Source organism: Shewanella sp. MF05960 (assembly GCF_050849305.1).
Lineage (GTDB): Bacteria > Pseudomonadota > Gammaproteobacteria > Enterobacterales > Shewanellaceae > Shewanella.
Genome location: NZ_JBOZPS010000011.1, coordinates 1 through 57,671, shown reverse-complemented (window position 1 = coordinate 57,671; position 57,671 = coordinate 1). Strand labels below are relative to the sequence as shown.

At 42.4% G+C, this 57,671-nt stretch carries 51 protein-coding genes (1 of these 51 running past the window's edge); 18 read left to right on the top strand and 33 right to left on the bottom strand.

Annotation, left to right across the window (positions count from 1 at the left end):
- From hutH to hutC, 3 genes are all read right to left on the bottom strand, one after another.
- Window positions 1–821: the 5' portion of a histidine ammonia-lyase gene (gene hutH / locus ACROAE_RS12635; protein WP_432402249.1), read on the bottom strand. Its footprint begins 718 nt before the window's first position; only the first 821 of its 1,539 coding nucleotides appear in the window; the start codon lies at window positions 819–821; the stop codon falls past the left edge of the window.
- Between the two features lie 3 nt (window positions 822–824).
- A complete protein-coding gene (hutU, locus tag ACROAE_RS12630) occupies window positions 825–2,495 on the bottom strand; it encodes a urocanate hydratase (RefSeq protein WP_432402247.1) in 1,671 nt (556 codons plus the stop codon).
- A gap of 121 nt (window positions 2,496–2,616) precedes the next feature.
- Window positions 2,617–3,321: a histidine utilization repressor gene (hutC, locus tag ACROAE_RS12625; RefSeq protein ID WP_432402245.1), complete on the bottom strand. Its 705-nt coding sequence runs from the start codon at window positions 3,319–3,321 to the stop codon at window positions 2,617–2,619.
- A gap of 134 nt (window positions 3,322–3,455) precedes the next feature.
- Here hutC and hutI point away from each other — a divergent pair, with 134 nt between their 5' ends.
- From hutI to ACROAE_RS12610, 3 genes are all read left to right on the top strand, one after another.
- Entirely contained in the window at window positions 3,456–4,688 is a 1,233-nt protein-coding gene (hutI, locus tag ACROAE_RS12620) for an imidazolonepropionase (protein ID WP_432402243.1), read from the top strand.
- Between the two features lie 206 nt (window positions 4,689–4,894).
- Window positions 4,895–5,671, top strand: coding sequence for a haloacid dehalogenase type II (locus ACROAE_RS12615; RefSeq protein WP_432402241.1), 777 nt, complete (start codon window positions 4,895–4,897; stop codon window positions 5,669–5,671).
- A 119-nt stretch (window positions 5,672–5,790) separates the two neighbouring features.
- Window positions 5,791–7,455, top strand: a complete 1,665-nt coding sequence (locus ACROAE_RS12610; protein ID WP_432402239.1) for an amidohydrolase — start codon at window positions 5,791–5,793, stop codon at window positions 7,453–7,455.
- Window positions 7,456–7,990: 535 nt separating this feature from the next.
- Here ACROAE_RS12610 and ACROAE_RS12605 read toward each other — a convergent pair.
- Window positions 7,991–8,230 carry a YdcH family protein gene (locus ACROAE_RS12605; protein ID WP_432402237.1) on the bottom strand — a complete coding sequence of 80 codons (240 nt, stop codon included), beginning with the start codon at window positions 8,228–8,230 and terminating at the stop codon, window positions 7,991–7,993.
- Between the two features lie 415 nt (window positions 8,231–8,645).
- On the opposite strand from ACROAE_RS12605, the gene ACROAE_RS12600 reads away from it, so the two are divergent.
- Complete coding sequence (locus ACROAE_RS12600; RefSeq protein WP_432402235.1) at window positions 8,646–10,514, top strand: DUF885 domain-containing protein; 1,869 nt, start codon at window positions 8,646–8,648, stop codon at window positions 10,512–10,514.
- 75 nt (window positions 10,515–10,589) lie between these two features.
- Here the strand turns inward: ACROAE_RS12600 and ACROAE_RS12595 are convergent, their stop codons facing one another.
- Entirely contained in the window at window positions 10,590–11,810 is a 1,221-nt protein-coding gene (locus tag ACROAE_RS12595; RefSeq protein WP_432402233.1) for an alpha/beta hydrolase-fold protein, read from the bottom strand.
- Between the two features lie 202 nt (window positions 11,811–12,012).
- Here ACROAE_RS12595 and mtnC point away from each other — a divergent pair, with 202 nt between their 5' ends.
- On the top strand, window positions 12,013–12,693 hold the full coding sequence (gene mtnC, locus ACROAE_RS12590; protein ID WP_432402231.1) for an acireductone synthase: 681 nt from the start codon (window positions 12,013–12,015) through the stop codon (window positions 12,691–12,693).
- 122 nt (window positions 12,694–12,815) lie between these two features.
- Here mtnC and ACROAE_RS12585 read toward each other — a convergent pair whose 3' ends face one another.
- The gene (locus ACROAE_RS12585) at window positions 12,816–13,850 is read right to left on the bottom strand and encodes a hypothetical protein (protein WP_432402229.1); all 1,035 of its coding nucleotides are present in this window, start codon (window positions 13,848–13,850) and stop codon (window positions 12,816–12,818) included.
- Between the two features lie 119 nt (window positions 13,851–13,969).
- Between ACROAE_RS12585 and ACROAE_RS12580 the strand changes: the two genes are divergently transcribed.
- A complete protein-coding gene (locus ACROAE_RS12580; RefSeq protein WP_432402227.1) occupies window positions 13,970–14,392 on the top strand; it encodes an acyl-CoA thioesterase in 423 nt (140 codons plus the stop codon).
- 46 nt (window positions 14,393–14,438) lie between these two features.
- Window positions 14,439–14,696: a GNAT family N-acetyltransferase gene (locus ACROAE_RS12575; RefSeq protein ID WP_432402225.1), complete on the top strand. Its 258-nt coding sequence runs from the start codon at window positions 14,439–14,441 to the stop codon at window positions 14,694–14,696.
- Here the strand turns inward: ACROAE_RS12575 and ACROAE_RS12570 are convergent, their stop codons facing one another.
- From ACROAE_RS12570 to ACROAE_RS12540, 7 genes are all read right to left on the bottom strand, one after another.
- On the bottom strand, window positions 14,697–15,089 hold the full coding sequence (locus ACROAE_RS12570) for an acyl-CoA thioesterase (protein WP_432402411.1): 393 nt from the start codon (window positions 15,087–15,089) through the stop codon (window positions 14,697–14,699). It abuts the gene before it with no gap.
- A gap of 303 nt (window positions 15,090–15,392) precedes the next feature.
- A complete protein-coding gene (locus ACROAE_RS12565) occupies window positions 15,393–15,908 on the bottom strand; it encodes a hypothetical protein (protein WP_432402223.1) in 516 nt (171 codons plus the stop codon).
- Window positions 15,909–16,178: 270 nt separating this feature from the next.
- Window positions 16,179–16,658, bottom strand: a complete 480-nt coding sequence (locus tag ACROAE_RS12560) for a hypothetical protein (RefSeq protein WP_432402221.1) — start codon at window positions 16,656–16,658, stop codon at window positions 16,179–16,181.
- A 239-nt stretch (window positions 16,659–16,897) separates the two neighbouring features.
- Complete coding sequence (locus ACROAE_RS12555) at window positions 16,898–18,691, bottom strand: AMP-dependent synthetase/ligase (protein WP_432402219.1); 1,794 nt, start codon at window positions 18,689–18,691, stop codon at window positions 16,898–16,900.
- A 140-nt stretch (window positions 18,692–18,831) separates the two neighbouring features.
- Entirely contained in the window at window positions 18,832–20,124 is a 1,293-nt protein-coding gene (locus ACROAE_RS12550) for an ABC transporter permease (protein ID WP_432402217.1), read from the bottom strand.
- On the bottom strand, window positions 20,121–20,990 hold the full coding sequence (locus ACROAE_RS12545; protein WP_432402214.1) for an ABC transporter ATP-binding protein: 870 nt from the start codon (window positions 20,988–20,990) through the stop codon (window positions 20,121–20,123). Before ACROAE_RS12545 ends, ACROAE_RS12550 begins: the two co-directional genes overlap by 4 nt.
- 36 nt (window positions 20,991–21,026) lie before the next feature.
- A complete protein-coding gene (locus tag ACROAE_RS12540; protein WP_432402212.1) occupies window positions 21,027–21,404 on the bottom strand; it encodes a GntR family transcriptional regulator in 378 nt (125 codons plus the stop codon).
- Between the two features lie 94 nt (window positions 21,405–21,498).
- Here ACROAE_RS12540 and ACROAE_RS12535 point away from each other — a divergent pair, with 94 nt between their 5' ends.
- The 4 genes from ACROAE_RS12535 (at window position 21,499) to ACROAE_RS12520 (ending at window position 25,382) form a co-directional block, all read left to right on the top strand.
- Complete coding sequence (locus ACROAE_RS12535) at window positions 21,499–23,166, top strand: alpha/beta hydrolase (RefSeq protein ID WP_432402210.1); 1,668 nt, start codon at window positions 21,499–21,501, stop codon at window positions 23,164–23,166.
- 2 nt (window positions 23,167–23,168) lie between these two features.
- Window positions 23,169–23,903, top strand: a complete 735-nt coding sequence (locus tag ACROAE_RS12530; protein WP_432402208.1) for an ABC transporter ATP-binding protein — start codon at window positions 23,169–23,171, stop codon at window positions 23,901–23,903.
- Window positions 23,903–25,036: an ABC transporter permease gene (locus ACROAE_RS12525; RefSeq protein WP_432402206.1), complete on the top strand. Its 1,134-nt coding sequence runs from the start codon at window positions 23,903–23,905 to the stop codon at window positions 25,034–25,036. Before ACROAE_RS12530 ends, ACROAE_RS12525 begins: the two co-directional genes overlap by 1 nt.
- Window positions 25,037–25,157: 121 nt before the next feature.
- On the top strand, window positions 25,158–25,382 hold the full coding sequence (locus ACROAE_RS12520) for a hypothetical protein (protein ID WP_432402204.1): 225 nt from the start codon (window positions 25,158–25,160) through the stop codon (window positions 25,380–25,382).
- Window positions 25,383–25,483: 101 nt separating this feature from the next.
- On the opposite strand, the gene ACROAE_RS12515 is transcribed toward ACROAE_RS12520, so the two are convergent.
- Together ACROAE_RS12515 and mog are read right to left on the bottom strand one after the other, a co-directional pair.
- Window positions 25,484–25,699 (bottom strand): hypothetical protein, encoded by a 216-nt coding sequence (locus tag ACROAE_RS12515; protein ID WP_432402202.1) that lies wholly within the window; start codon window positions 25,697–25,699, stop codon window positions 25,484–25,486.
- A 371-nt stretch (window positions 25,700–26,070) separates the two neighbouring features.
- Window positions 26,071–26,604 (bottom strand): molybdopterin adenylyltransferase, encoded by a 534-nt coding sequence (gene mog / locus ACROAE_RS12510; protein WP_432402200.1) that lies wholly within the window; start codon window positions 26,602–26,604, stop codon window positions 26,071–26,073.
- Between the two features lie 121 nt (window positions 26,605–26,725).
- On the opposite strand from mog, the gene ACROAE_RS12505 reads away from it, so the two are divergent.
- Complete coding sequence (locus ACROAE_RS12505; protein WP_432402198.1) at window positions 26,726–27,301, top strand: type II secretion system protein; 576 nt, start codon at window positions 26,726–26,728, stop codon at window positions 27,299–27,301.
- Between the two features lie 155 nt (window positions 27,302–27,456).
- Here ACROAE_RS12505 and ACROAE_RS12500 read toward each other — a convergent pair whose 3' ends face one another.
- Complete coding sequence (locus ACROAE_RS12500; RefSeq protein WP_432402196.1) at window positions 27,457–28,077, bottom strand: TetR/AcrR family transcriptional regulator; 621 nt, start codon at window positions 28,075–28,077, stop codon at window positions 27,457–27,459.
- A gap of 400 nt (window positions 28,078–28,477) precedes the next feature.
- Between ACROAE_RS12500 and ACROAE_RS12495 the strand changes: the two genes are divergently transcribed.
- Together ACROAE_RS12495 and ACROAE_RS12490 are read left to right on the top strand one after the other, a co-directional pair.
- Window positions 28,478–29,713, top strand: a complete 1,236-nt coding sequence (locus ACROAE_RS12495; protein ID WP_432402194.1) for an efflux RND transporter periplasmic adaptor subunit — start codon at window positions 28,478–28,480, stop codon at window positions 29,711–29,713.
- An 11-nt stretch (window positions 29,714–29,724) separates the two neighbouring features.
- Window positions 29,725–32,862, top strand: a complete 3,138-nt coding sequence (locus ACROAE_RS12490) for an efflux RND transporter permease subunit (RefSeq protein ID WP_432402192.1) — start codon at window positions 29,725–29,727, stop codon at window positions 32,860–32,862.
- Window positions 32,863–32,963: 101 nt separating this feature from the next.
- On the opposite strand, the gene ACROAE_RS12485 is transcribed toward ACROAE_RS12490, so the two are convergent.
- The 4 genes from ACROAE_RS12485 to ACROAE_RS12470 form a co-directional block, all read right to left on the bottom strand.
- Window positions 32,964–33,518, bottom strand: coding sequence for an NlpC/P60 family protein (locus tag ACROAE_RS12485; RefSeq protein ID WP_432402190.1), 555 nt, complete (start codon window positions 33,516–33,518; stop codon window positions 32,964–32,966).
- A gap of 98 nt (window positions 33,519–33,616) precedes the next feature.
- A complete protein-coding gene (locus tag ACROAE_RS12480; RefSeq protein WP_432402188.1) occupies window positions 33,617–34,201 on the bottom strand; it encodes a TetR/AcrR family transcriptional regulator in 585 nt (194 codons plus the stop codon).
- Window positions 34,202–34,770: 569 nt separating this feature from the next.
- Complete coding sequence (locus ACROAE_RS12475) at window positions 34,771–35,331, bottom strand: BON domain-containing protein (protein WP_432402186.1); 561 nt, start codon at window positions 35,329–35,331, stop codon at window positions 34,771–34,773.
- 173 nt (window positions 35,332–35,504) lie between these two features.
- The gene (locus ACROAE_RS12470) at window positions 35,505–35,999 is read right to left on the bottom strand and encodes a hypothetical protein (protein WP_432402184.1); all 495 of its coding nucleotides are present in this window, start codon (window positions 35,997–35,999) and stop codon (window positions 35,505–35,507) included.
- Between the two features lie 260 nt (window positions 36,000–36,259).
- Here ACROAE_RS12470 and ACROAE_RS12465 point away from each other — a divergent pair, with 260 nt between their 5' ends.
- Both ACROAE_RS12465 and ACROAE_RS12460 read left to right on the top strand, forming a co-directional pair.
- Window positions 36,260–37,621, top strand: coding sequence for a sigma-54 interaction domain-containing protein (locus ACROAE_RS12465; RefSeq protein WP_432402182.1), 1,362 nt, complete (start codon window positions 36,260–36,262; stop codon window positions 37,619–37,621).
- A gap of 1,263 nt (window positions 37,622–38,884) precedes the next feature.
- The gene (locus ACROAE_RS12460; protein ID WP_432402180.1) at window positions 38,885–39,244 is read left to right on the top strand and encodes a hypothetical protein; all 360 of its coding nucleotides are present in this window, start codon (window positions 38,885–38,887) and stop codon (window positions 39,242–39,244) included.
- A gap of 682 nt (window positions 39,245–39,926) precedes the next feature.
- Here ACROAE_RS12460 and ACROAE_RS12455 read toward each other — a convergent pair.
- The 10 genes from ACROAE_RS12455 to ACROAE_RS12410 all read right to left on the bottom strand — a co-directional run bounded on the left by ACROAE_RS12455 (window position 39,927) and on the right by ACROAE_RS12410 (window position 50,342).
- Window positions 39,927–41,570, bottom strand: coding sequence for a diacylglycerol kinase family protein (locus ACROAE_RS12455; RefSeq protein WP_432402178.1), 1,644 nt, complete (start codon window positions 41,568–41,570; stop codon window positions 39,927–39,929).
- 69 nt (window positions 41,571–41,639) lie between these two features.
- Entirely contained in the window at window positions 41,640–41,834 is a 195-nt protein-coding gene (locus ACROAE_RS12450) for a hypothetical protein (RefSeq protein ID WP_188958052.1), read from the bottom strand.
- 155 nt (window positions 41,835–41,989) lie between these two features.
- Complete coding sequence (locus ACROAE_RS12445) at window positions 41,990–42,163, bottom strand: DUF1328 domain-containing protein (protein WP_188958050.1); 174 nt, start codon at window positions 42,161–42,163, stop codon at window positions 41,990–41,992.
- A 376-nt stretch (window positions 42,164–42,539) separates the two neighbouring features.
- Window positions 42,540–43,751 (bottom strand): organoarsenical effux MFS transporter ArsJ, encoded by a 1,212-nt coding sequence (gene arsJ, locus ACROAE_RS12440; protein ID WP_432402176.1) that lies wholly within the window; start codon window positions 43,749–43,751, stop codon window positions 42,540–42,542.
- Between the two features lie 6 nt (window positions 43,752–43,757).
- The gene (locus tag ACROAE_RS12435) at window positions 43,758–44,768 is read right to left on the bottom strand and encodes an ArsJ-associated glyceraldehyde-3-phosphate dehydrogenase (RefSeq protein WP_432402174.1); all 1,011 of its coding nucleotides are present in this window, start codon (window positions 44,766–44,768) and stop codon (window positions 43,758–43,760) included.
- Window positions 44,769–44,839: 71 nt separating this feature from the next.
- Window positions 44,840–45,661: a metalloregulator ArsR/SmtB family transcription factor gene (locus ACROAE_RS12430; RefSeq protein WP_432402172.1), complete on the bottom strand. Its 822-nt coding sequence runs from the start codon at window positions 45,659–45,661 to the stop codon at window positions 44,840–44,842.
- A gap of 121 nt (window positions 45,662–45,782) precedes the next feature.
- Window positions 45,783–47,378, bottom strand: a complete 1,596-nt coding sequence (locus ACROAE_RS12425; protein WP_432402170.1) for a nicotinate phosphoribosyltransferase — start codon at window positions 47,376–47,378, stop codon at window positions 45,783–45,785.
- Between the two features lie 10 nt (window positions 47,379–47,388).
- Window positions 47,389–48,243 (bottom strand): ribose-phosphate diphosphokinase, encoded by an 855-nt coding sequence (gene prs / locus ACROAE_RS12420; protein ID WP_432402169.1) that lies wholly within the window; start codon window positions 48,241–48,243, stop codon window positions 47,389–47,391.
- Window positions 48,244–48,393: 150 nt separating this feature from the next.
- On the bottom strand, window positions 48,394–49,320 hold the full coding sequence (locus tag ACROAE_RS12415) for a hypothetical protein (RefSeq protein WP_432402167.1): 927 nt from the start codon (window positions 49,318–49,320) through the stop codon (window positions 48,394–48,396).
- Entirely contained in the window at window positions 49,317–50,342 is a 1,026-nt protein-coding gene (locus tag ACROAE_RS12410) for an SPFH domain-containing protein (protein WP_432402165.1), read from the bottom strand. The genes ACROAE_RS12415 and ACROAE_RS12410 overlap by 4 nt, the downstream gene beginning before the upstream one ends.
- A gap of 141 nt (window positions 50,343–50,483) precedes the next feature.
- Here ACROAE_RS12410 and ACROAE_RS12405 point away from each other — a divergent pair, with 141 nt between their 5' ends.
- Both ACROAE_RS12405 and ACROAE_RS12400 read left to right on the top strand, forming a co-directional pair.
- A complete protein-coding gene (locus ACROAE_RS12405; RefSeq protein WP_432402163.1) occupies window positions 50,484–51,182 on the top strand; it encodes an NUDIX hydrolase in 699 nt (232 codons plus the stop codon).
- A gap of 483 nt (window positions 51,183–51,665) precedes the next feature.
- Window positions 51,666–53,477, top strand: a complete 1,812-nt coding sequence (locus tag ACROAE_RS12400; RefSeq protein WP_432402161.1) for a hypothetical protein — start codon at window positions 51,666–51,668, stop codon at window positions 53,475–53,477.
- Window positions 53,478–54,026: 549 nt separating this feature from the next.
- Here the strand turns inward: ACROAE_RS12400 and ACROAE_RS12395 are convergent.
- From ACROAE_RS12395 to ACROAE_RS12385, 3 genes are all read right to left on the bottom strand, one after another.
- Complete coding sequence (locus tag ACROAE_RS12395; protein ID WP_432402159.1) at window positions 54,027–56,228, bottom strand: two-component system response regulator; 2,202 nt, start codon at window positions 56,226–56,228, stop codon at window positions 54,027–54,029.
- A gap of 141 nt (window positions 56,229–56,369) precedes the next feature.
- Window positions 56,370–56,906 carry a YfiR family protein gene (locus ACROAE_RS12390; RefSeq protein WP_432402157.1) on the bottom strand — a complete coding sequence of 179 codons (537 nt, stop codon included), beginning with the start codon at window positions 56,904–56,906 and terminating at the stop codon, window positions 56,370–56,372.
- A 10-nt stretch (window positions 56,907–56,916) separates the two neighbouring features.
- On the bottom strand, window positions 56,917–57,549 hold the full coding sequence (locus ACROAE_RS12385; RefSeq protein WP_432402155.1) for a TonB-dependent receptor domain-containing protein: 633 nt from the start codon (window positions 57,547–57,549) through the stop codon (window positions 56,917–56,919).
- Between the last annotated feature and the right edge of the window lie 122 nt (window positions 57,550–57,671).

Here is a 57,671-nt window from a genome sequence, read left to right as displayed (position 1 = left end):
GTGTGGCTTTGGCTGATCTCTGACTCGCTTGTTAATAAATGACGAAATATCGCCGCCGAATCAATTTGACCTTTTTGACCACGCGCCGCATGAATACGTGCATCAAATGGACTTCGACTGCCCATTGCCGCTTCAACACTCATGGCACCAATCACTGAACTAGCAGCAAACAAATCTTCAGCATTAAATAAGCCTTCAAGCGCTAATGCGGTCGATGCTTGCGTGCCATTTAATAATGCCAAGCCTTCTTTAGCGGCCAGCTCAATCGGTGCTAATCCGGCAATCTCTAGTCCTTCGCTTGCCGATATAATCTGTCCCTGGTAGCTCATCTCGCCTTCGCCTAATAATGGCAAACACATATGTGCTAATGGTGCTAAGTCGCCAGACGCACCTACAGAGCCTTTTTCGGGTACGCACGGATACACACCGGCGTTAACCAACTGCATTAAAAATTCAATCACCTCTAATCGAATACCTGAAAAGCCACGACTTAATGAGTTTATTTTTAACACCATCATTAAACGCACCGTGGCATCTTGCATATATTGTCCAATACCTGCGGCATGAGACAACACGATTGAGCGCTGTAATAGCTGTAAATCTTGCGGCGCTATTTTGGTGTTGGCTAATAAACCAAACCCGGTGTTTATACCATAAACCGTGCGACCTTCACGTAGCACTTGCTGAACAATTTCAGCACTTTGATTAATGTCTTTAATCGCATCTTTGGCAAGCGTTAGCTTAACGCTATTACGGCTAATCGCACGGACTTGTGCCAGTGTTAAGGTACCTGGGATCAGTTCAATTGAGTAAGTCGACATGGGTTACGCTCCTAACATTGGCAGGTCTAAGCCTTGCTCTTTAGCACATTTTTTTGCAAGGTCGTAACCCGCATCGGCATGACGCATTACACCAGTTGCAGGGTCATTCCATAATACGCGCCCTAACCTCACCGCGGCCTCGTCGCTACCATCGGCCACAATCACCACACCAGAATGCTGACTAAAACCCATGCCTACGCCTCCACCATGATGCAACGACACCCAGGTGGCGCCACTGGCGGTATTTAATAACGCATTCATTAATGGCCAATCTGACACCGCATCTGAGCCATCAAGCATGGCTTCAGTTTCGCGATTGGGGCTGGCAACTGAGCCTGAATCTAAATGGTCTCGACCAATGACTACTGGGGCCGACAACTCGCCACTTTTAACCATCTCATTAAACGCTAACGCTAAACGAGCACGGTCTTTTAAACCGACCCAACAAATACGCGCAGGTAAACCTTGAAACGCAATACGCTCACGCGCCATATCGAGCCAATGATGTAAGTGGGGATTATCAGGAATTAACTCTTTAACCTTGGCGTCGGTTTTGTAGATATCCTCAGGATCGCCAGACAGCGCAACCCAACGAAATGGTCCAATACCTTCACAAAATAGAGGTCGAACATACGCAGGCACAAATCCAGGGAAATCAAAGGCATTTGTTACACCTTCATCAAATGCCATTTGACGAATATTATTGCCATAATCGGTCGTTGCTGCACCTGCGGCTTGCAATGCCAACATGGCTCTCACTTGCACCGCCATCGACTGTTTAGCGGCTTTAACCACAGCGGCTTCGTCAGTTTTACGCATTTTCGCTGCGTATTCTAAGCTCCAACCTTGCGGTAAATAGCCGTTTAATGGGTCGTGCGCGGACGTTTGGTCGGTCACCACATCAGGGGTAATACCGCGGGTCACTAACTCAGTAAACACATCAGCAGCATTGGCTAATAAACCGACTGAAACAGGCTTGCCGTTTTGGTTTGCTTCGTAAATCATCGCTAAGGCTTGGTCTAATGACGTGGCTTTTTTGTCGACGTAACCCGTGCGCATGCGAAAATCGATACGGGTTTCATCCACTTCGCAGGTGAGTACCGAGTAACCCGCCATAGTACCGGCCAGTGGTTGTGCGCCGCCCATGCCGCCTAAGCCACCAGTTAAAATCCACTTACCTGCTGACGAGCCATTAAAGTGCTGCTTTGCCATGGCAACAAAGGTTTCGTAAGTACCTTGCACAATGCCTTGCGAACCAATGTAAATCCACGAACCAGCGGTCATTTGGCCGTACATCGCCAGGCCTTTTTTATCGAGCTCATTAAAGTGCTCCCAGTTAGCCCAATGTGGCACTAAGTTTGAGTTAGCAATAATCACTCTTGGCGCATTCGCATGTGTAGTAAACACCCCAACAGGTTTACCCGACTGCACCAATAAAGTTTCATCGTCTTCAAGGCGCTGCAATACTTCAATAATTTTGTCGTAACTTTGCCAGTCACGTGCGGCGCGTCCAATACCGCCGTATACCACTAAATCTTCTGGGCGTTCAGCAACATCGGGGTGAAGGTTGTTCATTAACATCCGCATTGCCGCTTCAGTTAGCCAACTTTTACACTGTAATTGAGTACCGTGTGGCGCAATAATGCGACGGCTTGGGTCATGTCGTTTGTCCATATTATCCTCTTCAACCGATTAATTCGGTTTGGTTTTTTATTGGTCTTGTTGTAATAAATTTTAGGTTTTAGGTATTAATCTTATGGCTGCTAACTGGGTACGATAAATTCATTGATTGGCATCATTTGTTTACCAACGCAGAGGTTAATTTAAACTTACTACCGGGATGTACTAGCCGCGCAAAACTCACCACTCCTTGGCGCGACCAGGTGCGGCGTAAAATTTGTAAACAAGGTTCAGTCGCAGTTATCGCTAATTGCTGCTGTAATCGTTCATCGGCCATGATGGCTTCAACGGTATGGCGCGCTTCAGTTAACGGCGCTACGGCAGAGAGATATTCGTGGGGCGTCTGCAACGTAAAGTCTTGTGCTAAATAATTGGGAACCAACGCAGGATTAACAAATCGCTCTTCCACTTGCAGGGGCAAACCTTGCTCGCAATGCACCAAAACCGAATAAAACACCGGACTGCCAACCTCAAGCCCTAACGCATTTGCGACAACGGTTGTGGCAGATATTTGTGTTAACTCAAGCGGTGTAACGCTATAACCATGGCCACGGTCTTTAATTTCGTCGGCAATATTACGAATGGCCAACAGTGACGATTGTGATTTTAACCCCGCAACAAAAGTCCCCACGCCTTGAGTACGCTCTAACACGCCCGAGTCCACCAGCTCTGTTAACGCCCGCCTTGCGGTCATGCGACTACACGCAAACAAGTCCGTTAATTGGTTTTCAGACGGCACGCGTTCGTTTTCTTGCCATTCGCCTGTTTCAATACGGCTCAAAATAAATTGTTTAATTTGGGCAAATTTTGCTTGGGCCATATCAGGGTTTCCACGCTCATTAAAATAGGATGATTGTTTATTACTGCATCAACTCTACCTTGTATATACAAGTTAAAACAAGTATTGTTTAGCGAATAATTATTTACCGCGATTTTGTCTTTCTAGGGGTTATCATGGTGTGGGATCAAGTCTGGATAGATGTCAACGTAGCAACGATGGACCCGAGCGTTCATGGTGCTTACGGGACGATACCTCAAGCTGCGATTGCCGTAAAAGACGGTAAAATAGCCTGGGTCGGCCCACGCAGTGAACTGCCCGAATTTGATGTTTTGGCAACGCCGGTTTACAGAGGTAAAGGGGGTTGGATAACCCCAGGACTTATCGACGCGCACACTCACTTGGTGTTTGCTGGCAATCGCGCCAACGAGTTTGAACAACGGCTCCAAGGCGCCAGTTATCAAGATATTGCCCGCGCAGGTGGCGGTATTATTTCAACGGTTAATGCCTGTCGCGATGCCGACGAAGCAGAGTTATTTGAATTAGGCCGCCAACGCTTAAATGCCCTCGCCAGAGAAGGTGTTACCACCGTTGAGATTAAATCGGGTTACGGCTTAAATACCGCAACCGAACTCAAACTATTGCGGGTCGCTCGTGAGCTTGGCGAGCATCATCATATCGATGTTAGCACCACATTTTTAGGCGCCCATGCCATTCCGCCAGAATACCAGAACGATGTAGACGGTTATGTCGACCTTGTGATTAATGACATGCTACCCGCGGTTATTGCAGAAGGTTTAGCAGATGCTGTTGATGTATTTTGCGAAAATATCGCCTTTAATCTTGAGCAAACCGAGCGAGTATTAAGTGCGGCTAAACAAGCCGGGTTGCAGATAAAACTACACGCTGAGCAGTTATCTAATATGGGTGGTAGCGCCTTAGCCGCAAGCTTGGGTGCTAAGTCGGTTGATCATATTGAGTATTTAGACGAGGCGGGAGTTAAAGCGATAAGCGAAAGTGGTACCTGCGCGACCTTATTACCCGGGGCTTTTTACTTTTTACGCGAAACTCAATTACCGCCCATCGATTTACTGCGTCAATACAAGGTACCGATGGTGGTTGCCAGCGACTTTAACCCCGGTTCATCACCGATTTGTTCAACCTTATTAATGCTTAACATGGCTTGTACCTTATTTAGGTTAACCCCAGAAGAAGCCTTACAAGGTGTGACCTTTAATGCCGCCAAGGCATTGGGGCTCGAGCATCGCGTTGGCAGTATTACTGTGGGCAAACAGGCCGATTTTTGCTTATGGGATATCAGCACTCCAGCACAACTGGCGTATGCCTATGGGGTTAACCCTTGTCAAAACGTGGTCAAAAATGGCCAGGTGGTTGCCCTGCCTCGCTAAGCTATATATCCGGCGTTGGTATGCTATGACTGCCGCCGGTTTTTAGCGAATTTAAAGTTAATTTCAAACGCACGATTGCTATTTCATTCAACAGCCAATATCAATTAAAGGGTGATTTTAAGCTCTATTTCATTTAGGCTAGGCATATTATGAACGAACGCTCAAGATCGTTCACCCTTAACCTAACCCATATTGACAGAGGTATTATGAAAATCCGCACACTACTATCACTTGCTAGTGCATTTTTGTTGCTTAACAGCAGCAACGCTTTTGCTAATGACTCAACAGAATCCGCAGCACAACTCACCAAGCCAAAAGTGATTATTTTTGATGTGAATGAAACCCTGTTAGATCTAGAAAATATGCGTAAATCAGTCGGTACTGCGCTAAATGGTCGTGACGATTTATTGCCATTATGGTTCTCAACCATGTTGCATCACTCTTTAGTGGTTTCAGCGACTGGCGAGTATCAATCGTTTGGTAATATTGGAGTGGCATCACTCGAAATGGTGGCCGAAATTAACGGTATTGCCATCACTCACGAACAAGCTAAAACCGCTATTGTTACGCCATTACGCTCTTTACCAGCGCATCCAGATGTTGCAGAGGGTTTAGCGGCATTAAAAGCTCAAGGTTATAAGCTAGTCACCTTAACGAATTCATCATTAGAAGGCGTTCAATTACAGCTTAAAAATGCAAACTTAAGCCAATATTTTGATGCCAACTTAAGCATCGAGTCTGTCGGGGTATTTAAGCCGCATTTAAGCACTTACCAATGGGCCATTAAAGATTTAGGCGTTAACGCTAACGAAGCCCTAATGGTTGCAGCCCACGGTTGGGATATTGCTGGTGCCGATAAGGCAGGCCTACAAACTGCATTTATTCGTCGTCCTGGTAAAGTGTTGTTCCCACTAGCGGCACAACCTGACTACAACGTGCTAGATGTGAATGATTTGGCTAAAACGTTAGCTAAATTTAAATAAGCATCAGCACCACAATCGCCTAACCCTGTTAGGCGATTTTTCAATTGTTTTAGCCCTTGCCATTAACGATTAATTAACATTTAATAAGTGTTGAATTATGAATTGCATAAAGGGATAAAATGATGAAAAAAGGGTATTTAGCACTGTCGGTAGCATTGTGCCTGACCGGTTTAAGCGCCAACACCGTTGCGCAAACCACATTAGTACATGATGTTAATGGCTACACCTTAGTTAACGGTAAATTACACACCTTTAATGCGATTCAGTTCACCGACGATAAAGTCGACCAACTCTTCACCAAAGACCAGACTTTACCCTCTTCAACCGATATCATCACCATTGATGGTAAAGGTAAAACCTTACTGCCAGGATTAATCGACGCCCACGGTCATGTGCTCAGTTACGGCTTAAGCTTATTAACCGCTGATTTAACCAACACCAGTAGCGAACAAGACGCCGTAACACGCGCCCAAGCATTCATTAAGAAAAACCCCACAGATAATTGGTTAATGGGCCGCGGATGGAACCAGGAGTTATGGGACAGCAAACAATTCCCAACCAAAGACACATTAGATAAAGCCTTTACAGCTAATCCAGTATCTTTTGGCCGTGTTGATGGCCATGCTATTTGGGTTAATAGCAAAGCGTTAGCTCTGGCCGGAATTTCCGCCACGACTGTTGCGCCAGAAGGCGGCGAAATAGTTAAAGACGAGCAAGGTAACCCTACCGGTGTGCTTATCGATAATGCGATGAACTTAGTCTTTAACATCATTCCAGACCTTAATCAGCAGCAATTACAATCAACCTTAACCCTAGCAATGGACAGTTTAGCCTCATACGGACTCACGAGCGTACATGATGCCGGCATCAGCATCGATAATATCAAAGCATATCAACATTTGGCGGCTAACAATGCCATGAGCGTACGAGTCAATGGCATGCTGTCGGTTGAAGATCCAAGGTTTGATAACATCTTAAAACAAGGCCACATCACCACTGCCGACGACATGTTTAAAGTCGACAGTGTAAAAATATCTGCCGACGGCGCCTTAGGTAGCCGCGGCGCTGCGTTAATTAAAGAATATTCAGATCAACCCGGTCACAAAGGGCTAATGCTGTATTCAGACGATCAATTAGGCAAACTCATTTTACAGGCAATGAAAGCCGGATTTCAGGTCAACACCCATGCCATTGGCGACAACGCCAATCAAGTGGTGCTCAATAAATATCAAACCGCCATTGCAGCAACTGACTCCAAAGCATTACGCCACCGTGTTGAACATGCACAAATACTCGACCTTGCCGACGTGCCCCGCTTTGCTCAGCTTGGCGTTATCGCGTCAGTGCAAGCAACCCACGCCACCAGCGACAAGAACATGGCTGAAAATCGTTTAGGCAAAGCCCGCCTTGCCGGTGCGTATGCATGGCGTAAATTGTTAAACGCTAATGCGGTCATCGCTAATGGTTCAGACTTTCCGATTGAATCGCCAAACCCATTTTTTGGTCTACACGCTTCTGTCACCCGCCAAGATCATCTCAACAAACCTTTAGATGGTTGGTTAGCGGGTGAGAAATTGTCGCGTATTGAAGCGTTTAAAAGCTTCACCATCGACGCAGCCTATGCCGGCCACCAAGAGCAGTTATTAGGTACGCTAGAATCCGGCAAGAAAGCAGACTTTATTCTGGTTGAGGACGATTACTTTGCTATCAACCCGCAACAAATATGGCAAAACAAAGTCATCGCCACCTGGGTAAACGGCCGTCAGGTGTTTGTGAAAGAGTAAATGATATAAAGCATGAATTAATTGTGTATTAGATCGAGTTTGAATTAGCTTGAATTAGCTTGAAAACCTTAGAGCCAAGAATGTATCACTGAATACTCATGTCACAGGTTTATCATGGCATTCACTCTCCGACACGCACCAGTACATCCCTGTTGCTCAGCCACTTGCCTGATGTGAAGGAATTCACATCAGACTTCTATCTGAGCGTTAGCATTTTCACTCTTTATGACAAGATGGATTGAAGCTGGCTACAAGCGCAGTCAAAAAGCTGGATTTAACCACGTAGCGAAATTATCGCCTCTATTATTTAAATTAAATGGGATAATTTTGATGTGGCGGCTGGGCCAGTTCTTTTATAAAAAAGAAAGAGGGAGCAGCCGTTGGTTTCCTCTTGGTCTGGTGTGGGCGAAGCGCCACGACGTTAGTGGCCGCAGGGCATGAGTACAACACAACAAAAACTAACACCGGGATCCCGGCTTAAAAACACTGCCGGGAAGACGAAAAATACTATCGACACCTCGCTGCCGAAAAACCTCTACGTTTTAGTAAACTGAAGATAAAGCTTATCTTTAAGCACAGATCGCTCGTGTTTAGCTTGATGCATAAACTCATCACTCGTTGGGGAATTTCTCAACTCTAATTTGCGGATTTCAGTGTCTAAATCATGATATCGACGAGCATTGGCAGCAAACTCACTGTCACCATCAATTAACGTTAAAATGGTCACTGTGTACTCAGGAAAATCGACTAATAACGCATGGCTTTCACCTAACATATCTCGCTCCTTTATATTTAACCGTATTAATAAGCAGTTCTAAGGATTTGTAGCAATATTGCGCACTAAATAAGGCGCTAATAAGGGGATTAAATAACAGTATTAAACAGTCCTAAGGTTAGACTATATTTCTGTACTCGGTAAAATCGTGATCTAACGCTAAAAACTGCTACCATAACCAAAATCGAACACGATACATCACCAAGCTTACACCTCTGGTGAAAAAAACCTAGTCAGTAACAGTCGTCAATAACCGTAAAAACCATCGACATTCAATACCCTTATTGACTAGCAAAACCGACTAATTCACTTACATAAGTAGTTGGCATAAGTCGTTAGCACAAGTAACGAGAAGTATAACGAGAAGTCATTGGCTATGTAGCCTAATTCGCCAACCAGCCCGGCAGAGTAACCCATGAATAAAATAATAAACGCCCTAGTAATCGCCCTACTTGTCAGCGGATGTACTGATTCAGCAACCCCAACCGACAGCACAACAGGTGAAGCGAGCCAAACTAGCGCCGCGACAAGCCAAAGCCTTAAGCAACAAATGGCCTCAATAACTAAAGATTTCTTTGTCATGCGCCCGGAAATTGCCACTTATTATGGTGTCAGTGATGCCAGCATCAATGCCACAATCATGTCAAAACTCACAGACTACAGTCCATCAGGTGAAACCCATCGGCGTAATGGCTTAAAAGCGATGCTCAAGCAACTTGAAGCCATTGACGTTAAAACGTTAACCGAATCAGAAAAAGTCAGCTTAGCGGCCATTGAGTCTGAAATTAAAGGCGCATTATTACCCGCTAAAGTAGTTAATTATGGCACGGTCTTGGGCGAATATGGCGTGTGGTTTTTACCTTATGCTGTGAATCATTTATCAGGCTTACAGATTGAGTTTCCAGGTTACATGGAAGACAAATTTGCCGTCACTAATACCGCCGAAGCTGAGGCTTATTTAACTCGCTTAAGCATGTACCCTGCGGCGATGGGCACCTTAATCGACAAATTAAACCATGATGTAGAAGTGGGTGTTATCCCGCCAGACTTTGTGATTAATAACACTTTGAGCGGCTTAAAATCTCAAATAAGTGGCCCGGCAAATACTCACCCTTTAGTCACCAGCTTTTACGCTAAACTCAATACGGCTAACGTGGTTAATCGTGACGTTTTGGTTAAATCAGCCGCTGAATTAGTCGATACCAAATACTACGCAGCAACCCGCCAATTAATTGCTGCACTAGAAGCTGTGCAGCCCAAGGCTCGCCATAATGCAGGTATTGGCCACCTACCCCAAGGTGCAAAGCTGTACAAAGCAATGATCCAGCATTTAGGTAACTCAAACAGAACCGCTGAGGATATTCATCAGCTTGGGTTAACAGAGGTTGCACGTATCACCGCAGAAATGGACGGATTACTGAAAAAAGTCGGCTATGTTAACGGCACTGTGGGTGAGCGCATGCAAATATTGCTAAATGATCCCAAATACCTTTACCCCAATACACCTGAAGGCAAGCAACAGCTGATGGCCGATATTGATGCTGATTTAGCACTTATTGACGCTAAGTTACCGCAATGGTTTGGTCGTTTACCCAATCAAGACGTAGCGATTGAAGCGGTACCAGACAGCCGCGCGGCATCAACTAGTGGCGCATTTTACGATGCACCATCACAAGATGGCAACCGTAAAGGTACGTTTTGGATAAGCTTATATGACACGGCTTCATTGCCATCATATTCATTGCAAACCCTGACTTATCACGAAACCAATCCTGGGCATCATTTGCAAACCATTATTGGCTTATCTGATGAACTGCCATTACTCAGTACCGTGTTTTACTCTAACGCTGCGGGCGAAGGTTGGGCCTTGTATGCTGAACGTTTAGCTGCCGAGATGGGCATTTATGCCGATGACCCAATTGACGATATTGGGCGCCTACAATCTGAGCTGCATCGCGCAGTGCGTTTAGTCGTAGATACTGGCATGCATGCAAAAGACTGGAGCCGCGAACAAGCCATTGACTATGCCATTGCCACCGAAGGAATTCATCAATCAGAAGCCACAGCCGAAATTGAACGTTACACCGTATGGCCAGGGCAAGCGCTAGGTTACAAACTCGGTGAATTGAAAATTATAGAGTTACGTGAAAAAGCCAAACAAACCTTAGGTGATAAGTTCGACATTAAAGTGTTTCACGACCGTTTATTAGAAAACGGCGCATTGCCGCTGGATTTAATGGAACAAAAAATTAACCAGTGGCTGGCCCACGAAACCACAAAATAGGTTGATTAACGGGCCATGATAACGTGTGTCACAGGACAGCTCGGCCCTGTGACACTTTACATTGACTGGTGTGAATTATTGTTGAGGCTGTTGAAACTTAGCTAATTGCTGAGTGTATTTGTTCAGATAAAACGGATGTTCAGTATTTGCTAAGGCTTGTTTTTCAGCCGCTATCGCTTTAGTTAACTCGCCTGAGTCCGCATATACTATGGCTAAAGCATGATACGCGCTATGCGCCTCCGGATAAGCATTTAGCGTATCTTGATAGACCGCAATCGCTTGTGCAGGATTATTGTCAACAAAACTGTCTCCAAGTGCCAATAACGAATCAATAGCGGGTACATCAAAACCATACACGTCATCAGACAAGCGTTTATAGTAGGCTAAAATCGCACTCGTTCCTTGTTGTGATATTGCGGAGTCTGCAGCCAATACAGTATGCACATCGTTAAATATCATCTCGATACCCATGGCCGTCGCCAAAATGGGTTGCGTCATATAATAACTGCCATCAAAGCGTTTTATTTTATAACTCAGTTGCGCATTGGCGTGGGTTACAAGCATATCTTCAAGCATGGCAAACGAGTCGAGTTGTCTTTGTTCAAAATCGCTGTCACTGGTGCTCATAAACAACAATCTTTGCTTACCCTTGAGAGTGTTAAGCCGCTTAGACGCATCGTTTAGCACAAAGGCAAAATCATCAGACAGCACAGGGCTGGCAGCAATATAAGCATTAAATAACTGAGGGCGATTGAGTAAGCTATGCAACACTAAGCCAGCATTGCCAGTAAAGCCGTTAAAAATTCGAAAGCCATTGGTGCGGTATTGCTTGTCGATGGCGGGCAGCAAATGCTGTTCAAAAAAGTCGAGTAATCCTTGATCGCCTCGTTTCTCAATCGCGGCAGACTTTAACTCCCCCAACCCTTTATGGCCATTTGGCGCAGTAATAATAATGGTGTCTAACCACGGCCAACCACCATTATGGCTCATCCAATCGTGCATACCGCTTAAATACAAATGACTGCGAGGATGGAGATCCAATAACACCACATAACGTTTGTCGGGGTGCTCGGCATAGCCATGAGGTAACGTCACAACAAAGTCGGCCGCGGTGCTAAATGAGTTTAAGTTAACGCTGAGGATCTCGGTTTGCGGCTGTGGAAATGCATCAATTTTCGGCGCATTCGCAGCATGGGTATTTACAGCGATGACACTCAGTAACAGCGAGCCAATAAACAGGCATCGCCCCCATAAATTCAATCCCTTAGTGGTGTAGCCGTTAATTACTGTAGCCATATTATCGTCCTTGTTTTATACACCTTGTTGAACCTAACAGACCCACTAACACAAGGCAATTTAGCATTATCTAAATCTAGCTCACATCTTGTACTAAAAGTCGTCAAACCTCGACGCTATATAATCAATAGCACTAGCCTTAGCGGCCAATAAAGCATAGGATCATCATTAAGTTAATTATTGTTTGGGAGTCACAAATCTTATGAGTATTAGAGCTATCATCGTTGATACCGCCGGTACCACTACCGATCTTAACTTTATTCAGGATGTGTTATTTCCATATTCACGCACTGCAATGGCTGAGTTTCTTGAGCAAAACCAACACAATGTTTTGGTTGATTGTTGCATCAGCGACATTAAAGATATCGCCCTTGAGCAAGATGCCTCGTTAGCGCGTGTGACCGAAATTTTACAGCAGTGGATCGACGAAGACCGAAAAGTTACTCCTCTGAAAACCTTACAAGGTTTGATTTGGAAGCAAGGCTACAATCGTGTTGATTTTACAGGGCATATTTACCCTGACTTTATCGACAGCATTGAGCGCATTAAAGAAAAAGGTATCCGTATTTATAGCTTTTCTTCAGGTTCTGTCGAAGCGCAAAAACTGTTATTTAGCCACTCTGACTCAGGTGATTTAACCCCTTCATTTAGCGGCCATTTTGATAGTCGCACAGGCAATAAATTAGACAAGCAAGCCTATTGCAACATTTGCAATACGATTAGCCTCAAGCCAAAGCAAATTTTGTTTGTGTCAGATGTTGCTGAAGAGCTAAAAGCCGCTGCAGCAGCGGGAATGACAACCTGCCAAATGCTTCGCTTTGCCGGCCAGCGCCAAGCAGATTGTAAAAAAGTGACCAGTTTTAATGAGCTGAATTTTGACTAAGCCTCAGGTTTAAACAATATGACTAAAAAAACGACCTTAAGGGTCGTTTTTTGTTTTCGTTAAAAGCAAAGCTCGTTCACCCAACTCATCTTATTTACCTAGCTCACCATAACTCACCAGACTTAACTGGGAAACGCCGGCGAGATGCATTTCTTCACTTCAAAATGGTAACCATATTCGCCATTGATATCAGGAGTGATCTCTAAAATTTCATAATCATTAAGTTCTACCACATGCGACTTCGCTGACTTTTTACAACGCGATTTGGCATTGGCCTCAAGCTGGAACGCAAATAAGGCAATCGCTTTACGCACGCTCGAAAAATACTGGCTGCGTAGTTGGTTATAAGGTTGTTTAGCAATTTCATCGATAGCGTCTAATTCTTTTTCACGCTCTATTTCTGCCGCCGTTTTAGCTTTAGGTACTGGTTTAGGTTTCGGCTTCACCTCTTTTGCTAGGCCGCTCGCAACCAAAGCCAAATCGTTTTCGACTATTAACGCTTCTTCAGGTTGGGCTTCAACGAGTTGCACTACTTGCGGGTCGTCTAAGGCTTTTTCTACTTGGCCGTAAAGATCCATTAACATGGCCAAGTGATACAACACCACAGCCGCAAGCACCACTCGCACCCAAAATGTGGTGCGATGAAAATGTTGATGATTAATCAGTCTAAAATTAGTCACACCAAAGGGACGTAATAAAAACGACACGCTAAACATTAGCGGGAAAATAAGCTGTAAAAGCAACAACACAATACTGCTCATAATCACGCTCCACGCAGGAATATAAAGCAATATTGCAAAGTTGTGAGTGTAATTGAAACTGTTCGATGCCACGCCCACTACATCGTTTACCACCGAGCTTGAACTGGCAACCGCAAAGTTAGCTACAATGGCATAAAACAATAATAACACCGCCTTACCCGCCAAACTGTGCCACATACGTTCAAACAAATGCCAAAACTCAATCGACATTGCGATAACACTAATCACTGCTACCCAAACCACAGAGTCTGTAGTAAACAATAATACTATCGCAAGCAGATACAACTTTTGCGGTAAGCTTAGTTGGGTTTGTAACCTTGTTAGCCGTGCTGAAAATACCGCCCAACCAGACGACAGCCATGTGCTAGAGGTGGTTAATAATGTCGGTTTTGGCAAGATAAAGTCCTTATAAATTGTCGGCCAGTGGCCATAACCCTTGTTGTTCCGTCTTGTGACTGGTAGATTAACGACGCTTTCAAACAAGCGTTTAATTTCAATCTCACACAGGGTATCCCATGGAAGACTTTTTAGCCAAACACGCTATCAGCACTCAAATTCAAGTCGCCTGGGGGGAAATGGATGCACTGCAACATGTTAATAATTCGGTCTATTTTAAGTATTTTGAAACGGCGCGTCTCGATTTCTTTAATCAAATTAACCTACTTGCCGACTTAAAAACCACTGGTGTAGGCCCGGTATTAAGCGAAACTAACGCCCGCTTTAAGCGCCCGCTGACGTTTCCTGACTCAATTATTGTAGGCATCAAAATTAGCGACATTACAGAAGACCGCTTCGTGATGCATTACACCGTGTTTAGCCAGGCTCAGCAATCGGTCACCACACAGGGCTGGGCTAAAGTGGTGATGTTTAACTTTAAAACGGGGCAAAAAGCCAAATTAACCCCAGAATTACTGGCCGCCCTATCGAAGCATCAGTAAATGTCTGTAATAAATATTGAAATCAATACACTACAAGGATAACACCATGAGTAATCAAGACGTCGTCACCGTAGAGCACCAAGCCGAACAACATCGTTTTGTGGTCAACATTCAAGGCGTTGAAGCCATGCTTGAATACCACTTAGCGGACCAAAGCATTGATTTTCATCGCACCTTTGTTCCACCAGCATTGCGCGGCCAGGGGATTGCAGAAAAGCTAGTGCGTACTGGACTGGCATGGGCAAAATCTGAAGGTTTTCATATTAATGCCAGCTGCAGTTATGTGGTTAAGTTTTTGCGCTAATTAGCCGTTAACCGGACCCGTTAACGCAGCTAATTGCTGGCGCACATTGTCGGCCAATGGTTCGCTTTTTTCGGTTTGATAATTGTAATGCACCATGGTGGTAGTGGCTTCTGCGGTCTTTTTACCGTTTTGCCAACAACTTTGTAAAATATCAAAACTACTGTTGCCTAAACGGCTAATGTGAGTTTTCACCGTCACTTCAGTGCCGTAGTAGGTTGGCGCGGCGAAGGCGATGGTAAAACCGGCAATAATCATATTCCATTTAGTTAAATCTTGCCCTGGATTTACAATATCAAAAATCGGCTCACGCGCAGCTTCAAACCACACAGGGATCACGGTGTTATTGATGTGCCCTAAAGCATCGGTTTCACAAAAACGCGGTTTAAGGGTCATGTTAAATTGAGTGTCTGCCACAAAAAAGTCCTTTCTTATTATGTTGAGTCCATTGATGTTTTTCGATGAACAAATGTCATTAACCCATTCTAACGACACATCTCACTCAAGGTCATTAAAAATGTCTTTATTGCGAAGGAATTATTGGGGCATGTTAGGGGGCAAACAGTAACCATCTAAAAAATTGAATAAAATTATTTTCTCGATTGGGAATCGTACTCATCTATGATGGCCAAAATCAACTAAACAGACAAAATGCCATCAAATATCGGCTTAAATCATTGTCACTCTAAAGCCAAACAACTAGAACTTATTTCCATGCTTAGCTTTGTCTGCTGCAACTTCAGCCGCTATTTCAGCACGAACTTCCTTGATGTCCTCTAAAGCATCAAACTGATACTCAACAAAAATTTGATAGTATTTACTCTGTAACAGGTAAAGTGACATGAATAAAACAATGACGGCTAACAGATATGCATAAATAAATGTGGCCTCTTGTGCGATTAAAAACACTGTCGGCAAAAATATAATAAATAAAATATAGAAATACCATTTTAAGACTTTTACAGCAAAGAAAGATCCTCTAACAATTGCATAATTGAAGCCATTGAAAAGAATTACTAATGCCGCAAAATATAAGAATAGAAGCTCGCTCCCTATATCAACTATACCAAAATAAAACTCTAAAATGAGAAAATTTAAAAGCGATATGGCAAGCATCATGAATAGTATCGTAGCTAAAAAAGCCCCTATGGACTTCATAGGTGGAAATAATCCGACAATATCGCCATCACTTTTCTTTTTAGTTTGTCTTTTCATCAATCAGCGAGCTCTTCATATATACCAATAGCCATTGTTTCAATTGTTCCATTGAATAGGCTACCAGAAACGCTCATTGAAACTCCAACGGCATCCATTAAATGTAAACGAAATTCATGGATAATTTTTATGTTGCCTTTTCGAGCCATTAATTTTACTAACTCACCTGAAATAACTAGGTAAATTAAGGCGGGTAACGTCCAAGGACTGATTACACTTTTTGACCAATAAAACAGATCTACAAGTGAGTTTAATCAACGAAGAGCGGTTTTAATATTTAGCGCCTTCTTCAGCAGCTATCTCCGCAAGAACAGATTTATAGTCTTCAACACTATTTAATCGATGTTGAACAAAAAATCGATATTTTTTACTGTCTAAAATAAAAATTGAGCTCATCGCTAAAATTGCTGAAACCAATTTAGCAATAAATAATTCCACGGAAAAGTCTTCTATTATCACAATAGGGATCAGTAAAACTAAGAGAGCATATTGGAATAGCTTTAGAACCTTGACGGCAAAAAATGAACCTAGAATAACTTGGTAATTCACCAAGAAAAAAATGATAGATAAAACGGCTAACACGCCTAAAATTGCTTCTGGTGAAGGGTCAAAATAAAAACTCAATGCAATAGATGCCCCTACACCTAATGATATAGTCATCAGCACAGAAGCAATTAAAAAGGCTATAAATGACAACAAGGGAGGAAATCCCCCAAAAGTAACATCCTCACCTTGCGTATTTTTCATCATTCAACACTCATATCTTCAAAACATCACTAGCAATTTTCTAGCTAAATGATTGTCATAAAACGACTGAGTGCTAGATCTAAAAACAGGCTTTCCATTTACCGTGATAATTTCCATAGTTCCCTCTATGCTGCCTAATTTTAAAATAGAGTATTGTACCGCTACTGAACTACTGACAATTATCACTAAGTATTACTAAAAAGGACGCGAATGCGTCCTTTGGGGGTGTTCTTGATGAAGCGTTACTGCCCATACATGGCATTAATTTCACTGTGATATTTGCTATAAATCATTTTACGTCGCAGCTTTAGTGTTGGAGTGATAAGTCCAGATTCCATCGAGAATGCTTCGTGCAACAAGGTGAATTTTTTGATTTTTTCAAACCCGGCTAATTCATGTTGTAACTCGATTAAGCGCTGTTCAAAATGCGCCACCACTTGCGAGTGACGCAGTAGTTCAATAGGGTTTTCAACATGTATGCCCTGCGCAGTGGCCCAGGTATTTAACGCTTCAAATGCTGGCACAATAAGCGCTGACACGTAATTGCGTGCATCGGCAATAATAGCCACTTGTTCGATAAACGGGCAACATGCAACCTTACCTTCAACGCGCTGTGGGGCAATGTATTTACCGTTAGAGGTTTTCATTAACTCTTTGATGCGGTCGGTAATATACAAGTTACCTTGCTCATCAATACGCCCGGCATCACCGGTTTTTAGCCAGCCGTCTTCAAAGGCTTCGGCGGTGTCATCGGGGCGATTGTAATAACCACGCATTACCGTGTTGCCACGGACTAAAATCTCATCGTCTTTGCCCAGCTTGATTTGCATGGCATCTAACGGCTTACCGTTTGAGCCTGGCACGCGATTATCTAGGGTATTACATGTTACTGTGGCACAGGTTTCGGTCATGCCGTAACCACACAACACAGGTACGCTAATACTGTGGAAAAAGTTACCCACATTGACATCGAGTGCCGCGCCGCCCACTGGCATAAATTTAAGTCGGCCGCCGAGCACCTGTTGTAATTTGCTGTAAACCAGCTTGTTCGCCAGCGTCCACTGGGCACTTAACCATAAACTCGATTTAGCACGGCCTTGGTCTACTTCAAATTGACGCTTACCGACTTTCATCGCCCAGGCGAACAATGCTTGGCGTGCTTTAGGCGCTTTACCGACTTTGTCGTGAACGGCACTGTAAATTTTTTCTAAAAATCGTGGCACGACACATAAGGTGTGCGGCTTAACGGCAACCAGAGCTTGTTTAATTTTATTGGTGTCATTTAAATAAACATTATGTCCGCCACGACACAATACATACATGCTCCAGCCGCGTTCAAATACATGGCTTAACGGCAAAAAGGCTAAAGACACATCACCGGCGGTAAAAGGTAATTTTTGGTCATGTTGATTGATCATCGAGGCAAAATTGCGGTAATCGATCATCACCCCTTTTGGGTTACCAGTTGTGCCAGAGGTATAAATCAATGTGAGCAAGTCATCAAGATTGGTATTGGCTAGTCGGCTGGTTAACTCCTGGGTCACACTTGGATTAAATTGTGCGGTTAATAGCGAATCAAAATACAGGTGATTGTCAGCGCGTAAGCTAACATTGGCATCAAACACGACAATCTGTTGCACACAGTCGGCTTGAGCGGCAATGTCACACGCCATGTCATATTGCTGCTGATCACCGGCAAAAATTAATTTTGCTTGAGCGTCATTAACAATAAACACCGCTTGTTCAAGTGTACTGGTTGGATAGACAGGCACCACTACATTACGCGCTTTAAGTGCACCAATATCAGCACAAGTCCACTGTGGGCAGTTTTGTGACAATATCACTACTTTGTCTTGCACTTGTAAGCCAAACTCAATCAGCAGCTGGGCAACAGTGTCAGTTAATGTATTGAATTTATTCCAAGTAACAGTATGCCAAGGAGCTGGCATTTCGAAGCCTTCTAGAGCAATATTATTGCCTAAAGACTGACTTTGCTGTTGCAGAAGTCGTACGACGTGGTATTGATTTAATGACATTTAACAGTGGCCTTTTTAGCTTACAGGTGTTCCGCTTTTTGCATTCTACCTTAAGCCAATTAAAACCATAAGAGCTTTTACTCTATAAGTGCGATTAACATCACGTTCACAAGCAAAACTGATAAACAACAAACGCCGGTTTAAGGCGCGGTGATGCCATGCTTCCAAAGTTGACGTTTACCCCAGCTTAATGCCAACACACCCACTACGGCTAACGGAATATCCCACAATAGCCACAGGGTAATACTGTCGCCATCTCTTAGTGCGGCAAAACTCATCGACACAATTATCGAGTGTACAAACACCACCAACATTGCCGCGGTTGCTTGGTGGCTATTACGGCTTGCCGACCCAGTGCCGAGCATAATTGCGCAACCCCAAAAGGTGCTTAACCCTAAGTGGACTAAAAACAATAAGCTAAATTGTGGATAAAACAAGAATTGCAATAAACCAATCCCTGTGACAATGAACACCATAGCCGCAATAAAACGATATTGGCTGTAAAAAAAGGCGTCTTTCATCCCGTTTAACCCGCTATAACAAGGCAATAAAAATAAGCTTTCGGTGGCACGCCAACGCTGAATACGGCTCCAATGAATAATCGCACAGCTTATTACCGAGAATTGAGCAATTAAAAATATCGCAGGCAGATTAAAGTCAAACAGCCACGAAAACAGCATTAACCCGATAGCAATAACAGGCAGGGCTAACATCATCATGGTTAATACTGGGCCAATAAAGAAATTCATTGGATGAAACAAGCGCTCGAATCTGCTAATCCACGCGAAACCTTTAATACTTGGTAACCACATCAAACCCATTTGCACAGCATTGAGATACACCACCCGAGCATCGCTGTTCCAGCGCAGTTGCCGACACAAAACAGTCACACGATAAAACAGCATAGCGACAATGATTAAACTGGCCCACTGCGACACACTAGAGGCGAGCTCGTCTAAAAATGGCACCATAATAAACAGCGCAAAAGATAAGTGAAAATAGTGGCTACGCCACAAGCAGAGCCAAATAAATCCAAGCCCTACCGCAACGGCTAACCACAATTGCGCTATCACGTCATACGCCGAAAAGATCACACACGCCAACACCTGCAAACTAATAATAGCCACTGCAATAGTCAGTGCTTGTTGCAATACATTGGCTTGATAACCCGGAATTAATTGGCTGTACTCAGTCGCCACTAAACGATTTAACTGCCAGGCAATACTGGCAGCGGCAGAGACTGTCGACATTGCAAAAAACAAACTCACCACGTCGGTTTTTCCGCTGATTAACAACACAATCCCCAATACCAACCCAAGCAGGCTTGTGCCCAAAAAGCTGACACTGCCTAAGTCATATAACCATAAGCGCAACATCCCTTGGTATGGTTTACGCCATGTAGCTAGTGGGCTGTGAGTTTGCAGCGCACTCATCGGTGCAGCTCCATAAATAACTGTTCTAAATTTAATGATTTTTCATTTTGTACACCTGCAATAACCTCTGGATTACCCTGGGTGTCCACCAGCACGGTTTGCCCGGTTTGGCTTAATATTTTATAGTTTGCAGGTAACTGAGTGTCATCGCTAATACTGAGTAATTTAACCTCTTCGCGCAGGGCATCAATTTCTTTAAACAGCACTAACTCGCCTTTTTTAATTAGTGCAACATGGCTGGCGACACGTTCTAAATCGGAGGTGATGTGCGATGAAAATAAAACTGCCGAGCCAGAATCGAGGGCGAGATCAAATAAGTCACCCATAAATTGCCGACGGGCGATAGGGTCGAGGCTGGCAACGGGTTCGTCGAGTAATAACAAGCTTGGTCGATACGCCATCGCCATGATTAATGCTAAAGATTGGCGCTGACCGACAGACAGTTTTTGCACGGCTTGAGTGACATCTAAATCAAAACGTTTTAACCAGTCTTGCTCTAAGGCGATGTCCCAATGGGAATAAAAACTGCGGTGCAATTCTAAGGCTTTATCGATGGTGAAGCCTTCATAACCAAAAGGCTGTTGTGGTACATAGCCAATACGCTGTTTTGCGGCAATAGATAGCGCTTCAGGCGATTCACCTAAGGTGTTGATGTTGCCGCTGTCGATATCGACAATCCCTAACGCGCAACGCATTAATGTCGATTTACCCGCGCCGTTTTGACCGAGTAATCCTACCACCATGCCAGGGTAAAGTGTCATCGACAAATCGTTCAACACCTTATGTCCGGTTGCAGACTTAGTTGTCTCGGCATAGATTTTATTGACTAGATTAAACTGTAAAACGGGCTTATCTTCGGCTTCCATGTTCGACTTTCCTATCAACATTCAACTAAATAATAACTACTTTTTATCCCAAAACTGCTTTAACAATTGCTGTAACTCGTCGTAATCCACACCTAATTGTTGTGCTTGCTCAACTAATGCGCTTAACTGCGGTGCTAATAAACTGCTACCAGAAGCATTATTCGCAGAGGTTCTGGCGGCCACGCGAGACGGCTGGCCACGACGACGCTCAATCCAGCCCTGGTCGACAAGTTGTTGCATCGCACGCGACACTGTCATTGGGTTTACCGCCAAATGTTCGGCCAATTGGCGCACTGAAGGTAGTACATCTTCAGGGTGCAATTGTCCGCCGACAATTAAGCGCACGATTTGATCGTGCAATTGTCGATAAATGGGTTCGCCACTGCTGGGATTGACATTTAGTAATTCTAACATTAGCCTTTAGTAACTGTATTAATACATTGATACACTCATACACTAGATGTTAAGGTATCATAATCGTCATGAAATGCAAAAAGGAAACGTTCCGATGATCAACAGGAAGTTTATCAACACAAGCTCAATATCGCGATTACGCGCTTTAGGTTTATGCCAATCGGTAACTCGCGCTAGCCGCTGGGTTGCAGTGGCAGTGGCCATTTTGCTTGCTAACAACAGTGCTGCAGATACCGCAGACACCGCAATGACTGCGCCAGCTAAAACAACTACCTGTTATTTAGATGGCCTAGACGAGCAGTTTCAATGCGGAAAAATCAGCGTACCAGAAAATCCAAAGCAACCTGACGGTAAGCAAATCGACATTCATTTTGCAATTTTACCCGCAATTAAAAACACCCACCCAGATGAAGCGCTATTAGCCATCGCTGGCGGCCCAGGCCAATCGGCTATCGAAAATGCCGCAGGCTTTAACAGCATGTTGACTAAGGTACGCCAGCAACGCGATATTTTACTCATCGACCAACGCGGTACTGGCCAATCAAATATTTTGAGCTGCGATGACGGTGATTTAAATACGCTCAGCGTTAATGAAGACAACCTCGACATGCTGGCGATAACCGAAAAATGTTTAGCGGAGATTGATGCAGACGTCACCCAATACGGCAGTAACACCGCATTAAAAGACTTTGAAGCGGTTCGTGAATATTTAGGTTACAAAAAGCTGCATGTTTACGGTATTTCTTATGGTACACGCATGGCACAGCTTTATATGCGTCATTACCCTGAAGCACTAGCCACGGTAACATTAGACGGTGTAGTGCCTATGCAGCAGAGCGTCGTCGCCATTGGTAGCTCCATTGAACGGGGTTTAAATGTGCTGTGGCGCGATTGTAAAAGCACTCCTGAATGTCAGCAGCAGTTTCCTGATTTAGTCGACAAATACAATCAAGTCGATCAACAACTTGCAGATGCACCGATTAGCCAAAAAGTGCGCGACCCACAAACCGATGAACCTAGCGACTTTTTGCTCACTCGCAGTAAGTACTCAGGGGCTATCCGCATGGCAATGTATATGCCCAATATCCGTGCGCTTATTCCTCACGCGATACACCAGGCAGCACAAGGCAACTACCAACCCATTTTAGGTATTTACGCCTTAACAGCCGACAGCACAGGCATTGCCATTGGCATGCACGCGTCAATAGTATGTGGCGAAGATATTCACCGCATTACCGAACAAATGCGTAAAGATGCTAAAGAGTCTTACATCAGTGGCAGCATGCTAGATGGACTAGAAAAAACCTGCCAGGTATGGCAAATGCCCCCTGAAGATGACAGCTTTAGCGAGCCCGTCGACAGCGACATACCCACCCTATTATTGTCTGGCGAGCTTGACCCTGCGACACCACCAAACTGGGGCGCATTGGCACAAGAAAAGCTTACCAAGTCGAAGCATTTTATTGCACCTTACGCGACGCACGGAGTGGCCTATCAAAGTTGTGGTAATGATTTAGTGGCTCAATTGGTTGAACAAGGATCATTAAAAGACATTGACGGTGAATGTTTACAAAAAGACGTACGCCGCAGCTTTTACCTCAATGCCAACACGGTAGAAATACTACCGGTAGCCGCAACCTCTGAACCAGAATCAACAGAGGCTAAAGCAACAGACACCAAATCGACAGACGCTGCACCGGCAAGCTCTGACACTCAAACCGACACAACAGCGCCAGCCACCACTGCTGCAGATAAGGAATAGTCATGATTACTGTTGCAAACTTAACCAAAAAAATTGGCGATGTGCAGGCGTTAGACGATTTAAGCTTTAGCGCTGAAAATGGTCAAATCACCGGGTTACTTGGGCCTAATGGCACCGGAAAAACTACTTGTTTACGCACCTTATTTGGCTTACTTAAGCCTGACTCTGGCACTGCCACAGTAGACAATATTGATGTAGCGATTGACCCAATAGGTGCAAAAAAGCAATTAGGCTTATTTCCTGATCCATTTGGATTGTACGAGCGCCTTACACCGCGTGAATACATTAGTTTCTTTGCCGAGCTCAGCGGCATGTCACGCAAGCAAGCCAAAGAAGCCACAGCCAATGTGATTGCGCAATTAAAGCTAGAAGACATTAGCGACCGTCGCTGTAAAGGTTTTTCGCAAGGTCAGCGGATGAAAACCGCACTGGCACAAGCCATAGTGCATCAGCCAAGTAACATCATTTTAGATGAGCCCACCCGCGGACTTGATGTGATGAGTACTCGCTTACTGCGCGACATTTTATTGCAACTCAAAGCGAAAGGTCACTGTGTATTGTTTTCAAGTCATGTCATGCAAGAAGTCGCCGCATTATGTGACCGCGTCATTGTGATGGCAAACGGCAAAGTAGTCGCCATTGGTAGCCCTGACGAACTGTGTCAGCAAACGGGCAAAGACTCACTAGAAGATGCATTTATCGAACTTATCGGTACTGACGAAGGGATTGCAGCATAATGAAAATGATACTCGCAATGGTGCGCAAAGAGCTTATTGATGCCGCACGAGACAAACGCTCTGTCATGGCAGGTTTATATTATGCCATGGGTACGCCACTGATCATGTGTGGCCTATTTATGGTGTTAATTGGTCAACTGTCTAGCCCAGAAGATCTTAGCATCAAGATTAATAATGCCAATAACGCCCCAGATTTAGTGCGCTACTTAAGCAATAACGGCATTAATCATGGTGACGATGACGAAGCGAAAAAAATCATCTTAACCATCAGTGACGATTACGCAGCAAACATGGCCAAGGCCAAACCGGCAGAAGTGTTATTGGTTGCTGATAACTCAGATGAAAAGCTGCAAAAGTCTATTCGCCGTCTTGAGCGTCAATTACAAACGTACAGTTCGGAAATGGGCAGTATTCGCTTAATTGCCCGCGGGATTAATCCGCGCATTACTCAGCCAATCAAAATCAATGTTGAAGACAAGGCCACGGCAGATTCTAAAGGCGGGATGATCTTAGGCATCGCTATTTTCACCATGATGTATTCAGTGTTTATTTCTGGCATGAACCTCGCCATCGACACCAGTGCTGGCGAACGTGAGCGTAACTCACTGGCATTACTACTCAGTCACCCAATGAGCACCCGCGAATTAGTCATCGGTAAAATTATTGCCGTAACCTGCTTTGCACTGCTGGGACTCATTTTAATCTTGCTGGTATCAAAAGTAGCTTACCCCTTTGTGCCTTGGCAAGAAATCGGCTTTACCGTCAACATTAGCCAGGACTTTATGGGGCTTATGTTCCTGGTCGGTATCCCTGTCGCACTCATGGCAGCGACCTTGCAATTGTACGTGTCGTTTATGGCCAAAACCTTTAAAGAAGCGCAATCATACTTAACCATGGTGTTATTTGTACCGCTGGCACTGTCAATGGCAGCCAGTTACAACATTGCCCCAGACGTATTGCAGTGGTTACCGGTATCGGGTCAACAACAAGCGTTAATGGACTTTATTAAAGGCCGCGAAATCCCAATGATGCAGTTAATCGTGTCATCGGTGGCCACCTTAATCATTGCTGTGGCACTGGCCGCAGGATTAGAGAAGTCACTAAAAAGTGAAAAAGTGGTCTTTGGTTTATAAGCTTTTGTACCAAGAGTGACTAATAACGAATAACTGATAAAAATATGTAAACGTCATCCAGCCTTCGCGGCAATCCGTTAAGGCTGGATAATATACAAGGTTGAATAATTAAGGAGTGATTATGAACGATGATATGGCGATTATCGCACTGGTATTTATCGTAATTGTTGGTACTACGGCATCCGAAATGTTTAAGCACTATTTAAAGCACAAACAAAAAGCCGAAGCCGATGGTCTCGCAGACATGAAAGCACAAAACCAGGCATTGATTGAGCGCATACAAGTGCTAGAAAGATTGGTAACCGACAGCGACTTTGAGCTCAAGCAACAGTTTAAAAACTTGTAGTATTTGTGCGGATGTGCCGACGACTAACGGTACAGGCAAAGTAGTCGGCTATTCTTGTTAACAATGTGTTTTTTTGAAAAAAATACATTAGTAATACTAAACTATTTTATATTTGGATATAGGTAATCTAAAATAATCATAGCTGCAAAGAGGAGCATATCAATCATAAAAATAACATAATATATTTTAAAAATACGTGTAATTTTTGTTGGAATACAATCTTTTAAATGAAATAAATTATATCGTTTAGCATACCAGTCAAACATAAAAACACTTGCATAATGAAGTATTCCATGTCCTGTTAAAGAAATATTCACGCTCCCCCTCCAATACCCCTTCTACTGACTTAATACATGATTTGTATATGTATAACAACATTGGCAACAAAACAAATAAACCCAAAAATACAAAGCTGCTGCCTAATAAAAGTCCTATGAGATCTGTTGTTGACATTATTTTTCCATCACCTCATACAAAAGTTCTGCTTTATCTCCTATATAATTGCTCCCATGCTTAGACCCCAAATATCCTCCAGCACTACCAGCGATGATTCCACACCATAGCAAGCTAGTACCACCACTAGGAAGACTTTTTTTCTACATCACAATGGTTATAAAACGTATCGTCTGAATTTAATGTTCATCCTCACGACACGTTTTAACATAGTAAAAGCTAAATGTTTTTAGACTTACTTCGCTTTAGGTCTAAACGGCTTTATTACCGCTTCGTCACACACCAAAAATGGTCCGTCCATTAAGTCGATGCAATACGGAATGGCAGGGAATACCGCGTCTAAACATTCACGGATAGACTTAGGTTTGCCGGGTAAATTCACTATTAGCGAATCGGCACGTAGCCCTGCTGTTTGACGTGATAAAATAGCTGTAGGAACAAACTTTAATGACTCCGCGCGCATCAGTTCACCAAAACCTGGCATCATGCGGTCGCACACAGCTTCGGTTGCTTCAGGGGTGACATCGCGTTTTGCAGGGCCGGTACCACCCGTGGTGACAATTAAGCAGCAATCTTGGTTATCAGCAAGATCAATCAAGGTGGCTTCTATCACATCTTGTTCATCTGGGATCACCTTGTATACAGGCTCCCACTCTGAAGTTAAATACTCACTCAATACATCAATAATAGCTTTACCAGATAAGTCTTCATATATACCCGCGCTCGCACGGTCACTGACGGTCACGATGCCGATTTTAGCTTTACTCATGGTGATATTTCCCTAATGTGGGGTCATTAACCTCGATTAGCATGGAGGTTAATTCAAGAATTTAGTTATAGGCAGCTAATCTACCAAAAAACATCTACATCACAAAATTACAGACCCATAAATGCAAACCGCCTCAAAAAATGACATCAGCCAGGCGGTTCCTTATACTAATCGCAGCTATTCAAACATTGGATTTATTATGCAAAAACAACAACGCGGTTTTACCTTAATTGAATTAGTGGTAGTGATTATTATTTTAGGAATTTTGGCCGTGGTCGCCGCGCCGAAGTTTATAAACTTAAAAAGTGATGCGGTCATAGCCAATTTAAATGGTTTACAAGGTGCATTGAAGTCGGCTAATACCCTAGTGTATTCAAAGGCAGTATTGGCAGGTCAGGAAAAACTCGACCCTGGTTCGGTGACATTGAATGGTAGTGCTGCCAGTACAACATTGGGATATTTAACGCCTCTTGGAGCTAATGTTACACTGGCTCTTGATGGTTCATTTGAAGTGATGGTTAATGCAAATGATGCGATTAATGCTGATTGGGGAATATTCAACGTACCTGGCGGAGCATCTATGTACATAGTGCCTAAGGGGTTTGCCACGTTTGACGGCTGTAACTTGCTTTACAATGTAAACACTACTAATGCATCAGGTCCAATATCTTACGGTATTACCACTAGCGGCTGTTAATTTCCCTAGCCCTATTAAACCTCCATATAAGCCCACAATATTGATACTGCCTGCAATGACTCGTGCAGTATCAGTATCAATGCTTATGTTGAGTTTACAACCTTGCTTACGTGTAAGACTTATAGGTGTTTAAAACTGATAAACGTTTAAAAACATTAACGCTTAACACTAACCGTTAAAATACCTTCGGCAGCCATAGTCGCGACTTTTTGCAACTCATCAACGCTTGCCCCTTCCGACGCCTGCATCGACAAACCTTGAAACAATGCGGTCATCAGGCTAGCCAATACCACAGGTTCACAACGCCCTTGTAATTCGCCTTTGAGCTTAGCTTGCTCAAATCGATCGGCCAACTGTTGCTTATGCTTTAATTTACGCGCTAACACGGTTTGTTTAATCGACTCGCTCGCTTCACTACACGACAATGTGCTGTTAATTAATGCGCAACCTTGTGGGTGGCTGCAATCGGTAAACTGGGCAGCAGCACCGAGCAATAATCCGCGGATGACATCGGCAATGTGATCGTGCTGAAAGGCAATATTAAACAGTGAGTCTGGTCGATTTTCATATAAGTCGATAGCTTTAAAGAACAACTGCTCTTTATTGCCAAATGCCGCATATAGACTGGGTTTTTTAATGCCCATCGCCTCGGTGAGTTCGTTTAAAGAAGTCCCTTCATAACCATTACGCCAAAACACATTAAGCGCTTGCTCCAAAGCGATGTCGATATCAAACCCACGTGGGCGACCAACACAAGCGGCTTTAGTTATTGTCATAAGTTGTACCTCATATTTTAACGAACCCTTTATTATCATAGTGTTAAATAAAAACACTAATCTAAGGCGGGCATATTTATGCGCATTATTAAACCACAAATTGTGCTAATTGTGTGCCGACTTATCACAAAATGAGTGATTAATTACCCATTGATGTGCGCCACAACAAACACTTTGTCGTATGTGCTTATTTCATCTTCACACTAAATGAACATTTGGTCAAAATAATTTCATACTCATCGGTACAAAATACGTTGACAGGGTTATTTTAATCTATATATTACCGTTCGGTACAGAACAATTTCATACCGACCGGTATAAAACTGTAGCAACAGACAAAAAGTAACGCAACCAGTAGCCCGTTAAACAACGTAAAAGCTATTGATTAGAGGAAAGTAACATGACTATATTTAAATCAATTCAATCCACGTTGTTAGTTAGCCTAACGGCATTACTACTTGTGGCTTGTGGGCAAGCTCCAGCGCAACAACAAGCAGGTGCACCTGCAGCCCCTGAAGTGAGTGTTGCTAACGTCATTCATGAACGTATTACCGAGTGGGACCAGTTTACTGGGCGCTTACAAGCACCAGAAAAAGTCACATTGGTACCGCGCGTGTCGGGTTATATCGAATCAGTAAACTTTAAAGAAGGGGCATTGGTTAACAAAGGCGATGTGTTGTTTACCATTGACTCAAACGTGTTTACCGCTGAAGTCGAACGTCTTCAAGCTGAGCTAACCAGTGCGCAATCGGCTAACCAATTGGCAAAAAATGACTTTGACCGTGCAAACAAATTGTTTAGTCAACAAGCGGTTTCTGAAGAGTTAATTGATACTCGTCGCAGCAACATGCACCAAACAGCTGCGGCTGTAGCCTCGGTGAAAGCGGCGTTAACCAGTGCCAAGCTAAACCTTGAATACACCCAAGTCACCGCGCCAATTACTGGCCGCGTATCTTATGCCAATGAAACCGCGGGCAACTATGTCACTGCGGGACAAACTCAGCTGACTAGCCTAGTTTCAATCGAAAACATGTATGCGTACTTTGATATCGACGAGCAAACTTACCTTAAATATGCATCGCTTTCAGTTGAAAACAAACGCCAGGATCCACGCTCAGGTAACAACACGGTATTAATGGCATTGGCCAATGAAACCGAATTTACTTATCAAGGTGTGATCGATTTTGTCGACAACTCAGTCAATCAACAAACCGGTACTATCCGTGTACGAGCTACGTTTGCTAACCCAGACAACATGTTAATGCCTGGCTTATTTGCCCGTATTAGTATTGCAGGTAGTGCGTCATATCAAGGTATTTTAATCGACGACAAGGCCATCTTTACTGACCTAAGCAACAAGTACGTGTTAGTGGTTAACGATGAAAACACCCTTGAATACCGTAGCATTACTTTAGGTGAAAAAATCCACGGCTTACGTATCGTAACCAAGGGTTTGCAACCAGATGAGAAAATTGTCGTAAATAGCTTACAAAAAGTGCGTCCTAGCGTCACTATCACCCCAAAATTGACCGAAATGGCCGAAAGCAGCCAAATAGAAGCGCTGCACCAGGCGCAGTTACTATTTGATAATCAGCCGCTCACAGCACAAGTTGCTGATGAAGCAAGTCAAGGCTAAGGAATACTTTCATGTTGTCGCAATTCTTTATTAAAAGACCGATTTTTGCCGCTGTTTTATCGCTATTATTTTTTATCTCTGGCGCGATAGCGGTTTGGCAATTACCGATCACCGAATACCCAGAAGTGGTACCGCCAACGGTGGTGGTAACCGCTAACTACCCTGGCGCAAACCCAAAAGTAATCGCCGAAACAGTCGCATCACCGCTTGAACAAGAAATCAACGGCGTTGAGAACATGCTTTACATGTCATCTCAAGCTACCTCTGATGGCCGCATGACCTTAACGATCACGTTTGCGATTGGTACTGATGTTGATTTAGCGCAAACCCAGGTACAGAGCCGAGTTGAACGTGCTAAGCCACGTTTACCAGAAGAAGTACAGCGTTTAGGTATTGTGACCGAAAAATCATCACCAGACTTAACCATGGTGGTGCATTTAACCTCACCCGATAACCGTTATGACATGTTGTACTTGTCTAACTATGCGGTGTTAAAAGTTAAAGACGAACTCGCACGGATTGAAGGTGTAGGTGCTGTGCGCGTATTTGGCGCGGGCGACTACAGTATGCGTGTGTGGTTAGACCCTAATAAAATGGCTGCTATTGGTTTGTCGCCAAATGATGTCGTTGCCGCTATTCGTGAGCAAAACCAACAAGCTGCCGCAGGTAGCCTAGGTGCTCAACCCAGTGGCGAAAGTGATTTTCAGCTACTGATTAATGTAAAGGGTCGTTTAAGTAATGTAGAAGAATTTGAAGACATTATTGTAAAAGTAGGCGACCAGGCTCAAATCACTCGCTTAAAAGATGTTGCCCGTGTTGAATTAGGCGCATCAACTTATGCACTGCGTTCAATGCTAGACAATAAAGATGCTGCGGCATTGCCAGTATTCCAGGCGTCGGGCTCAAACGCGATTCAGATTTCTGATGACGTTCGCGCCAAAATGAAAGAGTTGTCGGCCACCTTCCCAGAAGGCTTAACTTACGACATCGTTTATGACCCTACGGTATTTGTACGTGGTTCGATTGAAGCGGTTGTTAAAACCCTGCTAGAAGCCATTTTACTCGTGGTGTTAGTCGTGGTGCTGTTTTTACAAACCTGGCGCGCTTCTATTATTCCATTAGTGGCGGTACCGGTTTCGCTTGTCGGCACGTTTGCCTTTATGCACTTGATGGGCTTCTCGCTTAATGCATTATCATTGTTCGGCTTAGTGCTGGCGATTGGTATTGTGGTCGACGACGCCATTGTTGTAGTGGAAAACGTTGAGCGTAATATCCAAGAAGGTTTAGCACCTTTAGCGGCCACGCAAAAAGCCATGAAGGAAGTGACCGGCCCGATTATCGCCACCACATTAGTATTGGCAGCGGTATTTATTCCAACGGCATTTATGTCAGGGTTAACCGGTCAGTTCTATAAACAGTTTGCCTTAACCATTACTATTTCGACCTTTATTTCGGCGATTAACTCGTTAACCTTAAGCCCTGCATTAGCCGCATTGTTGCTTAAGAGTCATCACGATAAGAAAGATATTTTAACCCGTGGCATGGACAAAATGCTCGGCGGTTGGTTATTTGCACCGTTTAACCGCTTCTTTGCAAAATTGTCAGACGGTTACGGCTGGATAATGAAAAAAGTGATTCGTTTTGGTGTGGTTGTGGGCGTGCTGTATGTCGGCTTAGTCGGCGTAACAGGCTTACAATTTGCCAGCACGCCAACAGGTTACGTGCCAGGCCAAGACAAGCAATACTTGATTGCCTTTGCACAACTGCCCGATGCCGCATCACTTGATCGCACCGAAGCTATCGTGAAAGAAATGTCGCGTATTGCACTCGATCAACCCGGTGTCGCCCATGCAGTAGCCTTCCCTGGCTTAAGCATTAACGGCTTTACCAACAGTACCAATAGCGCGATTTTATTTACACCGCTCGATGACTTTGCCGACCGTAAAGATCCATCGTTATCAGCTGGCGCCATTGCCGCAGCGTTAAACCAAAAGTTTGCCGCGATTGACGGTGCATTTATTGCCATTTTCCCACCACCACCAGTTCAAGGTTTAGGGACAATTGGCGGCTTTAGATTACAAATTCAAGATCGTGGAGATTACGGTTACGAAGAATTGTATAAAGTCACCATGCAAGTAATGCAAAAAGCGTGGGCAACACCTGAGTTAGCCGGTGTGTTCTCAAGTTATCAAGTCAGCGTGCCGCAACTTGAAGTTGAAGTAGACCGTACCAAAGCCAAGCAGCAAGCCGTATCGTTAGACGAACTGTTTGCCACGCTACAAGGTTACATGGGCTCGGTTTATGCTAACGACTTCAACCAATTTGGCCGTACATACCAGGTAAATGTTCAAGCTGACGAACAGTTTAGACAAACACCAGAGCAGATTTCTCAGCTCAAGGTACGTAATAATCAGGGTGAAATGGTACCGATTGGCTCGTTTATTAACGTTGCCAATGTCGCAGGTCCAGATCGCGTTATGCACTATAACGGTTTTACTACCGCAGAGCTTAACGGCGGTGCAGCACCTGGGTTTAGTAGTGGTGAAGCACAAGCTGCGATTGAAAAAATCTTAGCTGAAACACTGCCTAATGGCATGACTTACGAGTGGACTGAAATCACCTACCAACAAATATTGGCAGGTAATGCGGGCGTGTATATTTTCCCATTAATCATTTTATTAGTGTTTATGGTATTAGCCGCGCAGTATGAAAGCCTAAGTTTACCACTGGCGATTATCTTGATTATTCCGATGACGATTCTGTCGGCAATCAGTGGCGTATTAATTTACGGTGGTGATAACAACATCTTTACCCAAATCGGACTGATTGTTCTGGTGGGACTGGCGACCAAAAACGCCATCTTGATTGTTGAATTTGCTAAAGAGCTGCAAGACAAAGGATTATCACCATTCGATGCCATTCTTGAAGCGGGCCGCTTACGTTTACGCCCAATTCTAATGACGTCTATCGCCTTTATTATGGGTGTAGTGCCGATGGTGTTCTCGAGTGGCCCTGGTGCCGAAATGCGCCAAGCCATTGGTGTTGCAGTGTTTGCCGGTATGATTGGGGTGACCATATTTGGTCTGCTACTGACACCGCTGTTTTACTATGCATTAGCAAAACGCAGTAAGCCTGTAGAAGCTGAATAACCAGCGACCTCATTAGTGTAAAAACAAAAAAGAGGTAAACCTTACGGTTTACCTCTTTTTTATTATCTATCTCAAACGCAGGTCAAGCTCTGGTTTACGGGTTAATCCTGATATCGCGCGTAATCAACTAAACTGGCTATCGACATATTTTGCTGTTCTATCGGCTTGTTTAGGCGCTTAGCAAACCAATAACGCGGTTTCCAATAGACATTATTTAAGCTAGAAATCTTAACGCCTTTTTTGGTTGAAGCGTGTAAAAACTTATCCTGGCCCATGTAAATCCCCACATGGCGTGCGGTTCTACCTGTTTTAAAAAATACTAGATCACCAATAACAAGCTGACTTCTTGGGACTTCTTTACCTAAAATACGTTGCGCATTAACCGAACGCGGTAATTTACTGCCCACAATGTCTAGGTAAGCCAAATACACAAAACCCGAACAATCAATACCGTTACGGCTCAGGCCACCTAAACGATAGGGTGTGCCTTTCCATTGATCATGAAAACTCAGTAAGTTTGACTCACTCCACTTAGGCGGCTCAAGCTTAAGCATAGGTGGAACTACCACAGGTTTAGGGGCTCGCACCACTGGCGGGTTAGATGCACACGCAGACAACAACACCACTAAACAAGCAAATAATATTCTTTTAGCCAACTCGACTCACTCCAGACCCGAAAAAATCACCGAAATATAAAGACCTTTAGATAAATACACAATCAAAATACGTCACAAGCCACTGAATAAAGGTTAATTTAACGGGTAATCAGCTGCATACATTGCACAATGGCGCGCTTTGCTGCTGTTTTATCCGCTTTAATTTGACAGCGTAGCATAGTCCCCTGCCAATTTGACCAAAAAATGTTCGATAATACGTTCGCGGTCATATCGGTTTTAATAAAACCTTGCTGCTGACCTTGTTCAATAAGCGCATTAAACAGACTCAACCACTGGTCAAACAGTTGATTAAGCGTTTTATGCAATAAGGTCATTTGCGGATTGACTTCAACCAATAAATTACCCATTAAACAGCCACGGGGCTGACTGTCACTAAACAAAAATTCAATCAGTTGATGGTAACCGCCTAATACAGCTGTCACATTGGTTTTAAAGCTAGCGTTAGGGTCCATGGCAATCGGCGCAATACGTTGGCCAAAATAGTATTGTGCGACTTCTGCGGCAAACGCCTCTTTACTGGCAAAATAGTGATAAAACGAGCCTTTCGGAATGCCCACTTCATCAAGAATAAGTTTAATCCCAACAGCGCTGTATCCATGTAAAGCAAACAGCTTTTCACCGACAGCACAAATTGACTGCTTACTGGTAGTATTTTTGTTCATAGGATCTCCAATTTTGGCGCTACGATAAACAAAAATAGACCAGTCGTCTATTTATTTCCAGTTTATCGATAACATTGGACACAATTACGGATAAAATGATGAAAAAGAACAGATAAGGTATTGGCGTAAAGTCTTGGTACAAGTTCTGAGTAGTAAAACTACGATGCTCAGGTCTGTGTGAAAAAGTTAGCGGGTATTTTGCTTAATAGATTCGTCTAGCAACTGTTGAATGTCTGAGCGTTGTTGGCGACGTTCATCATCGATATGTTGATTCACCCGCTGCTCACACTGTTTTTGCTGGTCATACTAGCTTATGGGATCGGTCGCCTTGTCTGTTTGCGCCTGGCATAACATGCTACTGCAACCGCTTAACAGTGCACTCGCAGCCACAACAAAAACAGAGCAATATCTCGGTGATACTACCAAATAATCGCGGCTTATTTTGTCATCATGCATATCATGCTTGCCCCCAGTAAAAAGTTACTCCATTAAAAAGTGACCCTATTAAAAATTGCCCCATAAAAAAACCAGCCCGAAGGCTGGTTAATAATATGCTATATCAATCACGATTACCCAGTAATGCGTAACTCATCGACAACCTCTTTAACGTCATCGGTATTTTTGGCAATGGTTAGGGCTAAATCACGTTCGGCATCACTCGACACCGTACCTTCTAAGGTGACTACGCCATTCTCAACGTCTACATCAATCTCGGTACCCGATATGTCGGTTGAAAATAATAAACGCGTTTTCACCACGGTTGCCACTTTCGAGTCAGTTAAGGTGTCGACTAAAGTATCACTGTCATGATCTTTGTCGCTGCTGTGCTGCTTCATCACCGTTAATTCGTTATTAACTTCGTTAACGCCATCGACACTTTTTACTAATTCTGCAGCCAGCGCTTTATCAACACTGCTGTTTACTTTACCCGTTAAGGTCACATTACCGTCGATTACGTCGGTATTAATATCAAAAGAGTTTAAGTTGGTGTTTAACAGTAACGTGGTTTCAGCTTTACCATCAATCCATGCATCTTTTGCATCATCCTGCCAATCTTGAGCTGCGTTTGCAGTAAATGCCATTGAACCAAGAACGATGCTTGTTAATACTGATAATGTAGTCTTTTTCATAAAGATATTCTCCATTGTTAGTGTTAATGCTGTTTTACATATTAGGTAATGCGCGAACTGTGCCAAGTTTTATAACAGTCTGTTTTAAATTAACTTGTTATTTTATTCCACTGTAAATCCGTTAATAGCAGTGAGTGAATATCGGACTTTTTTACCGACATGATGTAAAATTTTCAGGGTGATGGAGTCGACTCGTTAAACTGCAAGTTTTTCATGCTGTCGCAGCTTATTTGCAGCGATGCGATGCCCTCAGCCAATTGCCGGGTGACTTGTTGGCTATTGGCACGCTTAGCGGCAAGTTTCAGTCGATTTAACACATACTGTTCTGCGGTAACCAGTACCTTAATGGCTTTTGCCAAACGCTTTTGTTCTATGGCTCTCTCTGCTTCGGCATAAAAAGGGCTCAGCGACGGCCTTAACGTATTAATACTCTCAATCGTTTGCGGATATCTCGGCTCAACCTGCTTAAACAATGCCGTTAGTCGGCTTAAGATACTTTTTCTGATCTCTGCCATATGGCTAAAAATACGTTTGATATTGTAGTCGTCGGCCCCCTTTGTGGCCTGGGTATAAAACTGTTGTCCTGCTTGGCATAAATCAATGGCTTCATTGAGTAACCATAAGTCGCTTCCGTCGTGCATAACCTCATTTGATCGTGTTCTATTCAACGTCATATCTCCTTATCATTAGTTAATGATTATCATTAACATGCATGATGACTTGCTAATAAATGTAAAATTAAGTCATTATGTTTACTTGCATAATCCGTGCACATTGACAAAGTTTAATTAACCTACTGATTTTAAATTGTTATGCTAATAAACAAGCCTCGGGGAAAACGCCGAACAGGAAAAAATTACCGCCTGTAATTGTCAAATCTACATCTTCGACATACATTGGTTATTAACAGACAGGGAGTGATATCGGCATGGGTCGTCCAGTACTTTTTTACCATTTGCGCCAGCCGCAAACACAAACTCAGCTCTTACAAATTCCGAGTTGCCAACATTTCAATAAAATAGCCAGTAGCATCGAGCGACCTTGGCTAGCTCAACTTGAAGACAATGCCGTAGATGTGGCCATTATCGAACTCGCCAATTTAAGCCAACAAGACTATCTCGATATCGCCAATAGCGAATTAATGGCTGATATCGAATTTATCTTTTTAAGCGAAGGCAAACCGAACCCCAACCTAGACAAATTAATGGCAACTGGGGCGGGTTATCATTTTCGTCAGCCTTACGATATGACGTTGATTGACGATACCTTAGAAGATTTTGCCCAAGACTTAGTGACCAAATCGGCTAAAAAACACCAACCTTTTTCAAGCGAGCTTGATCAATATGGTTTACTAGTGGGTTCATCACGAGCCATGCACAAGCTGTACAGAACGACGCGTAAGGTTGCGGTAACAGACAGTAATGTATTGATTATTGGTGAAAGCGGAGCCGGCAAAGAGTTGGTTGCCAATACGATTCACTTAGCCAGCAACCGTGTTAACGAGCCATTTATTGCCATTAACTGCGGCGCATTAAGCCCAGAACTAGTCGACAGTGAATTATTTGGCCATGTGAAAGGCGCGTTTACAGGCGCACATCGAGATCATTCCGGCGTATTTGAACAAGCTGAAGGTGGCACGTTATTTTTAGACGAAGTCACCGAAATGCCACTCGAGCATCAGGTTAAACTGTTACGGGTACTCGAAAATAACGAATATCGCCAAGTCGGCAGCCCTAATGTAAAAAAAGCCAATGTCCGTATTGTGGCAGCAACCAACCGCGATCCCGCTAAAGCCATTGAAAACGGACATTTTCGTGAAGATTTGTATTTCCGCTTAGCGCATTTTCCTATCAACGTGCCGCCGTTACGTGACCGTGGCAACGACATTAGCGGACTCGCCCAACACTTTTTAGCCTACCGCAATGCTGCAGAAAAGCTCAGTAAAGCTTTTACTGACGATGCTTTAGCTCTTATTCAACAACAAAAATGGCCTGGCAATGTGCGAGAGTTAAAGCATGCAATCGAACGCGCTTATATTCTTGCCGACGATATTATTGATGTCAGCCATATCAATATTAACCCGCTAGAACCGTCTACCGAGTCAGCGGAAGAAGATGTCCAAATCCCCGCAGGTATGCGTTTAGATGAACTTGAAAAAGTCGCAATCTATCAAGCACTCGATCAAACCGCCGGCAATAAAAATGACACAGCCAAGCAACTCGGCATTAGTGTCAAAACCTTGTACAACAAACTGAGTAAATACGAAGATCAAACCAGCTCAGAAGATTAAGAAACTCATCATCCCAGAAGAGATTCTGAGTTGGAATTTACCAATCCAATCATCCCGGCAATACTTTTAAGCTGGGACACACCAATATTGTCATCCCGGCAGTGCTTTTGAGTCGGGCACACCAATATCGTCATCCCGGCAATGCTTTTGAGCCGGGATCCAGGTGTTAGCTTTGTTCTTTTGTACAATGGCCTGCGGCCACTAACGTCGTGGCGCTTCGCCCACACCAGATTAAGATCGCAAGGTTCCACCCTGCACGGGCCAAAAGGGGATCAACAGCAATCCCCTCTTGGATCACCCCTGCCGTTCCGGCAACATTTTCGCTTTTTAACCAAACAACAGCAGCGAAAAAATTGCGACGGAAAATTATCCAGCTTTTGACCGCGTTTCGGTGTTCTTCAGCCTTATTCGAAAATGCTAACGCTTCAGATGGGGCGTCCCTTCCCCTCTAAAGCTAGCCAGACATCCATGTCTGGACTCACGTCATTTTCTTCAACGACCTCAAGTTCAGAGTTGAATTTGAACTGTTGCAAGCAATATACGTAACTCATTTATGCCCCAATATGTGTTTGGAATGCATAGTTATCTCGCTTTCCTAATCCTTAGTTGACCCAGTTTATCCAATCCATATAGAGTTCATCATGAGTGAGCGAAACTGGATGGGTATACCGTCATATTCAAACTTAATTAGTTTTGAGTGTTTTTAAGTCAATTCACATTCGCGTTTTTCAGTATGGTGTATTTAATTGAAAGCTGATAAGTTATTTGCATACAGATAGTTAACTGTGCGTGTTTTCACTGGTCTAAGCGAGATAAATACGCATCGCATAAATACTAAAACGTTAAATGAACCATATGGATAGTCGTATACTTAAAACATTAAATATAGTTACCATATTTTTTGCTGTGTTAGCAGGCGCTTTTTTAGCGTTATCGCCAACCTTTATTATTATAAGGAATAGCGTTTTTATTGGACTACTCCCATTTACAATATGCTTTATTGTTTCGTATACGATATCGTTAATCGTTCAAAAAAAGTTATCTTATGCGCTGATATTACCGAGTGTTTATACATTTACATTTGGTGGTTCTATGGGAATAGCATTGGTTATATCCGAATCATTTTCGTTCGAGAGAGGCTTTGAAATCACAACATTTCACCTTATATGGTTAGTAATCTCGATTATCAGTTGCCTTGTACCTAAATTTACAGTTCGCTTAATAGCGGGGCGTTATATGTGAATGACTATGGGTTGGAGTCAAATGGAAGTATTAAAAGGTATCAATCTCACTGACTCTTTCGTTTTAGATTGGAGTTATGAGAATAACTGTCTTTGCTTTGAGCTTGAGGCCAGCATCTGGCCTGAGTCCAGATATTATGCCGAGCCAAAGTTAAATGAATATACGTACTACCGAAAAGCAATACTTCAATTCACTAATGCAGTTTCCGTATCTGGTTTAAAGCCCAAATCAGTTGTAATGCCATCTATTGATCCAGACGGTTCAATTGATTATGGCAACATTGATACATTGCAGGTAGTCGATAGTGGATTTGAGCTTACCGGTAATTTTGGCAATATAAAAATATCTGGCGGGGAGCTTCGATTTCAAATTCATACATAACAATCTTTGTCATTCGGGCCTACTGTCTCCCGCGACGTTCAAAAGTTCGAGCGCATGCTCGTAACGTTAAACCATAGAAATTTTAATTCGAAACTCACTAATTAGATCTTAGCACCTAAACCGTTTATGTCCAAAAACGAGTTGGTTTTAGCTTTTAAACGCCCAAATTCAACTCTGAACTTGAGGCCGTTGAAGAAAATGACGTGAGTCCAGACATGGATGTCTGGCTAGCTTTAGAGGGGAAGGGTCGTTCCTTGGCATCCATGCCACCACGACATTCGTGAATCCATTCACATCAGACTCCCATCTGAAGCGTTAGCATTTTATTCTTTACCATAAAGAGTTGGCCGAAGCAGACTATAAACGCGGCCCAAAGCTGGATTAAATTTCCGTCGCAATTTTTTCGCTCATCAGAAAATGTTGCCGGAACGCTGAGGGTTTGCAAAGGGGTACAAGCGCTTTACCCCTTTGCTCTGGTGTGGGCGAAGCGCCACGACGTTAGTGGCCGCAGGCCATAAGCAAAATAAAAACAAACACCTGGATCCCGGCTCAAAAGCATTGCCGGGAAGACAAATTTAAACTAACCGACCCATATAGATATACTTGAATCAAACTAACGTTTATTCACACTGTCGTGGGCGAAGCATCACGACCTTAATGGCCTGAGGCCAGAAGAAGAAAATTACCCTTGTGGAATCATCACAGACAACGACTTGGGTTTCACCTCAATACGCATATCATCAGCCTCAAACAGCTCGCCATCAATCACGTACTTAAACTGAGTATCGGTTGTTAAATAGATTTTTTTCGCCTGTTGATGATGAATCGCACTATTTGCAGCGTTTTGGTCTCGACTGCCTGTTAAGCCTGCAAACAATAACTCGGTCATGCTGAGCAATTGTTGTGGCGAAGTCTCACTTGCCTCAATCCAGGTAATGTCGAGTAAACCATCATTAATAATCGGTTCGCCATTACCCTGAGCTAATACGCTGGAAAATGGCGCGGCATTGGCAACCACTAAACTGGTGGTGTCGATAGTGTGGGTTTCACCATCATCGAGCTGTAAGCGTATCGATAACGATTGATTTTCATCAATGGCTTCCCATAAGCCATTTAAATACGCTAACTGGCCCATGTCGTTCTTGGTTTCGCGGTCGGCTTTTTGAATCATTTTATGCTCAAACCCTAACCCCACCAGCAGTAACATAATGGTGTCGTTACACACTGCGGTATCAATACGTTGGTGATGGCCTTGAATTAAAATATCTAACGCCTGCGACACGGGTATTAACTTACTTGTGACACCAAATAAAGTGTGGCTTAACGCATTAGTGGTGCCCATTGGGATAATGCCTAAATAAATATCACTGTAGACCAACACCGAGGCGACCTCGTTAACCGTGCCATCACCGCCACAGGCTATAACAATATCAGCACCTTTGGCTTTAGCTTGTTCGGCTAATAGCACCGCCGATTTATCTTTGGCGGTGTACAACACATTAAGCTGAAAATAGCGCGATAGGGTTTGTTTAATATGATCGGCTTCATCGTGCCATTTACCGCCGCCCGACACAGGATTAACAATTAACCAGGCTTGTTTATGGATATTAATTTGCTGCTTTTGATGCATTTTTTCAACGCCAGCTAACTGCCACTTGTTCAAGCGGGCCGTTTGGCGAATATCATTAATGCTTTTGAGCACTTCGGTAAACTGACGATTTTTATCGCGGCACACTATATACGCGGCCAAGACTAATACTGAACGGCCTCGACCTAAGGCGCAATGCACTACCACATTGTTGCCTTTGCGTACCTGAGTGTGTAACCAGTTTACGGCTTGATTTAATTGCGCCACAGTTGGCACATTATGGTCTAACACCGGAATATTTAAATACTCGATATTTTCGTCCACTAAGGTCCATTCAAGTGCATCAAACTCGGCGGTTACATCTAAAATAGCACCTATTTTTTCACGTTTTAATTGCTCAACGTCACTTGGAAACAAACGGCAAGCTAAATACAATTGTTTATCTATCTTTTGAATTGCCGGCACTTTATCGTGCTTTCTTGCCCACGCGTTATACGCCTGACAGCCCATTAAAAACGGCACAAAACTCCAACTGATATACCACGGGATACTGCCATCCTGGCTTTTACGAAAAATCCCCGCGCTATTAAACCAATACGCAGAGCTGACTAGAGCTAAAGACAATGCCACCCAGCCAAACGCCACTTGCAGCACTACATTTGGTAATGCGATGCATAAGCACAACGCGATAAAAGTACCAAGGGTGTAATAATATTTAATGTGGATTTGGGTCGGCATAATCGGTCCTCCTGGAGTGAAATAATAAAAAGCGGCACTCATGCCTAATGCATGAGTGCCGTTATATTATTAACAGTCTGGATCTTCGGCTTTCATGCCTTCTTTTACATCTTCACAAGCATCCTCAACTGCATTACCCGCATCTTGAATCATCTCATCGACCTTCTCACCGGCATTTTCGGCTTTGTTATCTGAACATGCTGATAAACCAGCAGTTAATAACACCATAAAACTTGCCATTGTGATTAATTTTAATAATTTCATAATTCATCTCCTTGATGATGGTAAAGACTTAATTGCTGGCAGATGCTTCTACTAGCTACATTAAGATATGCTTAATTAACAATTAAGCCATGTTTATTATTTAGATGGCTGCTGTTAAATGACTATTGTTTGGATACCTGTTATTTAAATGACTTTTAGCGAGGTGATTTACCACGCAGCGCATTCGACACAAGCGAAATTAACAACAACACCACAAAGATAAAGAAAATAATTTTGGCGATCCCTGCGGCTGCACCTGCAATACCGCTAAAACCCAATAGACCTGCAATCACTGCTATCACTAAAAACATTAATGTCCAGCCCAACATAAAAACCTCCTTGGTATACGGTTTGTCTTAAATGTACTGAATATGCATAAACGATATTAGTACGTGCGATGAACTCTGTATGTCTGTGTTTTGTATACTTCTTATCGTTCGTATATTTCTCATTGTTCGTATACTAACTAAAGCCAGCATCGTGCCAACTTTCAAAAAAAATCGTAACCACCTGAAATTAATAAAATAAAAAGTTATGCGGATTAAAAGGGAAATCAGAAACCCAAACCTACGTAAGCAATTTTTACCGACTATTCGGTAAGAGTTTCAGGCTCAAAGCCTAATGGGAAACCAACAGATGTAAAAAAGGGCTGCCAACAATGGCAACCCTATTTTTTATGATGTTGATTTACGATTTACCGCATGTTTATCTTGGTAATTTAATGGATATCACCGCCGCTAAAGCAACAAATGCACTCGAGATCCACAAACAGGCTTCTAGACCATATTGTTGATACACCCAACCCGACAATACCGTACCAATTAAGCGCCCCATGGCATTGGCCATGTAATAAAAGCCGACATCGAGTGACACGCCATCATGTCCGGCATAGCTGACAATAAGGTAACTGTGCAGCGATGAATTAATCGCAAACACTGCACCAAACAGCATTAAGCCGCCAATTAATGACTGCTGAATATAAAAGTTAAAATGTAACGCTAATGCAATGGCTGCTGGGATAAGTAACAAATAACTAGCCCATAAAAAGGCCGAATGCCCTGTTGGCACCTTGCCTTGTTTTTTACCAGTAAAGTACGGCGCAAATGATTGCACTATGCCGTAACCAATCACCCAGCAGGCCATAAAGCCGCCAACCCACCAATGGTCCCACTGAAAGGTAACTGCTAAAAATACCGGCAATGCCACCACAAACCATACGTCGCGGGCACCAAACAAAAACATCCGCGTTGCCGACAGCATATTAATTGCCGGGCTTTTTGAGAACATATCAGTAAATTTAGGCTTGTTTTTGGCTTTACCTAAATCGGCTTTTAAGCTGAGTAAACTCATCAGCCACACTATGGTCAACATGGCGGCCATTGCTATCACGGCGCCGCGAAACTCAAGTAATGTCAGTAATAAGCCACCTAAAAAGAAACCCACCCCTTTTAAGGCATTTTTAGACCCCGTAAGAATCGCCACCCATTGATACAACTTACCCTGAGCATCACCAGGCACCAGCATTTTAATCGCGCTTTTGGCACTCATTTTATTGAGATCTTTAGCAATACCAGACAAGGCCTGCGCCGCCATAACATACATGACGGTCAGCATATCGGCGGGTACCGTTAACATGGCAAGGGCGACAATTTGCAGCCCAAGACCAATGTTCATGGTGTTATTTAACCCCAGTCTTGCGCCTAACCAGCCGCCAACCAAGTTAGTCACCACGCCAAAAATTTCATAAAACAAAAACAACATGGCAATGTTAAGCGGGCTGTAACCGAGCTGATGAAAGTACAACACCACCAGCATACGTAGCGCACCATCCGTTAAGGTAAACGCCCAATAATTACCGGTAATAATCAGGTATTGTTTAATCTGCGGCGGCAATGCGCTCAGAGATATCAGCCCCATGCTGAGTTATTCCTTATCTGCTAGGCCAACTTTGCGGGCAAGCTCAGCGGTGCGGTTAGCGTATCCCCACTCATTGTCGTACCACACGTATAATTTCAATTGGGTGTCGTTGACTACCATGGTCGACAAGGCATCAATAATGCTCGAGCGTGGATCGGTTTTATAATCAACAGACACAAGTGGGCGTTCTTCATAACCCATAATGTCTTTAAGCTCATTGTCAGCAGCTTGTTTAAGCAATTGATTCACTTCTTGTACTGTAGTGCCGCGAGCAAGTTCAAACACACAATCGGTAATCGATGCATTGGCCAGTGGAACCCGAATAGCATGACCATTTAGTTTGCCTTTAAGCTCAGGAAAAATGTGAGTAATAGCAGTAGCAGAACCGGTTGTGGTGGGGATTAAACTGATACCACAGGCACGGGCACGGCGTAAATCAGCGTGCGGAGCATCTAAGATGGTTTGGGTATTAGTGATGTCGTGGATTGTGGTCATCGAACCATGTTTAATGCCGATTTTTTCGTGGATAACTTTTACCACTGGCGCTAAACAGTTGGTGGTACAAGACGCAGCCGTCACAATCGGGTGAATCGCTTTATCATAAAGGTCATCATTTACGCCCATCACAATATTGAGCACGCCCTCTTCTTTCACTGGTGCTGTAACCACAACACGCTTAACACCTTGCTCTAAATACGCTTGCAACAAGGCCTTGGTTTTAATTTTACCTGAAGCTTCAATCACTACATCGCATTGTGACCAATCGGTATCTTGAGTGGCTTTATTTTGAGTACATGGAATAGCTTTGCCATTAATTACAATGGCATCGCCTTGATGAGTCGCCTCATGATGCCAACGACCATGCACAGAATCAAAGGTCATTAAGTGCGCTAATGTTGCGGCGTCACCAGCGGGATCGTTAATATGAACAATTTCCACGTCGTCCCAATCGTACGCTGCGCGCATTGATAAACGTCCCATACGGCCAAAACCATTAATTCCGATTTTAATTTTCATAATATTTCCCACTAAATTTAAAGTAAATTAAGCTGAACTAAACTAAATTTAAGCACCTAAGCATTGCAGAGTTAACGGCAAAAACTGACTTTATCAGGGCGGTTTTTCATGCTGTCTAGACGATCAAGATGCGGCAAGATTAACGCAATGTTATTTTCGGTCGTTTGCGCAATCACCGACTTAATCCATAACGGTAATGCTGAATTAATCCGATAAAACACCCATTGGCCATGTTTTCTGTCGCTTAGAATATTGGCCTTTTTCAGTAAGGCTAAATTACGTGACACTTTAGGTTGGCTCTCTTCATTAAGCGCTTGCATTAACTCACACACACACAGCTCACCATGATAATGAGTCAGCATTAAGGTTTTTAGACGGATATCGTCGGTTAAGCATTTATAAAACGCGATGGGATCGACATCGGTTAGCGCCTCTTCGGCGAGCGGTTCAACTTCGGCTGGTGTTTCAATGGGTGCTGTTGCAGACGCCTTACGTTCCACCAGCAAAAACATTGATAAGCGATTGTTAAGCTCGGTTAAAGTGCTGGAGAAAGGATGGTTACCTTTGCGTGTTTTAGGATCAGGAAAATCCCAGGCGAGTTGCTTACCAGCCCCAGGAAAACTGCGGCATTCGCTATTGGCTTTATCGCAAAGCGTAATCACGTAGTCAAAGGCTTGCCCAGCAAAGGTTTGTACATTTTTAGACACTAAATGACTGGCGTCGACACCAAACTTTTGGATTGCTTCAATCGCCCTTGGGTCAACTTGCTCCGGCTCAGTACCCGCGCTGAAAACCTCAAATTGATCAGCGGCTTTGCTCCTTAATAACGCCTCAGCCATTTGTGAACGGGCAGAATTTCCAGTACACAAAAACAATACGCTTTTCTTTTTCATAGATGACGGGCTCAGCTGGGATCTTAAAAACATTGTATATATGAATATTTACATATACAAGATTAAGGCAATAAAAAAGCCTATTCAGGATAATGAATAGGCTTAATATTGGATATTATTATTAAATTTGGTCGTTAATCACTTGTCGTATTTGTTCAAGTGACGTTTCTTTAACTAGATGTCCATTTTCAAAAACAGTCTCAAGTAAACCTTGATCCTCTTCAATATCTGTAACATCATCAAACAACACTAACTCACCATCAACGCGCTCGATTTTAAGTAAGCCTTTAGCTGATTTTTTCTTAGTATCTGTTTTAGGATCTTTAAATATCGCGACCCGCTCACCGTTTTTAACCACACTGGTTGCCTTAACTGCTGAGCCATGGGTATCACGGGTGACATACTGGTAGCTATACGAACCAATGCCTAAAACCACTTTAGACGCAAAGCCTTTATCCATTAAACGCTGTAATATTTGACGTTGGCGCGGTAATGTAATTGCGTCACCGTAAATAGCACCAATATGCTCATCAAGTAACTTAAAACCTTTGTCTGTGGTAGTGCCACCAAAAATATCCCAAAGGCATTCAATAAGCCCTTTGACTTCAAAATCCATTAAGCTAATGGTTTGCTCTTCTTCAAAAGCAAAATAGTTTCCATTCCAACGGTAAGCTTCATAACCATTGATAATGGCCTCTTTTTCAGCCTCATTTTGAGTATTAAACAGTTCTGCATAGTCAGAGACTGGAGAAACTTTATATCCGGTCAGAATTTTTACCGGATCACCTGAGTCTGGGCGGATAACTAATGTGCCTTCACGGGCCATGATCTCTTGCTTTAACTGAGGTAAATATTCCGTCACCAACGTCCAGAAGTCCCAAGTGTCAGACACCACACTCAATATTCCTTTTGGCGACTGTTCTTTCATCAAATATCTAAAGAACTCAATTTCGCCTTCCATGATCCAAGAACATGTCACCGAATGTTCAGTCGCATCAACAGAACAACCTACAAGCTCAGTATCAACGTTGGCACCATAATATTTCTCAGCAAACAGTACAGCTGGAATGGTATCTGTACCGACTAAACCAGAAGCCAAATGACCAAAACCACTCATTGCCGCAGCTTGTTTACCAAACATGCCTCTAAAGCTGAAGTCATGCCCCTGAAAAGGCACAAAATCCATTGGTAACCCGGTTTTTTCTGCAAATTCTTTGAACACTTTTAAATAGGCTACTGACGTTGTTGCACTTGTTTGAATGGGCCAATTTTCACAACTCAACACGGTTTCAATCATGTTAGTTAACCACTGAAAACCTTCTTTGGTGTTAACAACAGTGATAGGTGGTACCAAATAAGGAACCAATGTACCTTCTGGTAACGCTTTAATTTTGAGTGGTAAATAACCTAAATCGTGAAGGTCTTCTAGATATTGAACATTAACGGGGTAACCTAACATCGCACTCAGAATGCGTTTATGATTGGCAACGGCAGAGGCTTTATCCACGTTAAAAAATTCAGCCCATTCGTCCTGTAAATAGCTTTTAATGAAGTACTGTAAACCCACAAAAGCAACTTTGTCGTTATTATCTACATTACTTAGCTTGCCACTTCTTGAGGTAAAGTTTGCATATACCTCAGTGACGTCTGGATGATAAGCACGGCTATGAAATTCTTTATAAACATCTTTTTGCATACTTGCAGCGGTAATAGTCATGAGGGTTTCCTTACATCTCGATGATGTGTAACTTTATGTTTTTATTTTGTGTAAACTCTTCTGCGGGTTTAAACGAATCTGTGGTGTAAATCGTATCGATTAACCCTTCAAACACATCTAGGCCTTTTGAGAAAATACCGTGGGTAATAAACAATGAAACTTCAATAGCGCCTTTATCTCTTAGGACCTTAGCAAGTTCAATAAAAGTACGTCCGCCATCACAAATGTCATCTGCAATCAGCACTTTTTTGCCTTGAACGTCACCTAAGATTTCGGTACTGATAATGTCACCACTTTTAAGATCTCGAATTTTCTGAGCTTGAATAACCTCAGGTTCGCCCTTAAATGCTTCGGCAATTTTTATTGTTTTTTTGCTGGCCCCAGCATCAGGAGAAATAAGTGTTAACTCTCCCGTGGCTAGGCGTTGGCATAACGCTTCGTAACGCATAAGCAATGACAATTGAGGAATATTAACGACTCGGTGTAACAGCGCTGGAGATACGTCACTATGAGCATCCCATATTGTGACTTTAGAAAAATTAAGTTGATTGATAAAGTTTGCCATAACAGAAGCACCTAACGCTTCTCCTTCGACACAGACTCTATCTTGGCGAGCATAAGGGAAATAAGGGATAACGAGTTCAATTGGGATACTGTCATTTGACAGTCTTCTTAGTGCATCGACTGCCACCATTAATTTTACAATTTGAGATGAACTGGTTAAACGAGCAAAAATTTCGATTTTTACTGACGTTAATATCTCTTCTATATTAAAGCGGATATGCTCTTCACCGCCAGAAAAAGTAAAAGTGTCATAGTTAAATACCGTTTTATTTCCTGATACATCGTGACTAAATACATTCATGTTAACTCCCTTTAATATAGTGTCTGTAGGACACTATTGAATATAACAAAGACGCTAATCTTAAGCAAGGCATTTGTGTCATTGAGACACTATTGTTGGTGTATAAGGAAAAAGAGTAACAGCTAATTCAACTAACTGATATTAAAAAAATTACTCTTTTTTAATCAAATGGCCAACACGTGAACTCATTGAAATATAGGCAACGACACCTGCATTGAACTCAATGGCGTCTTGTTCAATACCATCTGAAAATATCACTCCGTTTTCAGGCATTTTTGATGCCATAGAAAAACCAGATTGATTTGAAATTTGACCAAAAACGAGTTCGCAACCGGTTTTAATTGAAGGAAATGGCTCCCTAACGGAGTAATAGAGATATGGGCTTGCCCACGGAAAACCGTCTGTAAGCTCATCCTGAATAGGTTGCTTTGCGATACCTCTTGCACCTGCCAGAATGCTTTTAAACCAACCCGTAGATCCCAAGCCGGTACTGATGATCACACCACTTGAACTTTGCTCTTCATGTTGCTCATTAATGGATAATGTATAACGTGCAGATGAATGTGTTTTCGGACCAATGAATATATCGTTTACGGCTAAAAGCGTCTGGCCTAAATTGGTGTTCACTTCTGCCATAGAAATATTGTCAGTGGTGACAGTACCGCTTAAGGTTTGTAAAACAATATCTTTTAGCTCCCCTATCAAAAAAGGTAGCAGTTTACCCGCATACACTGATGGCATGGGGTTAATCGCAATAACGGGTTGTCCATTGAGATACTTCAAAGTATTCGCGACCAATCCATCTTGTCCAATCACTATAACAATGTCGTCTGGTGAAAATAGGTAAGTAGACAATACACTTCGTTCAAGCAATTGTACGCGGCTAATCGTTTTAAGGTAATCAACAGCAATATTGATAACATTAGTGTAAAGATGATTTTCTTCTTCGTAGTCGGTAAATGATTCACCTAAATGCTCAAGATAAAACTTCGCTTGGCCTAAAGTACAATATTTTTGCTTAAGCTCTTCAAGTCGAGTTTTGCGAGTCACTACCACCATTTTTCGGTTTGAAATCATCCGCGCCCCCCATCTTGTCGATTCGTTAACGCCAATAATAAATCTGGTGAGAAATTTAGATTGCCAATCTTATTGTCCCCTTGAGTCAAGTTTTCGATTGCCTGTGCAATCAATTGCTCAGGCTTCATGCCACTCATACTCATGACTTTAAGCTTTTCAATATCAATATTTTGATAGGCTTGCATCTGCACTTGTATTTTATAGGCTTGCACATCTCCACGCGCCTTTTCGTTTGCAGCATTAATGGTAACTAACTGCTCTAATTGCTTCTCATCTTCTATTTGAGCTTGGATGGTTTCTTGATTAATTTTAAATTGTTGTTGCTTGCGAAGTCGTACGGCTTCTAACTTCGATGTTTCAAGATCTTGCTGTTTCTTTTGAATCGCTTTTTCTGTCTCTAGCTCAGACTCTTTAACACTCTTTTCTTGCTCAATACTGGCTAGACGTCTTGCATAGATTGCTGAATCGGCTTCTTTCAACAAACTTTCTCTAATTTCCGCCTCTAGTGCCTTGCCTGTTTCTGGCGTGGGTTTGATTGCGGTGAGTGATACATCCGTAATCCCAACCCCTAAACTCGTAATAGCGTCAATACTAGCCAATCCTTGCTTAAGGTCTAACGTCAGCTGTCGAGCGCATGTTAATGCATTTTTTAATGTCATGGATTCAATATGATTACGCAGTAACACTTGTACTGCTCGCTGAACACGTTCGTCTAATTTTTTAGGGTCATCAGAAACATACTGCCCAGTAGGCTCAATAGTAAAATTGAGCATTTTTGCTGCCTCTCGTGGTTTTTCAATCCGATAAGTAATTTGTCCCTGAAGACTTAACTCCTGGAAGTCTGCCGTTTGTAGTCTGAAGACAAAAGGAAGTTCCTTACTGTTACTTGGAATAGCAACCAATGATGAGCTTGGCGCATAGTAGAAAAAACTGACTCCTACGCCCTCTTGAATAACATTGCCTTTTTTAAATAGCATCAAGTGTGTAGATGGATCTGCTTTTATATATTTTAAACCAAACATAACAACCTCCAATTAATGTCTCTTTGACACAATTATTGTTGTCCCAGAGACATTATTGTGTCAATGTTTATTTTTAATTGACGAAACACTGACGAATCATTAATGTGTCGTAAAGACATAAAGGCATTGAGATAAATAGAAATGACTGAAGAATATGATATCAACCAGTTCAAAAACCCATTATTTACCGTAGATAGTGTGCTATTTACCGTAAAGGATGCGGCCTTAAAAGTGCTTATGGTAAAGCGTGCTAACCAACCATTTATAGGTTGCTGGGGATTACCTGGCGGGTTTGTTGATATTGATATTGATGACACAACGGATAAAACCGCACTGAGAAAGCTAAAAGAAAAAACCAGTGTAGCGCCACCTTACATTGAACAACTACAGGCATTTTCAAGCAGCGATAGAGATCCAAGAGGATTCAGCGTTACCTTGGTTTATTTTGCATTAATTGCTGAACAAGATGTGTCATCACATATAGACACGGTTGAAGACGTGCAGTGGATTGATGTTAATCAATTAAAAAGCTTATCCATTGCTTTTGACCATCAATACATTATTGAGCAAGCGCAACTGCGTCTTCAACAAAAAGCGTTATATTCCATGGTCCCCGTATACTGTTTGCCTGAATATTTTACGATTGGACAACTCAAAACCGTTATTGAAACAATTATCGGTAAATCGATTCAACGTAAGAGCTTAATTCGTCGTATTGAAGCTTCTGAAATGTTTGCAACGATAGATGAAAAAGTTAAATCCGGTGGCCGTTTAGCCCAACTTTATAAAATAAAACCGGATGTAGACATTGTTAACTTTGAGCGGAATTTAAGTGTTTAATAGAGTGAATCTAATAGCCACAGCCATTGATATTCGATGGCATATTGTGTCATTAGCGCGAGTATTTTTCTTGCTCATGCAACACTACGGTGAATTCCGCCGAACATGTTATAGGGCTGACGTTAGTTAACCCCAAATACACTGACTCTTCATTGAGTTTGTCTAAAAGGGTCACTATTCAACATGAGATAAACATTTAGTTTCTAATATATTGGCAAGATTATGGCAAGCTTCACACGTCATTTTTGACCGATAATGTTTAGCAAAATACATAAAAATAACCCACCAGCATGGTTTTAAATCACGTGTAATATTGATGTTAGCTCTTGCCGCCTCCCCCTTTTATTAATGCCTAAATTCAATCAAAAACGAATAGATCATTTTAGCGTTAAAATAATGATCCATTCGGGCTGGTTAACATACTTGAAACATTTATAAATGTCGGATAGATTACGGCTAACTAAATTGGATAACGGATTTTCAATGAATAAGTTTGTGGTTTTTTGTCGCGGGTTCATCCTAGCCAGCATGGGCTTAATGTGTTTTTCGAGTGCCGCAGAAGATGCCTTTAACATCTTGCAAACGCTTGATTACAGGGAAGAACAACAAGAGCTATACCCTGACAGCGTAAGAACATATCACTTTGATAAATCAACAAATACGCTTTATTTAATTGGCAATAATCTCGACTCAGATATCACTGTACAGACACTTTATATTTGGCAATATGAGCCAACATCGCATTTACTTGAATTCAATCAAAAAGTCGTACTCGATTTCGCGGATAATGAATACATTAACTTCAAGATTGTCGCAAAGATTGACGATAAATTAATTATCAGTAATCAAGACAACCTCGACTCCAGTAATTATCTTTCAAGTATTGATTTAAATGATGGGTTTAAACTGGTCAAAGAAGTAGAGCTTTTCCCTGGTATGGGGGGGTATATCAATGTTACTCAATCATCTGAAAACACTATATTTAGCTTGATATATTCTCAAAATGCCATCATCGCGACACACTGCACCGTGAATGTTACAGACATCACTTGCCAAGATGTTCAAGGTGAATTACCTGACTTATCAAATTTCACAACATCAGCTTTTTACCGAACTTATTTCCTAGTTGGTTTTAATCAATTTCTGTTTGAAATATCTGATAGCAACACAGGCATAGCTAAGGCATACATATTCCGCTTCGATGAATTCGGTAATATTTTTTTACTAAATGATATTAGTTTACCAAGTAATGTTAGATTGAAAGGGATTACTGCACTCAGTACTAAATCAGAATTATTTATCTACTCCGGTAATACTAATTTGTATCCTGACAAACATTACATTTATGAAAATGATCAATGGTCAGACTCAGGCTTCACTCCAGGACGTGGGGTTGAGGATATAAATTTACCTGTACAATTTGTAGCAGATATAGACTATGGGTTAGGGCCTACATGTAGAGCGATAATTTACAGTAAAGAAAAATTATCGTTACATTATACAAATCAAACCCGAAATTTACTTGCGATGAGTGAATGCATTCTTATTGAGGAGGAATATGGGCTAAGCATAGCTCAGTCGGCTAAAATTATTCAGTCTTTTCAACTTGCTAACACATTACCTATCACACAATTAGACTCTCTAAATAGTTTTGAGTGGACACAAGATCAATACAATGAGATCAACCTCAAAAACTATTATACCAACCCAAGTCAATTGACGATAAAAGGGCTGCCAGCACCATTAACGTTTGACGGCGAAAAAATAACAGGTAAGCCAGGGAAAAAGGATCTATTCGTTCCATCCAGTGGTGGTAACTATGAAATGATCGATAGGTCCAGGGTTGAAGTATTTTCAGGCACAAAACTTCTCACCAGTTTTTTTATCCATTTTAAAAATATAAATGATGCACCAGAGTTAATAAGCCCACTGAGCAAGGAGTACTTAAAAGCAGGTGGTTCTTATGAAATTGCCATGCAAGATTTAGTTTGGGACCCTGATTACGATAGCCCTTTAATCTACACATTTGCCAACCTTCCACCGAACTCAATTGTGGATGATTATGGGGGATTACAAATCATTTCGGCTAAAACAGGAAAATACTCCATAGGCGTTACGGTCAATGATGGCCAAGGTGGAATACTTAAGTTTCCACTAGAGGTTGAAGTTAATAGTAATGGTTCTGAAGGTGGTTCAAGTGGTGGCAGTATAGGAGTTAACGTCTTAGTGTTTCTCTTTGTATTGCTGTTACTTAGAAGCAATACAGCACTTTTGCTCCAAAGACGCAAACGATAACGCGCTTAATACAATATAGAACGAAGACAACATTTTAAGCTTAAAAATCAATCATATAGATTATTATAAAGCAATTTGCACAAAAAGATTGTCTTCGTTTAATTCAAATAGTCTTCGTTGCAATTTCATCTTTACGAAGTGAGCCACCAATGCCGCGATTATCGAAGGTGATCACACCGTAACCATTATGAACATTCTATCTAGGTCAAGCTAACATAAAATAAATAAGGAACTGAACATTAGCTTAGTGGCTAAAAAGTTTAGCTTTAGAAAACGAAACTTAGAGCGTAGCTTTGTGTTGGCAACACACATCCCATTCAAAAAGTAAGGATCGACATAGCAAAGACGTTACTGATGTCTAGCACCATGACCATCAAAGCCATTTCATACTATGTGGGTTATAAAAATGAAAGCTTTTTCAATTGGCGATTTAAAGTCAATACGAGTGTCACATTCGCTAGATGACGCAATGGATCATCGATTTACATCAACCAACTCACTAATAAAGTTGAGGTATGTAACATTAAAATTTATCCCGTCACATAACAATTAAACCATTTCCGGTGGTAAGGGTTTACTATACAAATAACCTTGTAAATTAGTACATCCCATAGCCTTAAGTAACTCTTGCTGCTCTATGTACTCGACACCTTCAGCTATCGTACTGAGCTCTAAATTAAGTGCTAACTGCACGATTGTGCGAGCGATAGCGGCATCTTTTTGATTGCTCACAATCCCGTCTACAAACGACTTATCAATTTTTAATGTATCAATGGGGAAACTCTTTAAGTAGTTTAATGAAGAGTAGCCAGTTCCAAAATCATCAATAGCTAATTTCACACCGAGTTTTTTTAACATAAATAACAAAGCAATCGCCTCATCGACGTTACTGATGATTGCCGATTCTGTAATTTCTAGCTCTAGTAGGCTTGGTGGTAAACCGGTTTCTGTTAGCGCACTTTTAACGTGGTCTAAAATATTTGCATGGTTGAATTGCAACGCAGATAGATTGACAGCCATGCGTTGAAAATTTGTATCTGCAATATGTATCTGCTTCGCTTTATTACAAGCTTCAAGCAAAGCCCATTCCCCTATAGGAATAATCAAGCCGCTACTTTCAGCAATCGCGAGAAAATCTATCGGAGCTAATAAGCCTCTTGTGGGATGATTCCAACGTAATAATGCTTCGTATCCAACAATTTCCCCATCAATTGAATTAACTTGTGGCTGATAATAAAGTAATAGCTGATTACCTAAGATAACGGCTTCTCGGAGTTCGGCTTCAAGTTGAAGTCGATCCATTAATGCTTTATGCATTTCATGTGAGAACAGTTGGTAACTATTTTTTCCGCTATTTTTGACTTGATACATGGCTGTATCTGCATGTTGCAATAATACATCGCCAGTAGCACCGTCATCTGGATAAAAGGAGATGCCTATGCTTGCGGAAATAAAAGTCTGCTGCCCTTGAATAAAGAAGGGCTTGGAGAGTGAATCAAGAATTCGCTGAGCAATATTAGCAACGTTTTCAAGCTGGTCTAATTGACATAAAAGTAGCGTGAATTCGTCACCGCCCAAACGCGCAAGATGATCATTTTCATAATCAAGCCTAGTTCCCACACTGATTTGATCCGATATACGTACAGAATCTTTAATACGTTTGGCCGCTTCACATAATAATTGATCGCCAGCTTGATGCCCCAAACTATCATTTATTCTTTTGAAGTGATCTAAATCGATAAACAGTAATGATAATTGGGTTGTTTGCCGCTTTGCTAAAGCAATAGCTGAGTCCAATTGCATAAGAAACTTACGTCTATTGGGCAGATCCGTTAACGTATCGTAAAAGGCATAATAAGCGATTTCTTGCTCTGATTTTTTGCGGCTCGAAATATCATGCAAGGTGCCATTAATTAGCGGTTCACCAAAATGATAAGTGATATCTGTTCTGTCATGCAGAGTAATGACTTCGCCACTACTATGTAAAATACGATACTCTATATCATATGGTTTTTTGGCCTTTAAGGCACCCATGACAGTTGTCTTTAAAAAGGACCGATCATCAGGATGAACAACTTCGAGCAAATAAGGCAGCGTAATTTTTACTTCTTGAGGCTTCAAACCAACCATACGATAAACTTCATCAGAACAGTCTAATGCATCGGATTTAAAATCCCATTCCCATGAGCCTAAGTGAGCAATACTCTGTGCTTTGGCAAGCTTGTTTTTACTCTTGGTTAATTCCTTTATCGTCTTATTGGCTTTAAGAACATAGTGGATTCGATGGCTAAGCAGCGGCCACTGAACGGGTTTCGTCATAAAGTCTGTAGCACCAACATCGAAGGCTTTTTTAATATCTTGAGGCTGATCTAAGGCGGTAATCATTATAATGGCGACATTATCCCCTCCGGGTAATGAACGAATGACAGAGCAGCATTCAAAACCATTCATCATATCCATCGATACATCGAGTAGTATTAGATCTGGCAAATGTTTGGAAAACTGCTCTATGGCTTCCTCTCCACTGCATGCTTCAATAATATTACCCACGGACTGACTCAGTGCCCGGCGCATTAGCAGTCTAATGACAGGATCATCATCAACGATTAATACCACATCTTGAAGTGTATTTAACGACATTAGACAAGCCTCTCTAACTTTAGGCAATTCAACATCAAAAGAATCCCCAGATTGATCCATTTCTGAATTTATGTTCACTTTTGAGAGCATGGGCATAAATATTGGCATCATTCATCACTCTACGCTCTCATCAATTAAGTCTACAGGTTAGTTATTTTCGAGGCTGTTGCTCAAATTGTAACGTTTTTGAGGGGATTTAGATGGCTTAAATGAGCTGATAAATAATGATGTTACTCGTAAAATAATGTTTCATCATCGTTTAACCTCGAGTGCTAATTTTAAGACTTGTGAGCTGACTTTTAATCCTGATTGTTCTAAAATTTGCATATTAACCTTAAAATATAAGCGCTTATCTTGTTCGACAATTTCAATCATCCCGCCCTGCATCTCAAACCCCGAGATATCCGAAACCGTTAAAATCGCTTTGTTTTCTACCGCTAATAATAAGCGATGTGTTAATTCTCTAGACTTAGCATCAATAAATACCACATCACACTGTTCGACTTTACTGATATCGGATAACTGAATAACGGTGACAGACTGATTGGCCAATGTTTTATTAGCAAGCCCCGTAAAACTGTCATGATATTGATTACCGAAGTAACAGATTTTCCATGCAGACATTTCATTGAGTCGTGATTCAGGCCACTGAGTAAACTTAGCAAAGTTATAAGTTAGTGCGGCCTTTAACTCGAACGCATCTTGCGCAATAGCGGTACCCGGAAGCAGAGCAAAGCCCATAATCCATAATGAATACAATAACTTCCTACTGAAACTGACTTTTTTCATAATTGCCAGCTTAAAAAGTTAAGCTTGCTTTAACGTAATAACTAGGCCCGACTCGATAAGGGAATTGATAGTTCTCGCCTTCATACTCAAGGTGAGCAGGATGAAGTAAATTCTTTCCGAACGCCGATAACAAGACATCAGGAGTTACAGCCCAGTGCAACCCAATATCTACACCATGGTAGCTATCAATGGTCTTAGTACTAAGGTCATTGGTATTGATGACATAAGCGTCACCCATATATCGCCACACTAGATTAAGATCGATATCATCAGTAATGCTCCAGTCCATCATTGTCGACAACATATGCTCTGGCGCATCAGTGTTTTGACTTTGATTTTCACCAAATTCATTTTGAATAAAGCTATAATTCAGTTTGAATTGGATAGCATCGGTTGCAGCCCACATAGAAGAGAACTCGAAGCCATAATTATGTCCTTTGAGATCATTACCAAATGTTAAGTATTGCGAAATATAATTAGGAAAAGTGCTGAAATCTGTTGTGCTGGTGAGAGCACTGCGGAGTTGACTATAATCGTTATAAAATATTGTTGAGTCAAATGACCATTTTTTTGCAGGCGTAACACGGTAACCCAATTCATAGGAAATGATTTCTTCAGATTGATAATCTTCGTTACCAGCCATATATGGACGCTCCCGGTGAGTCAAGATAATACTCTGCTCACCGAAGGCTTTTTGGCCTTAGTTTTCTGTACAACATTCTCACTCTTATCGTTGCTTTTGATGCGCTCATTTACCGCTAGAAG

Bases quoted from the DNA above. Each gene is read 5' to 3' on its own strand.
- hutU (WP_432402247.1), bottom strand. From the start codon at position 2,495: ATGGACAAACGACATGACCCAAGCCGTCGCATTATTGCGCCACACGGT.
- hutC (WP_432402245.1), bottom strand. From the start codon at position 3,321: ATGGCCCAAGCAAAATTTGCCCAAATTAAACAATTTATTTTGAGCCGT.
- hutI (WP_432402243.1), top strand. From the start codon at position 3,456: ATGGTGTGGGATCAAGTCTGGATAGATGTCAACGTAGCAACGATGGAC.
- ACROAE_RS12615 (WP_432402241.1), top strand. From the start codon at position 4,895: ATGAAAATCCGCACACTACTATCACTTGCTAGTGCATTTTTGTTGCTT.
- ACROAE_RS12610 (WP_432402239.1), top strand. From the start codon at position 5,791: ATGATGAAAAAAGGGTATTTAGCACTGTCGGTAGCATTGTGCCTGACC.
- ACROAE_RS12605 (WP_432402237.1), bottom strand. From the start codon at position 8,230: ATGTTAGGTGAAAGCCATGCGTTATTAGTCGATTTTCCTGAGTACACA.
- ACROAE_RS12600 (WP_432402235.1), top strand. From the start codon at position 8,646: ATGAATAAAATAATAAACGCCCTAGTAATCGCCCTACTTGTCAGCGGA.
- ACROAE_RS12595 (WP_432402233.1), bottom strand. From the start codon at position 11,810: ATGGCTACAGTAATTAACGGCTACACCACTAAGGGATTGAATTTATGG.
- mtnC (WP_432402231.1), top strand. From the start codon at position 12,013: ATGAGTATTAGAGCTATCATCGTTGATACCGCCGGTACCACTACCGAT.
- ACROAE_RS12580 (WP_432402227.1), top strand. From the start codon at position 13,970: ATGGAAGACTTTTTAGCCAAACACGCTATCAGCACTCAAATTCAAGTC.
- ACROAE_RS12575 (WP_432402225.1), top strand. From the start codon at position 14,439: ATGAGTAATCAAGACGTCGTCACCGTAGAGCACCAAGCCGAACAACAT.
- ACROAE_RS12570 (WP_432402411.1), bottom strand. From the start codon at position 15,089: ATGACCCTTAAACCGCGTTTTTGTGAAACCGATGCTTTAGGGCACATC.
- ACROAE_RS12565 (WP_432402223.1), bottom strand. From the start codon at position 15,908: ATGAAAAGACAAACTAAAAAGAAAAGTGATGGCGATATTGTCGGATTA.
- ACROAE_RS12560 (WP_432402221.1), bottom strand. From the start codon at position 16,658: ATGATGAAAAATACGCAAGGTGAGGATGTTACTTTTGGGGGATTTCCT.
- ACROAE_RS12555 (WP_432402219.1), bottom strand. From the start codon at position 18,691: ATGTCATTAAATCAATACCACGTCGTACGACTTCTGCAACAGCAAAGT.
- ACROAE_RS12550 (WP_432402217.1), bottom strand. From the start codon at position 20,124: ATGAGTGCGCTGCAAACTCACAGCCCACTAGCTACATGGCGTAAACCA.
- ACROAE_RS12545 (WP_432402214.1), bottom strand. From the start codon at position 20,990: ATGGAAGCCGAAGATAAGCCCGTTTTACAGTTTAATCTAGTCAATAAA.
- ACROAE_RS12540 (WP_432402212.1), bottom strand. From the start codon at position 21,404: ATGTTAGAATTACTAAATGTCAATCCCAGCAGTGGCGAACCCATTTAT.
- ACROAE_RS12535 (WP_432402210.1), top strand. From the start codon at position 21,499: ATGATCAACAGGAAGTTTATCAACACAAGCTCAATATCGCGATTACGC.
- ACROAE_RS12530 (WP_432402208.1), top strand. From the start codon at position 23,169: ATGATTACTGTTGCAAACTTAACCAAAAAAATTGGCGATGTGCAGGCG.
- ACROAE_RS12525 (WP_432402206.1), top strand. From the start codon at position 23,903: ATGAAAATGATACTCGCAATGGTGCGCAAAGAGCTTATTGATGCCGCA.
- ACROAE_RS12520 (WP_432402204.1), top strand. From the start codon at position 25,158: ATGAACGATGATATGGCGATTATCGCACTGGTATTTATCGTAATTGTT.
- mog (WP_432402200.1), bottom strand. From the start codon at position 26,604: ATGAGTAAAGCTAAAATCGGCATCGTGACCGTCAGTGACCGTGCGAGC.
- ACROAE_RS12505 (WP_432402198.1), top strand. From the start codon at position 26,726: ATGCAAACCGCCTCAAAAAATGACATCAGCCAGGCGGTTCCTTATACT.
- ACROAE_RS12500 (WP_432402196.1), bottom strand. From the start codon at position 28,077: ATGACAATAACTAAAGCCGCTTGTGTTGGTCGCCCACGTGGGTTTGAT.
- ACROAE_RS12495 (WP_432402194.1), top strand. From the start codon at position 28,478: ATGACTATATTTAAATCAATTCAATCCACGTTGTTAGTTAGCCTAACG.
- ACROAE_RS12490 (WP_432402192.1), top strand. From the start codon at position 29,725: ATGTTGTCGCAATTCTTTATTAAAAGACCGATTTTTGCCGCTGTTTTA.
- ACROAE_RS12480 (WP_432402188.1), bottom strand. From the start codon at position 34,201: ATGAACAAAAATACTACCAGTAAGCAGTCAATTTGTGCTGTCGGTGAA.
- ACROAE_RS12475 (WP_432402186.1), bottom strand. From the start codon at position 35,331: ATGAAAAAGACTACATTATCAGTATTAACAAGCATCGTTCTTGGTTCA.
- ACROAE_RS12465 (WP_432402182.1), top strand. From the start codon at position 36,260: ATGGGTCGTCCAGTACTTTTTTACCATTTGCGCCAGCCGCAAACACAA.
- ACROAE_RS12460 (WP_432402180.1), top strand. From the start codon at position 38,885: ATGGAAGTATTAAAAGGTATCAATCTCACTGACTCTTTCGTTTTAGAT.
- ACROAE_RS12455 (WP_432402178.1), bottom strand. From the start codon at position 41,570: ATGCCGACCCAAATCCACATTAAATATTATTACACCCTTGGTACTTTT.
- ACROAE_RS12450 (WP_188958052.1), bottom strand. From the start codon at position 41,834: ATGAAATTATTAAAATTAATCACAATGGCAAGTTTTATGGTGTTATTA.
- ACROAE_RS12445 (WP_188958050.1), bottom strand. From the start codon at position 42,163: ATGTTGGGCTGGACATTAATGTTTTTAGTGATAGCAGTGATTGCAGGT.
- arsJ (WP_432402176.1), bottom strand. From the start codon at position 43,751: ATGGGGCTGATATCTCTGAGCGCATTGCCGCCGCAGATTAAACAATAC.
- ACROAE_RS12435 (WP_432402174.1), bottom strand. From the start codon at position 44,768: ATGAAAATTAAAATCGGAATTAATGGTTTTGGCCGTATGGGACGTTTA.
- ACROAE_RS12430 (WP_432402172.1), bottom strand. From the start codon at position 45,661: ATGAAAAAGAAAAGCGTATTGTTTTTGTGTACTGGAAATTCTGCCCGT.
- ACROAE_RS12425 (WP_432402170.1), bottom strand. From the start codon at position 47,378: ATGACTATTACCGCTGCAAGTATGCAAAAAGATGTTTATAAAGAATTT.
- prs (WP_432402169.1), bottom strand. From the start codon at position 48,243: ATGAATGTATTTAGTCACGATGTATCAGGAAATAAAACGGTATTTAAC.
- ACROAE_RS12415 (WP_432402167.1), bottom strand. From the start codon at position 49,320: ATGATTTCAAACCGAAAAATGGTGGTAGTGACTCGCAAAACTCGACTT.
- ACROAE_RS12410 (WP_432402165.1), bottom strand. From the start codon at position 50,342: ATGTTTGGTTTAAAATATATAAAAGCAGATCCATCTACACACTTGATG.
- ACROAE_RS12405 (WP_432402163.1), top strand. From the start codon at position 50,484: ATGACTGAAGAATATGATATCAACCAGTTCAAAAACCCATTATTTACC.
- ACROAE_RS12400 (WP_432402161.1), top strand. From the start codon at position 51,666: ATGAATAAGTTTGTGGTTTTTTGTCGCGGGTTCATCCTAGCCAGCATG.
- ACROAE_RS12395 (WP_432402159.1), bottom strand. From the start codon at position 56,228: ATGATGCCAATATTTATGCCCATGCTCTCAAAAGTGAACATAAATTCA.
- ACROAE_RS12390 (WP_432402157.1), bottom strand. From the start codon at position 56,906: ATGAAAAAAGTCAGTTTCAGTAGGAAGTTATTGTATTCATTATGGATT.
- ACROAE_RS12385 (WP_432402155.1), bottom strand. From the start codon at position 57,549: ATGGCTGGTAACGAAGATTATCAATCTGAAGAAATCATTTCCTATGAA.